The organism is Ochrobactrum sp. SFR4 (assembly GCF_019730395.1).
In the GTDB taxonomy this organism is placed as follows: domain Bacteria; phylum Pseudomonadota; class Alphaproteobacteria; order Rhizobiales; family Rhizobiaceae; genus Pseudochrobactrum.
Genome location: NZ_JAAPBB010000017.1, coordinates 1 through 49,439 on the forward strand (window position 1 = coordinate 1; position 49,439 = coordinate 49,439).

A 49,439-nucleotide genomic window follows, 5' to 3' on the forward strand; every position below is an offset into this window, starting at 1 on the left:
GGGGGGGGGGGGGGGGGGGGGGGGGGGGGGGGGGGGGGGGGGGGGGCGGGGGGGGTTTTCTACACAACCACTTCAAAATAACAAAATGGCCGCGATATCTCCCGATATCGCGGCCATGATCCTGCATTAAATGTCTGAATCAAAAAGCGGCAGACGCCAGCGAAAATGGTGATTTGCGAGCACCGGAACGGATCGTACCTCTGCATAATCCTTTCACATATTGATGAAAGATAAGATTATGCAGCAACTAAAGTTCATGGCGGCCTTTGCACGTCCTACGGACGTGCGGCGCCATGTGTACGTGAGTACCGGAGCACAGAAAATTGCCATTTGCAGCCAAGTCGGGCGACTTTTAGATCAGACATTCAATCGCACTCCCCAACTGCATCTCATGTTCGCCCTGTTCAGCAGTGCGCCCGACAACATTGAGCACGGTTGACGCGGCATTGCGGGCAGCTTCTGTCAAAGTACTTCCATGCGCCAGATTGGCGGTTAGCAGGCCGGTGAACAGATCGCCGGTCCCCACCGGTACAATCGGCACACGCGGCGAAGTCAGCCTTGTCTCTTCCCCGCCTTCAAACACCACATTCTCCAGTGAGCCATAGGGCGTATCGGGAAACACACAGCCCGTTGCTACTAGTCGCGCATTGTTAAATGCCTGTATCTGACGCACCTTTTCCTTCAAAATATCGAAGGATAAAGCGTCGCTTCCGGTGATCAGCCCGACTTCGAACTGATTGGGTGTCAGAAGATCAGCCAGCGGCACCAGCTCATTGATGATACATTCCATCACCTGATCGGCCACAAATACCCCGAGCCCCGTATCGCCCATCACCGGATCACAAATATAGATGATATCAGGATTGATCTTGCGCGCCCGTTTGACAAAATCCGCCACAACCTCGCCATTGGCACGCGATCCCAGATAGCCGGAAACAATATAACGGCTGGTGCTGATCAGTCCGCGCTCTTCAACCCCGCGCAACAAATCGCTTACCAGTTCCGGTTCCAGAACACGCCCGCGCATAGTTTCATAACCCGGATGGTTGGAGAGTAATGTCGTCGGCACTGCCGCAACATTAAGCCCCCGCGCCTGCATTGGCAGCACCGCAGCACTATTGCCGACATGACCATAAACAACCTGACTCTAGATCGAAATGACCGAGGTCTGCATTGATAACGGGGATGACATCACTTTACTCCTTCTTTGGCAGCGACCAGCGCTTCACGATTCCGCTTCGGCAACTGTCCGTTCAGCAGAATATAGGCAACCAGACCAATCACCAGTCCCCAAAATGCCCCGCCAATACCCAGCAAATTAATATTGGCAGCAGAGGCCAGAAAGGTGATCAATGCCGCTTCACGGGTTTTCGAATCAGCCAGCGCACCTGCCAGACTGCCGCCAATAGTACCGAGCAAAGCAAGACCAGCCAGCGTAGTGATGAATGTTGCCGGAAAAGCCATAAAGACCGCAGCAAGTGTGACACCGAACACACCGACAAGCACATAGAAGCAACCTGCCGCAATACCGGCAATCCAGCGTTTGCGCGGATCTTCATGTGCTTCACGGCCTGTAGCAATCGCAGCCGTAATCGCAGCAATATTAAAAGCATGGGAGCCAAATGGTGCCATGATGAGTGAACCAAGACCGGTGACTGTGACAATCGGATTGGCACTGGTTTTAAAGCCGTCATTCCGCAGCACCAGCATGCCCGGCATATATTGGCCGGTCAGCGTGATGAGGAACAGCGGCAGGGCAACACTCAGCAATGCATTCAGCGAGAAGACCGGCATTGTAAACACCGGAGCCGCAAGCGTGAGGCTCAAATTAGAGAAATCCACCCGCCCCTGTACCAGCAAAAAACCAATGCCAAGCACCAAAATCCCAACTACCGCATAGCGGGCAGTGAAACGCTTGAGCAACACATAAGCCACAATCAGCCCGCCAACGAGCAGCGGATCAATGGTTGCGCCACCAAATGCACCAATACCGAATTGCAGCAAAATACCGGCCAGCAGACCGGAAGCGATACTGGCAGGAATAAGTCGGATCACTTTCTCGAATGTACCGGAAAGCCCCAGCACGACAAAAGCAAGCGCCGAGATAATATAAGCACCGACTGCCTCCGCATAAGGCGTTGTGGCGAGTGCTGTGACCAGAAAGGCCGCCGCCGGTGTTGACCATGCAGTGATAATCGGCTCGCGAAAATGCCAGCTCAGCATCAGCCCCGTTACACCGACACCGATAGACACAGACCAGACCCATGACGCAGTCAGTTCAGGGCTGAGACCGGCAATCTTTGCCGCCTGAAATACGAGAATAAAAGTTCCCCCGTAATTGACAATCACAGAAATCAGCCCTGCAACAATCGGATGGGGCAGATCGCTGAAACGCAACGGAGACGGTGGCGGAATAGTCTGGGTCATAAAGCAGGCTTTCTAATATGGCTGCGGCTCTGCCGGTTCTGTGTAAAAGCAGCAGATTACAGGTTCGTCATGATGCGCTTGACTTTTAACCTGCGAATGGTCTGTTATCTCCATCCACTTATTGCATCGGATCCAGACCAATTGTTCAGGCACTCCCAACTTGAATCTGTCAAAGCATGGATCGGCCATCCGGCGAATGCAGCAATGCCGCTTCATGCACGGATACAGCGCGCTATCCGCCAGCTGATCGTCAACGGGGCTTTGGTTCCGGGAAAACCGCTTCCCGCCTCCCGTGCTTTGGCCGCATCACTGGGCGTATCACGTGATACGATTGAGGCTGCCTACAGCCAGCTTCATGCAGAAGGCTTTATTGAGCGTCGCGTCGGCAGTGGCAGTTTCGTGGCCGAGATGACCGACTTCTCGGCGGGGCGCAGGCTCTCGCAACGCGATGCGCTTGCACGCAATCAGGCACCGAACCTGAGCAAACGCGGCAATGCCATGTTTCGCAGCGGCGGCGTCCGTGAACAGCTGATTCCCCGCCCCTTTGCACCGGGTCTGCCGGAAACCCGCAGCTTTCCGATTCAACTCTGGGAGCGACTGGAACGACAGGTTCTCAAAGAAACCGGCACGCAAGCGCTGCTGCACGGCAATCCGCAAGGCACTGAGCCGCTGCGCCGTGCAATAGCCGATTATGTCAATCTGGAGCGTGGTGCCCGCGCAACGGCCGACCGTGTGCTGGTGCTGACCAGTTCACAACAAGCACTCACGCTTTGTGCCAATATGTTGCTGGATGCAGGCGACAGTATTTTTATAGAAGATCCGGTCTATTACGGCGCGCGCAGAGCTTTTGATGCCGCCGGTCTGATCCCTGTCCCCGTTGCCGTCGACCGACAGGGCATAGTTGCCGAGCATATTCTCGAAGATCCGCTCAGAGCCAAAGCTGTCTTTCTCACCCCATCCCATCAGTTTCCGACCGGTGTAACACTGGCTCTGGACAGGCGTCTGGCCTTGATCGAATGGGCATCCCGTCAGCAAGCATGGATTATCGAAGACGATTATGACAGCGAGTTTCGCTATACCGGCAAGCCCACAGCCTGTGTGCAGGGGCTCGATCCCCATGACCGCACCATCTATATCGGCACTTTTACCAAGTCTCTGTTTCCGGGTTTGCGTATCGGTTACATCGTACTGCCGCCACAACTAGTTAAACCTATGACGACTGCGCGCACTCTGCTCGACGGCCACACAGCATCGCTCACGCAGCTCACCCTTGCCCGTTTTATGGAAGGCGGACATTTCGGTGCCCATATCCGCACCATGCGCAATATCTATGCCGAGCGCCTCGAAGTTCTGACAAAGCTCGTCGGGATACATCTGAGCGAATTTATTGAACCACGTGTGCCGATCGGCGGGTTGCAAATGCCGTGCCTGCTCACTTGCGACCTATCGGAGCGTGCAGCTATTGATGCTGCAAGACGTGTTGGTGTTGAACTGCTGGGGCTCTCCCCGCTTCATGCTTCCGGCACCGGCAGAGCCGGATTTCTGATGGGGTTTGCGGCCTATACGCCAACGGAACTGGAAACCGCCGTTAAAAAACTTAAAACAGCTTTTCAGAACATCAAAATCTGAAATTTCAAATGGCCTGCCCATGAATTCAAAAGTGGCCGGTCCAAGCCAGCCATTTCTATACTATGCTCTGTGTCGTATTTTGCCTGCACTCAAGGCAGCACGACTGAAAGACACATGACATGGATCAGCTGCTCACCACCCTTTCTGCCGAAGATATTGCCCGCTTTGGTGAAACACCCGCAATTCGCTTTGCAGAGAATTTACAGCTGGTTCAGGAGCGTATTGCAGCAGCGGCTTTACGCAGTGGCCGCAAACCGGAAGATGTGCGTCTTCTGCCTGTTACCAAAACAGTACCGGCGCATATTCTGCGCTACGCTTTTGCTGCGGGGATCACTGATTTTGGCGAGAACAAACTTCAGGAAGCCCGCGATAAATGTGAGAAACTCGATGATCTGGCGATTAACTGGAGCATTATCGGCCATCTCCAGACCAATAAGGTCAAATATCTCACACGCTTCGCCACAGAGTTTCATGCGCTCGACAGTATCCGCCTTGCGGAAGAACTGAACCGCCGGCTGGAAAGTGAAAACAAAGATCTGGATGTTTTTGTGCAGGTCAATACATCCGGGGAGATCAGCAAATATGGCCTTCATCCCGATGATCTGCTGCCATTCATTGAGCGTCTGCCGGATTATCCGCGTCTGAAACCGCGCGGCCTCATGACCCTTGCTTTGTTCAGCTCTGATCTTGATAAAGTGCGCCCTTGCTTCCGGCTGCTGCGCAACCTGCGCGATCAAGTGGCACAGCGCCTTTCCGGCATCACCAAACTCTCTATGGGTATGTCCGGCGATTTCGAAGCGGCGATTGAAGAAGGCGCAGATATTGTCCGCGTCGGTCAGGCAATCTTTGGCCCAAGGCCGACTGCGGACGCTTTTTACTGGCCGGGTCTGACAGACACAACACAGGAACCGGCGCAGCCATAGAACAAATTTAAGAAATATAATCAAATACTTAAATTGTTAAACTGTTTCTTTAAACCCATTTTCCGATAGACCATTCTGAAATTTTCCGTTTAATCTGTAAGCGGAAACCGCTCATCCCGACGGTAGCCATCTGTGCATTCGGGGGCACATTGCAGTATGGCCAAACAGCTTCCGCCAGCGGATGATATAAATAATGCTCTGACTGCAGATGAAAGAGAGCATTTACAATATTTTGATGAGGTTGGTGCAGTCCAACAAACCTCGGATCGCTTGTCCATGCTGCATGAACTGGCAGAGAACCAATCTTCACGACCTCCGCAAGACTTTTATATACAGCCACAACAAGTCAAACCTCCGGTCGCAGCAAAGAAGGCCAAACCGCATTATAGCGGTCACCGTCAGCGCCTGCGTGAGCGTTTCAACAATCACGGCGACGAAGTTCTGGCCGATTACGAATTACTGGAGCTTTTGTTGTTTCGCACCATTGCGCGGGCAGATACCAAACCGCTTGCCAAAGCTTTACTCAACCGTTTCGGCAGTTTTGCCGGTGTGCTGGGCGCAGAGCCGCAATTATTGCAGGAAGTCTCCGGCTGCGGTGAAGCCGTCGCGCAGGATATCAAATTGCTCAATGCCTGTGCCCGCCGGTCAGGTAAAAGCGAAATCATGAAAAAGGATATTCTCGATTCATGGAGCAAGGTTATCACCTATTGCATGACCTCTATGGCCTATGAAAACCGCGAGCAATTCCGCATCCTGTTTCTTGATAAGAAAAACCGTCTGATCGCCGATGAAGTGCAGCAAATCGGCACCGTCGATCATACACCGGTCTATCCGCGTGAAGTCATCAAACGGGCATTGGAACTATCTTCTACGGCGCTGATCTTATTCCACAATCATCCATCCGGTGACGCAACACCATCCCGCGCAGATATTGATATGACCAAGGTGATTATCGCAATTGCATCGCCGCTGAATATCGCAGTTCATGATCATATTATCATCGGCAAAGCCGGCCATATCAGCATGCGCGGCCTCGGGCTGATATGAAGAAATAAAACAAAAAATCAGGTTAACCTATTATTAATTATAAATAAAACAATAAGACCGCCTTAACAGAAACATGACATAAACAAACCAAATTGGTCACAATTAACCTGCATAACCGGCTCAAAGGCGCGAGGCTAAAAATGACTCGTGCGCCAGACAAATTTCAAAGATTGCCTCTCATGGCAAATACGGAGCCGGACTATGCGTCACTTTACACTGATCAGCACAGCAGCACTCGCGCTGGCACTTACCCAGGCTTCTGCTTTCGCAGCAGATGCTTTCAATAATGACTATAATTACAACGACAGTTCATCGAGCTATGATGCGCCTGCGACATGGGAAGGTAACTATGTCGGCGCGCATCTCGGCACCACCTCGTCCAAAACACCAAGCCCGTTCTCCAGCCGTACTTCGGCAATGGGCGGCATCGTAGCCGGTAAGAACTTCCAGTCCGGCAACTTCGTTTATGGTGGTGAACTCGAAGGCAACTTCGGTGAAGCGGAACATAAAATTCAGGATGGCGGCCGTCTGCAGCAGTCATGGAGTGGTATAGCCAAGGTTAAAGCCGGTTATGCCATGGACAAGACTCTGGTTTACGGTACAGTCGGTTATGGTCTGACCCGCTTCAAACCAAAAGACAATGTTACATCTGACAGCAAATGGGCTGGTGGCGTACAGATGGGCGTTGGTGTTGAGCAACAGCTCTCCGGCCCGTTCTCTGTCAAAGGAGAGTATAACTACATGCGTCATAATGGTGTAAAAACCAGCGTGAATGACACACGTTATGAAAACAATCTCAAGACCCATACTCTGAAAGCCGGCGTTAATTACCGCTTCTGATTCTTGATTATTTGAACAAAACAAACCGAAGCGCCGTATTTTGCTAAATACGGCGCTTTTTTCATTTTTCCTGATTTTTTGCTAAAATACATTGATTTTATTATAAAAAACAAAAGCTTGAATAAGCGTATCCATTCTGAATATGGATTGTTTTTTCAGCATAGACTTATGCAAATTTTGCATTTATTCGCCTGATTAATGTCAGGATAATAACTTTTTCGATACATTTTCCGCTTTGTCTTCGTCATTTTCGCTGCTTTTTTGTACGCTGCTTTGCGTCGTCGTGACCGGTCAACAGCTAGAGCTTGCCCCGCAGCTTGACTTGAACAGGCTCCCTGATTTTAAAGTTAGGCTGAGGAAATTGGGAATTTAATCATGCAAGCAGTTTTTGACGGCCATAATGATGTGCTGCTTCGTCTTTGGGAAAACCGCAATAAAGGCGAAGATCCGATAAAGGAATTTATCGAGGGAACCACGCAGGGTCATATTGATCTGCCACGCTCCCGCAAAGGCGGTCTTGCCGGTGGTCTGTGCGCAATTTATATTCCCAACCCTGCTACCGGCGAAACTATTTTCGACGAGCCGGACAGCAACGGCCATTATGATACACCTCTGGCCGAACCGATTGACCGCACTTACTCTTTCGATATTGCCAGTGAGTTTATTGACATTGCCTATAAACTTGAACGTGCAGGCGGATGGAAAATCTGCCGTACCGGTCTGGATATCGACAATGCCATAGCAGACGGCGATTTTGCAGCCGTTCTGCATATGGAAGGCTGTGAAGCACTCGACAAGGACCTTAAAGCACTGGAACTGTTCTATCAGGCCGGTTTGCGTTCCCTCGGTCCTGTCTGGAGCCGCCATAATATTTTCGGTCACGGCGTACCGTTTTCCTATCCGATGAGCCCGGATACAGCACCGGGTCTGACCGATGCCGGAAAGGAACTGATTAAGGCCTGTAACAGCCTCGGCATACTGATCGACCTGTCGCATATCACTGAAAAAGGCTTCTGGGATGTGGCCAAACTCAGCAATCAGCCGCTGATTGCCAGCCATTCCAATGCCCATGCCCTGACACCGGTTGCACGCAATCTCACCGACAAACAACTGGATGCAATTGCTGAGAGCAATGGTCTGGTCGGCCTCAACTATGTCACCACCATGCTGCGCGCAGATGGTCAGGTGAATACGGCAACACCGATGAGCGATATGGTGCGCCATATTGATTATCTGGTGAAGAAAGTCGGCATCGATGGTGTGGCTCTCGGCTCGGATTATGACGGCGGCCCGATACCGGAGGGTATTGCGGATGCTGCGGGTACACAAAACCTCGTTCAGGCGCTGCGTGAAGCGGGCTATGGCGAGGATGATCTTGCGAAAATCTGTCGTGAAAACTGGTTGCGTGTGCTGCGCTCCGCCTGGCATGAACACCACTGAGCAATCATAAAAAAGCACAAAAACAATCAGTTGACGACAAGTGTCAGCCTCCTTGCGGAGTCCTGCCATTCAATCATATGATAGATAAAAATCTTTCTGCCGGATTAGGTCGGCAGACAGAAAACAACACGGTGCGATACACGTGTTTTCAGTATCGCAGGCACGTTGAACGGCCAATCATTTGGGATGAAATATGGGGTATATAATGATTAAAAAATCCAACGGGATTAAAACATTAAATCGTTTTGGTTATCTCGCAGCCACCGCCGCTCTGGGCGTATTTGTCAGCGCAGCAGCAGTGCAGGCCGCAACACCGGCCGATACGCTGGTTCTCGGCTGGACATTCGATGACATGATTACGCTGGATCCGGCGGAATCCTTCGAGCTCTCCACCGGTGAAATCCTCGGCAACACCTATGACCGCCTGCTGCGTCTCGACCCGAATGATGCATCCAAGGTCATCGGCGACGTTGCGGAAAGCTGGGAAGTTTCCGAAGACGGTCTGACCTATACTTTCAAAATCCGTGAAGGCCAGAAATTCGCCTCCGGCAACCCGCTGACAGCTGAAGATGTGGCCTACTCACTCATCCGTGCTGTTAAAATCGACAAGAGCCCGTCTTTCATCCTCACCCAGTTCGGTTTCAAGCCGGATAATGTGGAAGAGAAGATCAAGGCAACTGATGCCAATACACTGGTTATCACTGTTGACCAGTCCTATGCGCCAAGCTTCGTGCTGAACTGCCTGACCGCTGACGTGGCATCGGTTGTTGACAAGAAACTGGTTGAAGAAAACGCCAAAGACGGCGATTACGGCTATGGCTGGCTGAAGACCAACTATGCCGGTTCAGGCCCGATGATTGTTCGCGACTGGCGCGCCAATGAAATCGTTGTTCTGGAACGCAATGATAATTACCGTGGCGACAAATCCCCGCTGAAGCGTGCGATTTACCGCTATGTCAAGGAAAGCGCGACCCAGCGTCTTATGCTTGAAAAAGGTGATATCGACGTAGCACGTAACCTTGAGCCGGGCGACATTGATGCGATTGCCAAGACTGAAGGTGTTTCGCTGGCATCCGCACCAAAGGGCACCGTTTATTATTTCAGCCTCAACCAGAAAAATGAAACTCTGGCCAAGCCTGAAGTGCGCGAAGCTCTGAAATATCTCGTTGATTACAGCGCGATTGAATCAACACTGATTAAACATATCGGTGTTCAGCACCAGACATTCCTGCCAAAGGGTCTGCTCGGCGCGTCGGATGAAAAACCGTACAAGCTCGACGTAACCAAGGCTAAGGAATTGCTGGAAAAAGCCGGTCTGAAAGACGGTTTCAACATCACTATGGATGTGCGCTCCAGCCAGCCTGTAACCGGTATTGCTGAATCCATTCAGCAGACTTTTGCTCAGGCCGGCATCAAGATGGAAATCATTCCGGGCGATGGCAAACAGACCCTGACCAAATACCGTGCCCGCAAGCATGATCTCTATATCGGTCAGTGGGGCACAGACTACTGGGATCCGAACACCAATGCGGATACCTTTGCCAGCAATCCTGACAATAAAGACGATGCATCGGCCAAAACACTGGCATGGCGCAACGCGTGGGATATTCCTGAGCTGACCAAGGAAACCAAAGCGGCTGTTCTGGAACGCGACACAGAAAAGCGTACACAGATGTATATCGACCTGCAGAAGAAACTGCTTGATGACGGTCCGTTTGTCATCCTGTTTCAGCAGACTGAAGTTGCCGCTTACCGCAATAATGTCGAAAACTACAAGCTGGGCGTGACCTTCACCACCAACTCTGTCTACGACGTATCGAAGAAATAATACGGTATGAGTGTAACCACTATTACAGCATCCGGGCGCAAAAACGCCCGGATCAGCAAATGGGCTCTCGGGATCGGGAGCTTCTTGCTGGTCGTCATCACAACCTATCTCGGACTGCTGGCTGTGACCTTCTTCATTGGTCGCGTCATTCCGATTGATCCGGTTCTTGCAATTCTCGGTGACCGTGCACCGGCTCATGTTATTGAGCGCACCCGCGAAGAGTTAGGATTAAATCTGCCGATCTGGCAGCAATTCATTATTTATGTTCAAAAAGCCCTGTCCGGCGATTTCGGCATGTCGGTTCTGACCTCCAATCCGGTTATGACTGACATCAAGCGCGTTTTCCCTGCGACAATGGAACTGGCGACAATCGGCACGCTGATCGGCGCGGTCTTCGGCATTCCGCTCGGTGTGCTCGCGGCTGTAAAGCGCGGCAGCTTCATCGATCAGCTGGTGCGTGTTATCGGTCTGTTCGGCTATTCCGTTCCGATTTTCTGGCTCGGCATGATCTGTCTGCTGATTTTCTACGCCAAACTTGGCTGGGTTGCAGGTCCGGGTCGTATTGATGTGGCCTATGAATATACCTTCACGCCGATCACCGGTCTTTATATGCTGGATGCGATTATTCAGCGCCAGTGGGATGCGCTGGGGAATATTCTCTCGCATATCATTCTGCCTGCATCATTGCTCGGTTATTTCTCTTTGGCCTATATCAGCCGCATGACCCGTTCTTTCATGCTCAATGAACTGGATCAGGAATATATCGTTGCAGCGCGTGCAAAGGGCCTGAGCGAAACCAAGATCATCTGGGGTCATGCCCTGCGCAATGCGGCTGTGCCGCTTGTGACTGTGATTGCCCTGTCCTATGCCGGTATGCTGGAAGGCTCGGTTCTGACTGAAACCGTGTTCTCATGGCCGGGTCTTGGTCTGTACATCACCAATTCTCTGCAAAGCGCTGATATGAATGCTGTTCTCGGCGGCACCATTATCATCGGCTCTGTGTTTATTGCCCTTAATCTGCTTTCCGATCTGCTCTATCGGACACTCGACCCACGGACGCGCGCACGATGAGTGAGACAACACTTCCAAAAGAAACATGGCGGGAATGGCTGCTCACTGAGCGTCCGCAATCCCGTGCACAAGCCAAACTCGGCCGTTCCTACATGATCTGGCGCCGTTTTACCGCGAATAAACTTGCGGTACTCGGCCTGATTATCATCGGTCTGCTGGTATTCGTGGCTGCCTTTGCACCATGGCTGGCACCGCATTCACCGGTTTCCGGTGATCTGGCCAATTCACGCCTGCTGCCAATGGGCTCACCGGGCTATCTGCTGGGTACAGACGATCAGGGGCGCGATATTCTCTCCCGCCTGATCTACGGCTCACGCTGGACACTCTATGTTGTGCTGCTGGTTGCTATCCTGTCGGCTCCTGTCGGTCTTCTGGTCGGCACTGTAGCTGGTTATGCCGGTGGCTGGGTTGATGCGCTGCTGATGCGTATTACCGATATTTTCCTTGCCTTCCCGAAGCTCATTCTGGCGCTCGCTTTTGTTGCGGCTCTGGGACCCGGCATTGAAAATGCGGTTATCGCGATTGCGATTACCTCATGGCCGCCTTATGCCCGTATTGCCCGTGCAGAAACACTGACACTGCGCAATTCGGACTATATTTCAGCTGTGAAGCTGATGGGCGCATCCCCTGCCCGTATTGTCATCCGTCATATTATGCCGCTCTGCCTGTCCTCGCTGATCGTTCGTGTGACGCTGGATATGGCCGGTATTATTCTGACCGCTGCCGGTCTTGGCTTCCTGGGTCTCGGTGCTCAGCCGCCGCTTCCTGAATGGGGTGCAATGATTGCTTCCGGCCGTCGCTTCATTCTCGACCAGTGGTGGGTAGCCGCTGTGCCGGGCATGGCCATTCTCATTGTCAGCCTTGGCTTCAACCTGCTTGGTGACGGCCTGCGTGACGCTCTTGATCCGCGAGGCAACAACCAATGAGTGATAAGCTGCTTTATGTTGACGATCTGCGGGTATCATTCCCTACCCGCACCGGCTCGATTGAAGCTGTCCGCGGCGTGTCTTTCACGCTGGGACGTGAGCGTCTGGGTATTGTGGGCGAATCCGGCTCGGGTAAATCCCAGACCGGCCGCGCCATTATGGGGCTGACACCACCCCATGCAAAAATCACTGCCAAGCGTCTGGAATTTGACGGCATTGATCTGCTCGGCATCTCTGCAAAAGAACGCCGTGCTTTGCGCGGCAGCCGCGTGGCCATGGTACTGCAGGATCCGAAATATTCGCTCAATCCGGTTATGACCATTGGTCGCCAGATTATTGAGACGCTTTCGGCTCATGCACCGGTCAAAAAATCCGAAGCCCGTCAAAAGGCTCTGGAGATGCTGGAAGCGGTACAGATCCGTGATCCGGAGCGCGTTTTTGATCTCTATCCGCACGAAGTATCCGGCGGTATGGGACAGCGCGTAATGATCGCGATGATGCTGATTGCTCAGCCTGAACTGCTGATCGCCGATGAGCCGACTTCGGCTCTCGACGTCACCGTTCAGCTTGAAGTGCTTGGTATTCTCGACAAGCTGGTGGCAGACCGCGGAATGGGGCTGATCTTTATCAGCCACGATCTGCGTCTGGTTTCCTCATTCTGCGACCGCGTTATCGTGATGTATGCCGGTCGTATTGTGGAAGAAATTGCTGCCAGTGATCTGGCCAATGCCAAACATCCATATACTCAGGGGCTTCTGAACTGCATGCCTAAGATCGGCGCTGACCGTCATCCGCTGCCAACTCTGCAACGTCAGGCGGAGTGGAGCGTATGACCGGTACCAGTACAAAAACATCTGCCCATCCGGCATTGTTCATTGAAAACCTCAATGTATTGTTCAATGAATTCCACGCGTTGAAAGATGCGTCGATCACGGTTGCTAATGGCTCCTCCTTTGGTCTGGTCGGTGAATCCGGTTCGGGCAAGTCTACACTGCTTCGCGCAGTTGCAGGACTGGCACCAACCTCTTCCGGCAAGATTGAGGTCAACGGTAAGCCAATACCAAACCCGCGTGACAAGGCCTTCTATAACACGGTACAGATGGTGTTTCAGGATCCTTACGGTTCCCTGCACCCGCGCCAGACCGTAGATCGCCTGTTGCTTGAGCCATTGGCTATCCACGGCATCAAAGACACGGAGAAGCGTATTGTCCGTGCATTGGATGAAGTGGGCTTGGGCTCCGGCTTCCGCTTCCGTTATCCGCACCAGCTTTCCGGTGGTCAGCGTCAGCGTATTGCGATTGCACGCGCGCTCATCGTGGAGCCGAGCATTCTGCTGCTGGATGAGCCGACTTCCGCACTTGATGCTTCCGTTCAGGCGGAAGTGCTCAACCTGCTGGAGCAAATCCGTCGTGACCGTAAGCTGACCTTCGTTATGGTCAGCCACGATCTCGCAGTTATCACCCATATGTGTGATGAGCTGGCAGTTATGCAGAATGGTACGATTGTTGAGAAACTCAAAGCTGATGATCTCGCCAAGGGTAATCTGAAAGAAGACTATACCCGCAATCTGATGGTTGCCAGTGAAGGCTTCAAACGCTGATTTTCTTACATCATTAAAAAATCAGGCCGCGTGTCTCACGACCACGGCCTTTTCTTTATTTACACAATGATTTCAGATGGTTAGCACCATTACCGGAATAATTTTCTCAAACAAAAAAGCCGCTCTGTTACAGAGCGGCTTTTTTTGTTTTTTCTCAGCCTACATCATAATTTCACCTTAAACTTGAATCAGTTTAAGGTGAAATTATGATGTAAATATAAAGTGTTAGAGCGACCTTTGTGCGCCCGAAAGGGCGCACGGCGCTCTAAAAAATCAGCTGGCTTTTTTCTGCTTTGCAGCAGCTTTTTTAGCGGGAGCAGCCTTGGCAGGAGTTGCTACAGGTGCTTTTGCAGCAGCTTCATTGGCTGCGCGCTGATCGGCACTCATCGGGCTGGTATCAACAACAGAACGCACGGTACCGTTAGCGCTGATGGTGCAGCGTGCATCACGGGAATCCACTTTCAGGATCACATCCGTATTGCCACCGCCACCCGGGCGGCTGTCTACAGCAGTAACCACGCGCTCCGGAATATAATAGCGGTTAGCCGCTGCTGTAATGCACGGATTAGCCAGTTCAGGCGCTACATTGCTGCGTACGAATTGCGGGAAGCTCGGCATTTGCGAAGCAACCGGAACCGGTGCCTGTGCAGCAGCCGTTGTCGGAGCCGGAGTTGTGTTGGATGTTGTGGTACAGGCGGCAACCAGCGGAGCAAACATTGCCAGAAGTACAAAACGTTTTGCGGAACCTGTGCTGGTGCGCATACCATGCCTCATTCATAAAACAGATGTTATTACTGTGAAATCTTCACTTTTTCTGAGCCGAACCTATTCGCTTTTTCCCAAATGTCGAGTGGCAGCACAGTCACACTGACCAACAATCCTTCATGCTCCACAGTCAAAATGCCCTGTACTGACATTATCCGCAGCAGATTTTACGGCGCCTTGCTGACCAGCCAGTTCAATGCCACCCGCCAGTCTGTCATGCGGATCGGCGTGCCATGATTGCCGCTTTCATAACGATGCATCACTACCGGATATCCGCCCTTTGTTTTGCGCAAGGACCGGTAAAAAGCTTCCTGACTGTCAATCGCAAAAACCGGATCACGACTACCATGGCTTAGGAAAACCGGAACCTTACGTTTAAACGCAACGCTCTTGCGGAACTGGTCATCCCAGAGCGAGCCGAGCAGTGCCAACCCGTCAATCTGCTGCGCCGCCGTTGCATCGGCAGTCAATTGCCAGCACAGCACACCACCTGCAGAGCCACAGGCGACAATCACTCTGGCGCGCGGTGCCTGCTGCTTCATGGCCGCAATCAATCCGGAAATTTCTGAAGTTCCCTTGGCAGCAAAATCCGAAAAATCCGGAGCAAGATAGACACCGCCACCCTGTACCACCAGATTTTTAAGCCGGTTAAAATTACCGCCGAATGTAAAGTCATTCACACCCTGATGGCGGTTGCCGCCTTTACCATGGAGATAGAGCACAATCATGGATGTCTGCGGTGTCAATTTACCAACCTGATAGGTCTTCACCACGCCCGCTGCAGTCGGCACAGCGACATCCTTCTGCTGCGCCCGTATTTTCAGCGAGACATACTTATCCTGTACGCGTTTCTCGACAATGGTATCGCGCCCGTTGATGTCGCGCATTTCATTGTAATCGAGGATGAGATAATTACCGCCATCGGCGCTTTTCAGCACGGTCTGCGCAGAAAACAAGTCATCTTTGAAAGGTTGTAACAGCGGTTGCGCATAAACCGTACCAGAGCAGAATAATCCCGCAGCCAGAACCAGCGCCCCCGCAGGCCGCAATGAAATTTCCAAAACTCCCACTGCAATCTCCCTTTGCAGCCTCCGGTATTCTCATAATAAAAATACCCGCGCGCAGAGTGCTGCGCACGGGCTTTTTTGTCAAACCAAGTCTCGTTTAATTAACAGGCTTCAGATTTTGAGCTGATGATAAGAGCGGTTGAGATAAACCAGCGCTTCATTGCCTTCGGCCTGCGACTGTTCCGCAGAAATCTGCCGTAAGGCCAGCACTTCCCCGAACAGAACATGGTGCGTGGCATGATCCTGACGCGAGATGATCTTGCAATCGAGACTTGCCAGTGCGCCTTTGAGAACCGGCGAACCTGTCGCCATGACATCCCATTCACCTAAGGCAAAACGATCTTCCATAGTCAGATGATTACGGCCGGCAAAAGCCTCCGCGATATCTTTTTGCCCCGCATGAAGCACATTAAAAGCAAAAACACCATTTTCAATAAACATCAGATTATCAGTATGGACGCGCTGCAGGCAGATCAGAATGGTCGCCGGATTATCCGATACGGAACAACCGGCAGAAAGCGTCAGAGCCCGGCGTCCGGCCGGACCGTCAGTCGTCACAATATTCACAGCACCGGCAAACTGGCTCATCGCATTGCGATAGTTCAGCGGATCCACAGCCTGATTTGTCGTCACAATAGACTTTACCATATTCATTTATATCGCTCTGCCAGTGCACCACTATAAAATGCGTATAAGATTTCAACACCCTCTTACACGTCCGGTGCCCACTTTACAGTACCATCTCTTCAATTTGAGTAATCAAATGACAGTGAGGACTGTCGTTTAGCTCTATAAAAGCAGAATTCTAAAGGCGACAACAGAAAATCAGCACAGTTACGTAGGTGTGGCCAGTACAAGTTTAAGTATCTGAATCAAAAAGCGACTGACACAAGCGAAAATGGTGATTTTTGAGCATCCGCACGGGGCGTACTTAATATACGAGAGTACGGAAGCGGAGAAAATTGCCATTTGCAGCCAAGTCAGGCGGTTTTGGATCAGATACTAAGCCATTGCAAGCAGATGCAGAACACACTACCTCTGAGATCAGAATTTTCTTATTAAGGTTGAACCCGTATCTCATGAGACTTGCCGCCAAGCTTTACTGTCTTTGTACCGGACTATCAGCGCTGATCATGAGCACCGCTCACGGCCAGACACAGGCTGATAATTCTCCCCTGCAAATCGGTATTGTTGCACCGTTTGAGGGGCCCTATGCCACTCTGGCAAAACAGATCATGCTTGGTGCAGAAGCGGCTAAAATACAAAACCAATATCCCGTCAGTCTTGTCTATATGCAGGAATATTGTAAAGCGGATCAGGATGCCGCCACAGCCGAGAAACTCAGACAGGCAAAAGTCAAAGTCGTTATCGGCTATTTGTGCAGTGAATCGCTTGAAGGTGCGGCACCGGTACTGGCACGAGACGGCATAGCCATTCTCAGTCTCGGCAGTCGCCAGCCAACAATTCTTGAGCAGGAAACCAGACAGAATTTCGGCATTTTCCGGTTGCAGCCGGATCGTAAACTTGCGGCGGCAGTTCTCGCGGATAAGCTCGCCCCTCTCTGGCGCACCGCTCCTTTTGCTCTTATTGAAGACGGAACCGTGCAGGGTCGTGATTTTGCGCGCAATACCCAGCAGGCTTTCAAATCCCGTGGTCTTGAACCGGCATTGACCGACACTTACCGTCCGTCGCAAACCTCGCAAAATGCTTTAATCTCACAGTTAAAACGTGCCGGTATCAACCATATTCTGCTTGGCGGTGAAGGGAATGATGCTTCGGTTATTGCCCGCAGTGCAGCAGCAGCAAACTGGCCTCTGACAATTGCAGGCAGTGAAACATTTCTGCGCATTGATCCGCAAACCCCTTTGCCATCAGGGCTGCTGATGAGCGCTATTCCTGAAGGAGCAACACAGGCTCCGGCAGAAAGTGCAGTTAAAGCCATTACCGCTATGGCTGAAAAGCAACCGGATACGCAGGACATACTGGCTGACGGCTATGCATTACCGGCCTATAGCGCCCTGCAAATTGCCGCGCAGATACTGACTGATCCGTCAGAAACGCAAAAAAACGCTGCCGATCTTTTATATGCAACCCGCTTTGAAACAGCCGGCGGCACCGTCAGCTTTACACCTGCAGGATTGCGACGGGAAAATCCCTACCGGCTGATGCGCTTTAACGGCAAGGGTTTTGAAGCGGTACAATAAAATCAAAATGGGAAAACCCAAATGGGGGGACAGAAAATGACAAAGCCGCTGAGCCACAGCCACAACACCACTGTTTCCGGCCCGCGAAATCTGATTACGGATGTGGCAGGGCTACGGGTTGGCAATGCGCAGGACGAGCATATCAAAACCGGAGTCACGACTATTCTCTGCGACCGTCAAACCACTGCTGCGGTGCAAGTGCTGGGCGGTGCGCCCGGAGCACGAGAAACTGATCTGCTGGAGCCCCATAATACCGTGCAAAGCGTGAATGCGATTGTACTTTCCGGCGGGTCGGCATTCGGTCTGGATTCGGCCTCCGGTGTGCAGGCTTACTTGCGCGAGAGAAAAATCGGTTTTGAAGCGGCAGGCCATCATATTCCGATTGTCCCCTCGGCCATTCTCTTTGACATGCATAATGGCGGCAATAAAGACTGGGGGCGTTACCCGCCCTATCGCGAGCTTGGCTATCTGGCCGCGGAAAATGCGGCAGAAGAATTTGAACTTGGCAGTTATGGTGCCGGTGCCGGTGCTCTGGTCGCCGGTTTCAAAGGCGGACTTGGCTCCGCCTCCCACAGACTGCCGAATGGCATGACCATGGGCGCACTGGTTGCCGTCAATGCTGTCGGCTCTGTCACTGTGGGTGATACAAAGCATTTCTGGGCTGCACCGTTTGAACAGGATAATGAGTTCGGCGGTATTGGTTACCCCTCACCTATGCCTGCGAATGCAACAGACCTGCGCATCAAATTCCGCGACAATGACACTGCACTGCCGCCTGCGGCCAACACCACCATCGGCACCATTGCCACCGATGCGGTTTTAACTAAAGCGCAGGCCAAGCGTCTGGCGATTGCCGCCCATGACGGCTACTCGCGCGCGATCTGGCCGGCGCATACACCATTTGACGGCGATCTGATCTTTGCACTCGCTACCGGTGCCAGCGGCATTGAACCCTCGGTTGAAGATTTTATCGATCTTTGTGCCGCCGCGGCTTCAACCATGGCACGCGCTGTAGCACGCGGAGTTTATCATGCTGCACCGAGAGAAAATGACCTGTTCTCGTGCTGGAGTTCGAGCGGAGAATAAATAAAAAGCGCGCCGGTCGGGGCGCGCTCTGTTTCTCGGTTTAGCATCCCGTTATGGGATTGTGCTTAATCTTCAACCTGTCCGCTGTTCTGGCGGCGCTCAAACAGCTCTTCCGGTGTAACATTCAGCTGCTCAACCACACGGGCAATCAATGCACTTTCCGCCGGATGAATTTCATTATCCGCTTTTGCAATGGTCAGCAGATGTCCGACAAGTGACTGACGGCGTTCCGGCACCATTTCACTGAACAAAGCAGCGGCCTGTGTACTGGTCGTCTCATAGGAGAATGTTTTCAGATAATCTGCCACTTCAGGCAGTTCTTCCGGCTTGATATCAAAATCATGCTGCATGATGTGCAATAATGCATTCATTTCAGCCTGATTTTTCTGTCCGTCCGCAAAAACCAGCCGCACCAGCAGAAGCAATTCGGAAACAAGAGCCGGATCCTCCGACAGGCGCTGCACAGCAGTCTTTTTGCTCAGATAAGCGCTGATACGCTCAAAAATCGTTTCACTCATCATCGTCCCCGAAAAACGCAAGTCTTTTAAGAAATGCAGTGTTGGCAAGACTGCGGCCAAATGACAAGCCCTGCCTCGCAACTCTTTAGAAATAAGACAAACATAGAGCATAATTTCTTAAATCTGGATCAGTTTAAGGTAGAATTATGCTCTGCTTTAAAGGTGTTAGAACGAGTTTTGTGGCCCGAACGGGCGCACGGCACTCTCAATAAACAATCCCGTTATTGTTATGCCCCATCTTGCACCTCTATCCGGCAGTCTTTATGAATTGCTCCCAACATAAAAGCCCGCCGCCTGCTTTGCCCCTCTCCGCAAGACCCGCTGCACAGTTCTGAACGGTTCCCCCATGTTCGCGTCTATGACCGCCTCCATTGATTCCCTGCTTTTGCTGCTCGCTCTCGCCGGTTTTATTGCCGGTTTTATTGACGCTATTGCAGGCGGCGGCGGCATGATTACTGTTCCGGCATTGATGCTGGCCGGTATTCCCCCTGTTGAGGCACTGGGCACCAACAAGTTGCAATCGCTGTTCGGCTCGTCTTCCGCAACCCTGTCCTATGCGCGCAAAGGCCACGTCAATATCAAGGAGCAATTGCCGCAAGCTTTAATGTCCGGTCTCGGTGCTGTGCTTGGTGCACTGCTGGCTACCTATATTCCGGGTGATTTTCTCTATGGTTTGCTCCCTGTTCTGCTGATTGCCATCGCCATTTACTTCGCCCTGAAACCCAATGCAGGCGATGTCAGTCGCGTTCAGCGCATGAAACCGTTTCTCTTCGGCGTAACCATCGTACCGCTGATCGGGTTTTATGACGGCTTGTTTGGCCCTGGCACCGGCTCATTCTTCATGCTGTGCTTTGTGTCGCTGGCGGGCTATGGCCTGCTCAAAGCAACAGCCCATACAAAATTGCTGAACTTTGCCTCGAATTTCGGCAGTTTCCTGACTTTTCTGGCTTTTGGTGCGATCAACTGGAAAATCGGTCTGGTTATGGGTGTCGCCCAAATGTTCGGCGCCACAGCCGGTGCCCATCTGGCAATGCGCGTCGGCGCAGGTCTCATCAAGCCATTGCTGATTATTACCTGTGTTCTGTTGACAATCCGCCTGCTGATGGAGCCAAGCAATCCGCTGCGTCTGTGGTTCGGATTTTAAACTTTTAAGGTCAGCAAAATAACGCCGCCTGCGATCATCACCACACCGGCCCAGTTTATCGCGGAGAGCTTTTCGCCGAGGAAAATCACGCCAAAAATTGCCACCATAATGATTGAAAGCTTGTCTACCGGCGCAACACGCGCAGCATCCCCGATTTTAAGTGCACGAAAATAAGCGATCCATGACGCGCCAGTTGCCAGTCCTGACAGAACCAGAGACAACCAGCTCTTTGCCGAAATATCAGATGTTTTCTGCCATTGCCCGCTGATTGTGAGAAACAGACACAAGGCTGCGATAATCACCAATGTACGGATAAAGGTCGCAAAATCCGAATTAATTCCGGCAATACCCAGCTTGGCAAAAATTGCTGTCAGTGCCGCAAATGCAGCTGATACCAGCGCCCAGAATTGCCAGCTTTCCGTCATTGTCTGTTCCTTAACTTTATCTTCTGCGTTTCTTGTAAATAATCTTCTGAGTTTTCAGATGCTGCAAACAATAATATCCGTACAGCTCATCATTTAATGTATTGCACAATAGAAATAATCTGCATCCTGAGAGAAAAACAATCAAAAAAACTGCATATTTACCACCCGTTAAACTCTTGATAACCGAACGGTAACGATGTGTGTTTAAAAGAGTGGATAAGAGACGTTTATGTCTCCCGCTCCGGATCAGGTACTGCGTACCGGAGTTGTATTTTATCTGCCGCGTTGAGTGAGGCAGATAAGCCAAGCGTATTTTGGCAATCACCGCGCAAGCTTAAAAGCGATAGCGCGGTTTTTGCCGTATCTGCACTATATGCGCCACAGCAGCAGGTCTGCACCTGTATTTCCCCGTTCCAAATTTTGATAAATCCGCCTCGCCTGTTATGCCAGAGCGAACTATTTCGCGCCTGAGGTACCGACGGCTTACAACATCTAAAAACTTCTTTATTATCAAAATGATAATTAAAATTTTACAAAGTATAATATCACTATTTTTATCTGATTTTACGCAAAACTAAATATTGCCTCCATAATATTCATGACAAAGTAAGTCACATTTTAAAAACTGAAGCACTCAGCTTCTCATCTGTCACAAAACAACTGCCGGCAGTAAAGTTTTTCACTCTTTAAATAGGAATGTCGCTAATTCGTTACAGATCGTCGTTGTGAAGCCGCACAGTTTTCTCCTTAGAATATTGCATATCATTATAAAAATTTAACTGTCTCCGGCATCGGTACCACCGGAAGACAGATAACAACCGGTACCACGGGGAATAGGAGAACACATATGAAGAGGCTCTTTGCTTCAACTGTTCTGGCCGCCGGTCTTTTGACGGCTTCCGGTATGATGTCTGTGTCTGCACAAGCTGCCGAATGCGGTGAAGTCACCATTTCCAATATGAACTGGCAGTCTGCAGAACTGCTTTCCAATCTTGATAAAATCATTCTCACCGCAGGCTATGGCTGCAATGCGGAAATCGTTGTCGGCGATACAGTACCGACCATCACATCCATGGTAGAAAAAGGTCAGCCGGATATTGCTCCGGAAGGCTGGGTCGATTTGCTGCCTGATATTGTTAAAAAAGGTTTTGATGACGGCAAAATTATTGCCGTGTCTGAGTCCCTGCCCGATGGCGGTGAACAGGGCTGGTGGATTCCAAAATATATTGCCGATAAAAACCCTGACATTAAAACCTTCGACGACTTGCTGAAACATCCTGATCTGTTTCCTGATCCGGAAAATCCGTCCAAGGGCGCTATTTATAATGGCGCACCGGGTTGGGGCGGCACGGTTGTTACCAGCCAGTTCTACAAGGCTTTTGAATTTGAAAAAGCCGGTTTCAACCTGATTGATACCGGATCCGCAGCGGGTCTGGACGGCGCTATCGCCAAAGCCAATGAGCGCAAAGAGCCGATTGCTGCCTTCTATTGGGCACCAACCGCCCTGCTCGGCAAATATGAGATGGTCATGCTGAAAACCGGCTATGACATTGATGAAGCCGAATGGAAACGCTGCAACACAGTGCTCGACTGTCCAGACCCGAAGAAAAACGGTTGGCCGAAAGATCGTGTGCAAACTCTGGTCACCAAGAAGTTCTCTGATCGTGCAGGCCCTGCCCTCGACTATCTGAAAAACCGGTCATGGTCCAATGAAACGCTGAATAAGCTGCTCGCATGGATGACCGACAATCAGGCAACCGGTGAACAGGCTGCTGTCCATTTCCTGAAAACACAGGAAGATATGTGGACGAAGTGGGTTCCGGCTGATGTTGCTGAGAAAGTGAAAGCTGCGATCTGATGCTTAGAGCATGTCGCGCTCAAATAAATTCATTTGAGCGCGACATGCGACAATTAACAAAATCTGGAGCGAATGCAGCGGGTACGATTAAACGCGACATGCTCTAGTCACTGGTTTTATTCGTGACAAAGCCTCTTCAAAAATCCCTGTCCGGCCTCATTATGCCGGACAGGAAGTGTTTAATAAATTGAATGAGTTGCAAATCGGAGAACAGACGCTTCATGGACTGGCTGTACCGCTTTCCTAATCTCGACAATGCGACACTTACCAATCTCAAAAAAGCCATTGACGAGACATTCCGCAGCTTCACCCGTACCTACGGGGATGCCATTGAGGGCTTTTTCAACCCGCTGCAATATTTTCTGATTCAGGCAGAGCGCTTTATGACAGGCACACCTTGGCCGGTAATTCTGCTGCTGGTTGCCGCGATTGCATGGTTTTCCAGTCGCAGTCTCAAAATCACCATCGGCTCCGTCATTACTTTGTTTATCATCGGCTATCTCGGCATGTGGGATGATACGATGAAAACAATCTCGATGATTTTTGTCTGTACGGTTATCGCCATTCTCGTCGGTATCCCGACCGGCATTCTGATGGCCAAATCCAACCGACTGCAAAGTGTCATCAGCCCTGTGCTGGATATTATGCAGACTATGCCAAGCTTTGTTTATCTTATTCCGGTAGTGATGCTGCTTGGTATCGGCCGTGTACCGGGGCTGATTGCCGTGGTTATCTACGCCATTCCACCGATTATCCGCCTGACCAATCTCGGCATCCGGCAGGTCGACCGCGACGTGCTGGAGGCGGCAGATGCTTTCGGGTCCTCTCCATGGCAAAAACTCAAAAATGTACAGCTGCCGCTGGCTCTGCCAACTATTATGGCAGGTATCAACCAGACGATCATGATGGCGCTGGCCATGGTAGTGATTGCCTCAATGATCGGCGTACAGGGGCTGGGACAGCCGGTTCTTAAAGCTATTTCCAACCAGTATTTCACTTTGGGTATTTTCAACGGCATGGCCATTGTCGGTATTGCCATTATTTTTGACCGCATCAGTCAGGCCTATGGCGCACGGTTGCAGAAACATCTGGAGATCACGCATGGCCAATAATCCGTCCGTATCTGCAACTGAAACACCTGCAGCCGGTATCTCCATCCGCAATCTCTACAAGATCTTCGGCCATGACCCGAAAGCCTATGTACAGCTTGTCAGAGAAGGCATGACCAAAGCAGAACTCAATGACAAGCATGGTCATATTCTGGGGCTGCGCGACATTAATATTGATATGCCCGCAGGCGGCATTCAGGTGGTGATGGGCTTGTCCGGTTCCGGCAAATCCACCCTTATCCGCCATATTAACCGGCTGATTGACCCGACCAGCGGTGAACTTCTGGTTGGTGATGAAGATGTGGTCACCATGTCGCCTGCGCAATTGCGCGCATTCCGGCGGCACAAAACTGCGATGGTGTTTCAGAAATTTGCCCTGTTGCCGCATCGCACAGTTTTGGAAAACACCGTTTACGGACTGGAAATTCAGGGCGTGCCGCGTATCCGACAGCTGGAAGAAGCCCATCGCTGGATTGAGCGCGTCGGCCTGAAAGGCTTTGAGGAGAAATATCCGAACCAGCTTTCCGGCGGAATGCAGCAGCGTGTGGGACTTGCCCGTGCACTAACAAATGACGCACCGATCCTGCTGATGGATGAAGCCTTTTCCGCACTTGATCCGCTGATCCGCGTGGATATGCAATCCGTGCTGCTTGATCTGCAAAAAGAGATCAAAAAGACCATTGTTTTTATCACGCATGATCTGGATGAGGCTTTGCGACTGGGTGACCGGATTGCCATTTTGCGCGATGGTGAAATCATTCAGCAAGGCACAGGTCAGGATATCGTGCTTAATCCGGCAGATGCTTATATTGAAAGCTTTGTGCAGGAGGTCAATCGCGGGCGGGTTATCCGTGTGGATACGATTATGACGCCTCCCCAAGGCGCAGACACCAATCTGCCGGTGATCCGTTTTGACACGCTGCTGGAAGACGCAATGCGCAAGCTCGTAGATGAAAAAACAGAACAGCTCAATGTGTGTTGCGAAAAAGGCATTATCATCGGCCAGACATCTGTCAGCTCTGTTATGACTGCAATGATACGCCGTTAAATTTATAAAATCTCAAAATAAAAGCCTGCATTGAGCCATCAATGCAGGCTTTTAAAGTATTTTATACACTTATTTACTCAATGGTCTGCTGGACAGCACGGCCGGTGTCTTTGACATCCTTGCCGACACCGCGCACCGTATTGGCACAAGCGGCCAGCGACAACGCACAGAGAACAATAACAAGCGGGGCGAATACAGAAGTTTTCATCAAGATATCTCCCAAAACATGAGCAAAACCTGATCTGCTTGTCAGTTTCGGGTCGTTTTCCCGAGTAATGACTTTAGAAAATCCGCAGCCGTTCCTGACAAAAAACAGAACAGTTTCATGACAAGGAACGCAGAACGGCCCTTTCTGGTTGCATAACTAAAATATAATTCAGAAAATATTTTAAAACTTTACCGGCTATGCCTTGAAAAAAATATCAAGAGACGCAAACAATATAACGTTCGCGACATAACTTCATTTTACACCAATTCTAAGATTATAAAAATTTTGCGTTTGCGCGCCATTTTTCGATATGAAATTACCATTTCGCGACAGGCATTTGGCCGCACTTCCCTAAGACCAAAGAATATGTCTCAATACCGATATCCTGATTGCGCCGTCTGTGTGGGACAGAGAAACGGCCTTTCAGAGATCAAACTATACAAAGCAGTTCAGACAAAACAGAGAATGTTTTACGGGAAAATTCCCCTTAAAGAATAGAACCCTCTCTTCTCTGGCCCGATCTGATCTGCACAAATTAATAATTGAGCATCTTGTTTTTACGACAAGACAGCTCTGAAAATGCGGGAACATGGCCATGAATGATAAAGCACGGCTTAAGCGGTCTATTGTCTTTTTTCTGGTGCCGAATTTTTCTATGATTGCTTTTGCCACGGCGATTGAGCCGTTGCGCATTGCCAATCGTATGCTCGGTTTTGAAGCCTATCGCTGGCGACTGGCCTCCGCAGATGGCAAGCCTGTCATGGCATCCAGCGACATTGAAATTGCTGCAAACACATCACTGGATGATGAACGCCGCAATCTTATCGGCGAGAACCGCCCCAGCATGGTATTTGTCTGTTCAGGCGTCCATGTAGAGAATTATCAGAATAAATCTGCACTGGCATGGCTCCGTGAATCCTATAATCGCGGCATTTCCGTCGGCGGACTGTGTACTGGCGCTCATATTCTGGCATCGGCAGGGCTGCTCTCCGGTAAACGCTGCGCCATACACTGGGAAAATCTGCCGGGCTTTTCTGAAACGTTCCCGAAGGCTGAGGTCTATGCGGATTTGTTTGAGATCGACAGCAACCTCTACACCTGTGCAGGCGGCACAGCGGCGCTGGATATGATGCTGAAGCTTATCGGCGATGATTTTGATGAAAATCTGGTCAACAGCATTTGCGAACAGGCACTGACTGATCGCGTACGTAAACCGCATGACCGCCAGCGCCTGCCACTGCGTGCCCGTCTCGGCGTACAGAATTCCAAGGTACTCTCAATCATTGAAATGATGGAAGGCTGCCTCACAGAACCTCTGTCGCTGCTGGATGTTGCCGGTAATGTCGGCCTGTCCCGTCGCCAGATTGAGCGTTTGTTCCGTCAGGAAATGGGGCGTTCCCCTGCCCGCTATTATCTGGAAATCCGTCTCGACCGCGCCCGCCATCTGCTGATCCAGTCTTCTATGCCTGTGGTTGAGGTGGCTGTAGCCTGCGGCTTTGTCTCCGCTTCGCATTTCTCAAAATGCTATCGCGAACTTTATGGCCGTTCACCACAGCAGGAACGCGCCGACAGAAAACAGCTGATTGCTGCTTAAAAAATACAAGAGGCCGGTTTTACCGGCCTTTTATTTTTATACCCATGCATAAAAATCACCGGCATCTCAAAGGAAATGCCGGTGATTTTGTCTTTTCAATTGCTGAGCGTTTTAAGCTCTCAGGCGTTCATTCTCAGGATCAAACGGCGATTCCGGTACGATCGTCGCCTTGTAGTTTTTGCCGAGAATATTGATTTCCAGCTCCGTTCCGATTGCAGCATGTTCCGGCTTTACCATTGCCAGTGCAATGCTCTTATTGAGACGCCATGCAAAGCCGCCATTGGTGGCACGACCAACCAGCTTGCCGTCTTTGTAAATCGCCTCGGAACCGCGGGCATCAGCATCCTCAACACCGTGAATTTCAAGCGTCACAAAATTCCAGCGCAGACCTTTTTCACGGGCAGCTACAGCTGCATCACGGCCAATAAACTCGCCTTTATTCGGGTGAACAAAGCGATCCAGACCGGATTCAAAGGCATTATATTCCACCGACATTTCGCGTGGAATCAGACGATAGGATTTTTCAATCCCCATCGACAGCATGGCGCGGATACCAAACGGTTTGATACCGAATTCAGCACCGGCTTCCATCACCAGATCATAGATCGTGTTCTGCTGTTCAATAGGATGATGCAGTTCCCAGCCCAACTCGCCAACAAAGTTAACGCGCAATGCATGGGCAGTTGCAGTGCCGACGCTGATTTCTTTACCTGTCAGCCAAGGGAAATCTTCATTGGACAGGCTGGTGCGGGTCAGTTTCTGCAAGACTTTACGGCTATTCGGCCCTGCAAGAACCAGCACACCGTATTTCTGAGTGATCGGGCGCAGAATAACCGAACCGTCTTTTGGCGCCAGCTTATAGAGATAATCATGATCGATATTCTCATAGGCACCGGCAGACACCAGATAGAAACTTCCTGGTTTCCACTCATAGACGGTGAATTCGCTCTGCACACCACCCTGCGGTGTCAGCATATGGCTCAGTGCCACGCGACCTTGTTTCTTCGGCACACGATTGGCGAGAATGCTTTCCAGCCACTGGCGCGCACCGGAACCGGTCACTTCCATCTTGGCGAAAGGTGACATATCCAGCAGGCCGACATTATTGGTGACATTCTTCACCTCATTGCCGACATGTTCGAAATAATTCGAGCGGCGGAACGACCAGAGCTCCTGAACCTTACCATTGGCATCCGGCTCCGGATGGTTATGGTTCAGCAGCACATCCGGCTTATCCAGCGATGCAACATCAATGCCATAGCCTTCCGGCGCAAACCAGTTGGCACGTTCCCAGCCATAGACGGAACCGAACACACCGCCCAGAGCCTTCTGGCGATCATAGGACGGCGAGCACTTCAGCGGACGCGCAGCTGTGCGTTCCTCATCAGGATAATGCACGGTGAAAACATCGGCATAGGCTTCTTCCGCTTTTTCCTTGAGATAGCCTTCGGTCACATAAGGGCCGAAACGGCGCGGATCGACACCCATCATATCAATGGATGGTTCGCCCTCGACAATCCATTCGGCCAGCTGCCAGCCGGCACCGCCCGCAGCAGTCACACCAAAAGAATGGCCTTCATTGAGCCAGAAATTCTGCAATCCAGGTGCAGGGCCGATAATCGGATTACCATCCGGCGTATAGGCAATCGCACCATTATAAACTTTCTTGATCCCCACCTCGCCAAAGGCAGGAACCCGCGCAATTGCGGTTTCAATATATGGCATCAGGCGTTCAAGATCTTCCTGAAACAGCTCATATTCGCTCTCGTCAGACGGGCCATCCTGATAGCAGACCGGTGCACCGATTTCATAAGGCCCGAGCAGAAGACCGCCATTTTCCTCACGCATATACCATGAGCTGTCACTCTCGCGCAGCACGCCCATTTCCGGCAAGCCTTTCGATTTGCGCTCCATGATTGCCGGATGCGGCTCGGTGACAATATATTGATGCTCGACCGGCACAACCGGTACGGTGAGGCCGACCATCTTGCCGGTTTTCGCAGCGAAACTGCCGGAAGCGGACACAACGTGATCAGCGGTAATGTCGCCCTTGTCGGTCTTCACCAGCCATTTACCGTCCGGCAATTGTTCAATACCGGTCACAGTGGTGTAACGATAAATCGTAGCGCCCATATCACGGGCACCTTTTGCCAGCGCCTGTGTGAGATCGGCCGGCTGGATATAACCGTCATCCGGATGCTGAATCGCGCCGAGAATACCGTCCGTTTCCGCCAGCGGCCAGACTTCTTTGACCTGCTCCGGCGTCAGAATATTCACCGGCACACCAATGGTCTTCGCCACACCGGCATAATACATATATTCGTCCCAGCGGTCTTTGGTGCGCGCCAGGCGAATATTGGTACACTTGCTGAAACCGACATTCAGACCGGTCTCTTTTTCCAGTTCCTGATAGAATTTGACGGAATATTTGTGAATCTGCCCGACCGAATAGCTCAGATTAAACAGAGGCAGAAGCCCCGCCGCATGCCATGTCGAGCCGGAGGTCAGTTCTTTGCGCTCGATCAGCACAGAATTTGCCCAGCCTTTCTTCGCCAGATGATAGAGCGTAGACACGCCTACCACACCGCCACCAATAACCACCGCACGGGCATGGGTCTTCATGAAACTTCATCCTCTGAACCGGCAATGCCGCGTCTTTTTCTGAAGCGGTCCGGCACTGCAACATTCTGATACAGCCTGTTATTTCAGCCCCTTTATCCGGTGCGGTCATAACGTGGCAGGGCGCAAATCTTCTGCCTTGAAGCGCACCATTCCTCCGGTGTTTCAAAGCAGATTGCGCTTACTATGCTGTCAGTTCAGTGACTTGTAAGGTCTGTTTGCGACACAGCCGAAAAGCGCCGCGACGCGGCCTCTCCGCAGTGTAAAATCACTCCCGCAGGCAATGTCAAAACAAGGATTACCGCTTTAAGCATAAGAAAAAGCCGCAACGGTTGCGACCATTGCGGCTTTAAAAAAATCTGTCATTTTGAAGCGGTTATTTATGCGTACCGCCGCCGTTGAGAATTGTAATGGCCTCATTACCCGTCAGCGCCTCGCGGTCGCCGTTCGGAAAGGTCACAAAACAGCCGCTGGGGCAGATTGATACTGTTTCACCGGGCTGCACTGTCACCTGCTGCTTGGAAGAACCTTCCGTCACCACAAGCGTCTGTGCTGTGCTGTCGCTGTTCAGGACGGATGCTGCCAAAGCAGATGCTGATCCGGCCAGAATGCCTGCAATCATAACAAGGCTGCCAAATCCGGTTTTTTTCATATTCACCATAGCACTCCTCAATCTCTGAACTCACTGCGGTTTCAATGTCTGTGTCAGTCACACTTTAGTCTGCACCGCATCATTTCATGGCCTTATTTATAATCATTGCCGATGAACCGCAACTGAATGAGAAATTAATTAAAGCTTAATCCAGACAAGAATCGAACAACTTTCTGGCATTTCCTTCATTAACAGAGCATTTCCACTGATCATTGAAACTTCGGAAATGCTCTGTTCGTTCATTTATACGCGTATCTTGCTCCGAAAACCGTTTCACACGTTTCGGGATACGCTCTAACCCTCAGCGACCTCTTCTGAATTTACATGCGGCTCAGGCAAAGGAATCGGTGACGGCAAAGGCATTACACTGATCCCTTCCGCTGCAAACCGCTCAACAATCGTGAATTGCAATTCATTACGCACACCGAGAGCGCTGGTGATATCGGCCAGAAAAATACGGATCTCGAAGCGCATCATCATATTGCTGCTGACCAGTTCGGTCATATTAATCAGAAAGACCATCGGCTCCGGATTCTTCAGAACCAGCGGCGTTTCCTTGGCAATTTCAAACAGCATTGCCTGAATCCGGCGCACATCGGTACGATAACCGATCAGAAGCTGCATATCGGAACGGCCAAGTTTGTTACGATGCGTCCAGTTGCCGACATTGTCATTAATCAGCGTCGAGTTCGGCACGATAATCGTCTCGCGCTGGAAGGTTTCCACTTCCGTTGCACGCACGCTGATCTTCTTCACAAAACCACTGACAGTGCCTGTCTGGACCCAGTCGCCGACCTTCAGCGGGCGCTCAGCCAGCAGGATCAACCCCGAAACAAAGTTCGAGACAATATTCTGCAAACCGAAACCGATACCAAGCGAAAGACCACCGGCGACCAGCGCAAGGCTGGAGAGATTGATACCGGCAGCTGAAATACCAAGCAGCCCCGACAAAGCCAGACCGACATAACCAACCACGGTTTTGATGGAATTACGCACACCCGGATCAATGCGTCCGCGTGCCATGACACTGCCGTCCAGCCAGTTCTGGAACAACCTTGTCAGGAAGTAACCCATAATGAACAGCACAATACCGGTCAGAATACTCAGCAGCGAAATCGAGAAATTCCCGATCTGGAAACCGGTCATAATCCGCACAAAACTCGTGCTCATTTCCGACCACTGGAAACCAAACTGCATCAGAACCAGCGGCACACCAATCAGCAGGACGATAAGATTAATGACAATACCCGCCAGCAGCCCCAGCTGATCCAGCGTTGCTTCATTGGCATTAAACTTGTCCCGCAACTTCCGTCCGAGGCTGGTATTGGCAAAGGCCTTCTCATGGGTAATGGCGCGGGCTGTCAGAAAGCCGAGATACATGGTGACGATAAACGCACCTGTCACCACAATCTGCTGCGCCACAAAACGGGCAAGGCCGATATAACCAAAAATCGCAGCGCAAATCGGTACCAGTCCCAGCACGATCAGAATGATCTTGGTGAGTTTCGGCCATTCACGCAATTCACCGGTTCTCGGATTCTGAATCGGTTTCAGGAAGGCAATCGCCAGCAGCAGAGCACCAACCATTGCTGTGCCGATCACACTTTTCGCCACAGTCAACGACAAGGGCGAAGACATCACGCCATTCAGAATTTCCAGAAAATATTCAATACTCTGCGTAATCGCAGCAGCTGTCAGTAACCAGATCAGGATTTGCGCAGGTTTTGGTGCAACCGGCAGCAGACGCCAGTTCGGCATATCCGGACTAAGCACACCCCGTGCCAGCCGGTAAATAAACAGCACCACACAGAAAAGAGAGAACAAGGCAGCCAGCAACTGCGCCACATCAGGCCGCAGCAGATCGAAACGCTGGAACAGTACATAGACCAGCCCCAGAAATACGACAATCGCCACAGACGGAATGACCGTTGACCAGAAAGCAACGGACAAGCGACTGAGATAGCTCGGCCTTTCCTCCAGCGGATCGCGTTCATAAAGATCGGCCAGCCACCGCCTTGCACTTAAGTGAATAAGCAATGCCGGAATAACGGAAATCGCCAGCACACCAAGCAATGTCCACAGACGCGGATAGAGTGTGAAATCCCACCACGATTTCAGCAGATAATAAAATGTCTTGGTTTCATAACCGGCCGCATTGATAACCTCCGTCACCAGCGCCGTGTTAATATCAACGCGCTGAGACAGGGTCTGCGTAAACAAATCGCGACGCATGGAGCCGATTTTCTCAATCAGCTGATTGGCCTGTACTGATGCATCTTCGGTAAAGCCGAGAACCGTATTGATCTCGGCCTTTTCTGTGGTCAGCCGCTCCCGCTCTGTCGCAACAATTTCGGATTCAGCAGGCTTACCTTCCGCAGGCGGCGGCCCCATCTGGTCAAGACGTGAATTGATTTCACTCAGACGCGGGCGAAATGCGAGACCGGCATCAAGAAGCTTTTTGGAAATCCCCTCGAGCTTGACTTTAATATTGGCCAGCGTTTCATCATTGCTTTTGGATTTATCGAGAGTTTTGCCGATCTCATCAATCTGGCTGCGCAAGTCCTCGACAATCGTCTTTTGCTGCGCTGCCAGATTCTGTGAGACCGATTGCGCCTGAGCCATATCCCAGCCGCTTCCGGTCACGCTCCCTGCAGCAATGCCCGAGACCAGCAATACAAAGCACAATAAAAACCTTAGGGAGATTGCTGATAGGAGTTTCAAAATCTGTCTCTCAATAAACTGCTGCTTCCGATTCATATTATTGACTTTTCCGGGGCTTTTTCAGAACCGTCAATCCACAAATAACAGCTTAGAAATAAATGGGCGCAAACGCTGCTTTCTTATGCACAATATAGGCGCAAATAAGATTAAGGCCACAGCTTCATGTCTCAGAGAAGTTGTTTATCTTCTCGTGCAGCATCTCAGCGGACATAGCTGTTTTTTGTCAGCAAAATTCAACAAAGCCGTGTCATGTCAGCTATTTTCCTTGTGATTAAGGTGCTGAATGGTTAATGAGATGAAATAGTATTTTTGCATAAGCCGGAGGCCTTCTGCAAATTTACTCAAGTCAGACATGATTTTCGCAAATCAGGACAAAAGCGAGCCGGAACAATTTTCAGATCCAGACTTTGCAGAGCGATAACGGGGAAAGCACGACAGGAACAGCACAGGCTGTCTCTTCGCACGGTACTTTATTCTTTTGGCCTGCTGTGGTTTCTGTCCGGACTTCTGGCTCTGCAATCGGCATTAATTACAGCCGGTGACCAAAACACAATCAGCTATCAGACCGCAGCTCTGGTTCAGGATCGCCAAAGCGTTCAGACGACTGATCCGTCAGGGCGCGCACCGAACAGCACGCTGACAGCGCCGGTTCGGGCAATTCTTAGCCCTGCACTATATTTCAGCAGCAAAGCTCTGCCCTTCAGCGCTGACGGCACTTTCATTCTGCCGGCATTATTTGCCCTTCTGTCAGCTTTCACTTCCGCATCCGTTCTGCGCATTCAGCATAACCAGCAGACAGATGCCCGCCGGAGCGCTATTCGCGCCCGTGCACCGCCTTTACCCCAAATTTAAATTCTGCTTTCCGGCAGTTCTTTTAAAGTAAGTCCTATCTGACACTATGCGTCTGACAGGTCTTATGATTTCCATCTGCATTACGGCACGGTCTGTCTGAATACAGTCATTCCTGCCGCAAACAATCGGACCGGATTACTCTCATGCGTACACCCAAATGGGCTGTATATCTTTACAGTCTCATCATTCTGGCAGGCATATTCATTGCCCTGCCGAACGTCTTTACCAAGCAACAGCTGGAAAATATGCCCGGCTGGTTCCCGAAAAATCAGGTCACACTCGGGCTTGATCTTCGCGGCGGTTCTTACCTCGTCCTTGAAGTGGATGCTGCCGGTCTGAAAAAAGACCGTCTGCGTACATTGCTGGATGATGCACGCAGTAACCTGCGCTCAGAACGTATCCAGCCACAGTCCATTCGTGTGGCCGGCGATGCGGTTCTGGTCAATATTGCCGATACTGCTCAGCGTGACCGTGCGGTAACAGCACTGAAAACCCTGATTAATCCTGTATCGACCAGCGGTTTCGGCACACCGATCAATGATATCGATGTGACAACGCCGGGTGAACAGATCCGTCTGTCGCTGACAGAGGCCGGTTTCAACTATCGTCTCGACAGCGCCCTCACCCAAAGCCTTGAGATCATCCGTCAGCGTGTGGATCAGGTCGGTGTTTCCGAGCCGTCCATCCAGCGCGTCGGCAGTGACCGTATCGTGGTTCAGTTGCCAGGTCTGCAGGATCCGACACAGCTGCGCCAACTGCTGGGTTCAACTGCTAAAATGGCCTTCCATATGGTTGCGGATGCAGATCCGAACAGCCCGCCACCTCCGGGCGTCACAATTATGGAAGATTCCAAAAATCCGGCCATTAAATATCCGATCGAAGATCAGGTCGCTCTCAGCGGCGAACGTCTGACCGATGCCCGCGCCGGTTTTGACCAGCGTTCAAACGAGCCGATTGTTTCGTTCCGTTTTGACAGTCAGGGTGCCCGTCAGTTTGCTGAAATCACCACAAAGAACGTGAACCGTCCTTTTGCTATCGTTCTGGATGACAAGGTTCTGTCTGCGCCGACTATCCGCGAGCCGATCACCGGCGGCTCCGGCCAGATCAGCGGCCAGTTCACTGTTGAAGATACTGTGGTTCTGTCGGCTCTGCTGCGTGCCGGTGCATTGCCTGCGCCACTGACAGTTATTGAAGAACGTACTGTTGGTCCGGATCTCGGCGGCGATGCCATTAAAATGGGTGTCTATACCGGTATTCTCGGCTTTATTCTGGTCGCCGCATTCATCATCATGCTCTACGGTGTATGGGGTATGATCGCGAATTTCGCGCTGCTTCTGAATATTGTCCTGACGTTTGCGGCACTGACCCTGATCGGGGCAACGCTGACCCTGCCCGGTATTGCCGGTGTTATCCTCAGTATTGGTATTGCTGTGGATGCGAATATTCTTATCAATGAGCGTATTCGTGAAGAAACCAAAAAAGGCATGGGCGCCATGGCCGCGCTCGATAAGGGCTTCAACTTCGCTTATTCAACCATTGTTGACGCCAACGTCACCTCGGTGATTGCAACCGTTCTGCTGTTTATGTTCGGTACCGGCCCTGTTCGCGGTTTTGCTATCACCATGATGCTCGGTATTGCCATTTCCATGTTTACGGCTGTTTCGGTCGTTCGCATTATCATGGCTTGGTCTGTCCGCCGCCGTAAGCTGAAGGTTCTGCATATTGAACCTTGGGTGCGCGTGGCTCCGGAAAATACGAATTACCAGTTCATGAAAGCCCGTTATTTCGGGATTATGGTGTCGGTTATTCTTTCGGTTGCCTCGCTGTTCCTGTTCTTTAAACCAGGTCTGAACTACGGTCTGGACTTTACCGGCGGTATTCAGGTTGAAATCACCACATCCCAACCGGCTGATCTGGGACAATTGCGTTCCTCGCTCGGCGGTCTTGGTCTGGGTGAAGTCGCATTGCAAAATGCAGGCAGCCCTGAAAATGTTCTGATCCGCGTTCAGCGTCAGGATGGCGGTGAAGAAGCACAGACCGTTGCGGTTAACAAGGTTCGTGAAACTGTTCAGTCGATCGACAAGGATGTGAAGATCGAGCGTACAGAAGTCGTGGGACCAAAGGTCAGCGGCGAGCTTGCACGTTCCGGCTTTATCGCTCTGGTACTGGCTGCCGGTGCGATGCTGATCTATCTCTGGTGGCGGTTTGAATGGTATTTCGCGGTCGGCGCGATTGCCACGCTGGTATTGGATACCACCAAACTGGTCGGTTTCTTCGTCATCACCCAGCTCGACTTCAACCTCACCGCGATTGCGGCTGTGCTGACTCTGGTCGGTTACTCGGTCAATGATAAGGTGGTGGTCTATGACCGTATGCGTGAAAATATGCGTATGTATAAGGCCAAACCGCTGCGTGAAATCATTGATATGAGTATCAATCAGGTTTTCGCCCGTTGTATCTATACCTCGCTTTGTACCTTCCTTGCTGTTCTTCCGATGGCAATCTGGGGTGGCAGCGCGGTTGAGAACTTTGCGATCCCGATGTTGTTTGGTGTGTTCATTGCAACCACATCGTCGATCTTCATTGCAGCACCGATCCTGATGCTGCTCGGCACCTGGTGGGAACGCACCCATAAGCGCGGCCTCGGCGATACGGATACTACCGTTACCGCCAAGTAATCAGGCACAAATACGTATCACGCGGCTTAAATACCGCGTGATACTCCTCCTCTACCGCCCTTTTTCTGAACTGCATAATTCCGCCGATATTGCAGTTGAGACAAACGGCCCAAAGACGCTTATCGCAAGGCGATGAAATGCTACGCATCACGCCTTGGAAAGTTCAATCGCCACTCGGGCTTAACCAAAGTCCTTTGAGTTTTACTCCATGGACTTTGGTTATATAAGGACAAGCCGCCATGCCTCACGACACACCTCTCATCGCCACGATTGTTGTCGGTCTGTGTCTGGCCTTTCTCTTCGGAGCCATTGCCAATCGTCTTCGCATCTCCCCGCTGGTCGGCTATCTGCTGGCTGGTGTATTGTGCGGCCCCTATACGCCGGGTTTTGTCGCCGATCAGGAGCTGACACTCCAGCTGGCTGAAATCGGCGTTATCTTGCTGATGTTTGGTGTAGGCTTACATTTTTCCGTCAAAGAACTACTGTCGGTAAAAGCCATCGCAGTTCCGGGAGCGCTGGTGCAGATTTTTGCCGCAACCGCTCTTGGCACCGGTCTCGGCCTGATTATCGGCTGGGATCTCACCGGTTCCGTAACCTTTGGTCTGGCGCTCTCCACTGCATCCACCGTTGTGCTTCTCCGCGCCATGCAGGAACGCCGGCTGATGGAAACAGACCGCGGACGCATCGCAGTCGGCTGGCTGATTGTTGAAGATCTGGTGATGGTGCTGACACTCGTGTTGATGCCAGCGATTGCCGGTCTTTTGTATGGCAATTCCGGCACGGTTCCGTCAGATCCCATTGCTTCATATCTGGGGCTTGGCATTACCGGCATCATTGTACTGACCCTGATCAAAATTGCAGTCTTCATCGCGCTGATGCTGATAGTCGGCAAAAGAGTTGTTCCATGGGTGCTGGAGGTGATTTCCGCCAGCGGCTCGCGTGAACTCTTCCGCCTCGGCGTACTGGCCATTGCTCTGGGCGTGGCCTTTGGCGCTGCCAACCTGTTCGGCGTATCACTGGCGCTCGGCGCTTTCTTTGCCGGTATGGTGATGAGTGAATCGGAACTCAGCCATCAGGCTGCCGAAGAATCCCTGCCGCTGCGTGATGCATTTGCAGTGCTGTTTTTCGTCTCGGTCGGTATGTTGTTCGATCCGATGGTGCTGATTAATAATCCTCTGTCCCTGCTGGCGACATTGTTGATCATCATGATCGGAAAATCCGCCGCCGCTTTCTTTATTGTACGCGCATTCAAACATCCGACGGGAACCGCACTAACCATTTCTGCCAGCCTTGCGCAGATTGGTGAGTTCTCATTCATTCTCGCAAGTCTTGGTGTTTCTCTGAAACTGATGCCGAAAGAGGCTCAGGATCTGGTACTGGCGGGTGCAATTCTATCTATCCTGTTCAATCCGCTGGTGTTTATCGGTTTTGAAAAGCTGCGCCCGTTCATTGAACGCAAACTTGGTGCCAAACAATCACCGGATGTCACAGAGCTTACGCCAGATGATGATGAATATCACACCATCAAGTCTTTTAGCGCTTATGCAACATCCTTAACCGGTCATACGATTATTGCCGGTTACGGTGAAGTTGGTTCACGCGTTGCGGAAAAACTTCTCGCAGACAAATGCCCGATCGTTGTGATTGAAAATGCGGAAAAACCAGCGATTGAACTGCGTGAAACCGGAGTTGAAGTTATTCTCGGCAATGCCGCAGAAAAAGAAACGCTTAGCCGAGCCGGTCTTGCTGATGCACAATGCCTTATTCTCGCACTGCCATATGCTTTTGAGACCGCCCGCGTCATCGCACAGGCCAGCCAGAAGAATCCTGACTTGCATATTATTGCTCGTGCTGAATCGGTGGTTGAGGCCGATTATCTGCGTGATCTCGGAATTGGGACGATTATTCTGGCAGAAGAAGAAATTGCCCGCGGCATTCTCGGAAAAATTTCCGCATCAAAAACAGATTATGCAAAAAACTTGACAGAAACTTCACCTGAAGAACCCTTAAGTTCCATAAATTAATGATTAAGACATAAAAATCGTTAAAAGTGACGAAGTATAAAAACTGACAACATGTGAATACCTGTTACAAATAGGTGATGTGGAATCAATCAGCAGACATCCGCCCTTAAAAGACGGAATTCCGGTGATGACATATGTGACCACACCAACAACAAAAGGGTGTCATCTGATAGATGAAATGGAAAGATTACATCTGGCCGACAATCGGCATCGGCGCGGTTATTGTATCCGTATGGCTTCTGTATAATGAACTGCGCAGCATTTCTCTTGAGGATGTAATTGACAGTCTCGCGGCGATTACCCTGAAACAATGGCTGCTGAGTGCTTCCTGTGCATTGCTTTCCTATATGGCGCTGGCCGGTTACGACCGCATAGCGCTCAAGCATCTGCACAAAAAAATCTCATGGCTGTTTATCAGCCTGTGCTCTTTCACCGCTTATGCCCTGTCACATAATATCGGTGCGTCTGTTATTTCCGGTGCGGTTGTCCGCTACCGTGCTTATTCTTCCAAAGGCCTTTCCGGTGCGGAAGTTGCCGTTTTGGTAGGTTTCTGCTCTTTCACCTTTGCACTCGGCACGCTGATCCTCAGTGCTGTCGTTCTGCTCGTTGAGCCGGATCTGCTTCAGCGCTTTAACAATGATATTCCCGAGAGCGTCGCAATAGCTGCCGGTATTATTATTCTTGTATTGGTTGCGCTTTATGTATTCGGCAGCTTCATGCAATTGCGGCCTTTGCGTATCGGCTCCAAATTCCAGCTATCCTATCCGCGCCTCTCGGTTGTTTCATGGCAGCTGCTGATTGCGCCACTGGAACTGATCGGTGCCGCAGGTATCATCTATTTCGCCCTGCCTGAGGTGAACCATCCGGGCTTCCTGATTGTGCTCGGCATTTTCCTGATTTCATTCTCGGCAGCTCTGATTTCCAATGCACCGGGCGGCCTTGGTGTTCTGGAATTCCTGTTCATCACCGGTCTGCCAAATCTCAATCCGGCAGATGTTCTGGCAGCACTGATTGTCTTCCGCCTGCTCTATCTGCTGATACCATTCGGTATTTCGCTGATTGTTGTGCTGATTTTTGAGAAGAGCGAATTCTCCAAAAAGCGCAAAATACAGGATAACTGACGAAACAACCGTAAGCTTATAAGAAAGAGCGCTTTGTCTCAGCAAAGCGCTCTTTTTCATTTATTGCACAACAATCGCATCAATATCAATTTCAGGTGAGCGGCCATCATTCACATCAATCTCACCATGAATTTGCACTTTGACTTTATCATCAAAGCGAGACGACGGCAGCTTATCGTCATCAATCTCAACCCGGATTTCACCGGTTCCGTCAGAGAAAATATACTTCTCATGGCTAACTTTTCTGATGATATAACCGTCAAGAATAATACGCCGGTCATCAACCGGATTTTTCAGAATATCTGAAACGCTACGGGTCTGCTGAGACACATTAGGCCCCGTATATTGCGCATAGGCATAGCCTGTAACAGCTGTATTTATTACCAGCACTGAAATTACAACATTAAAAATTTTTCTCATAATAGAAACCTTTATAAATATTAAAAACTACTTCGGAAGCCAGACAGCTAATACACTAAAAATCATGAAAATCATATGTTGCTAAAATAAAAAAGCCGCGAAACTCAATTTCGCGGCTTTTTCGTTAAGGTATGGCACTCTTACGAATGCGCCCAGTCCCAATAGAGTTTGCGGGCTTTTTGCGCAACCGGACCATAACTCAGCTGCTTGTCATCGAAACCGATCACCGGCACAACTTTGGAATGATTGCCTGTTGAGAAAATTTCATCCGCTTCGCGGAAATCTTCAACCTTCAAAGTGGTTTCAGTGACTTTTACGCCATTATCACGCAGCAGACCAATCACGCGTTGACGGGTAATGCCATTGAGGAATGTACCATTGGGTGCAGGTGTAAACACTTCACCGTCACGCACCATGAACACATTTGAAGAGGCAAGTTCCGCCACATTGCCCAGCATATCGCAAACCAGCGCATTGCCGAAACCTTTGGTACGGGCTTCACGGATCATGCGGGCATTATTCGGATAGAGGCAGGCAGCCTTGGCATCCAGCGGCATGGTTTCAATCGTCGGACGACGGAAGCGTGTAGTAGTAATGGTAAAACCGGTTGGCTCACCCATCGGAATCTCTTCCAGACACAGCGCAAAATCCGTGCTTTCGGCAGCAGGCAGAACCACATTAGCTTCGCCCTCTTCCGCCCAATACATCGGACGGATATAGACTGCCGCATTCTCACCGAATTTTGTCATGCCCTGACGGCTCAGTTCCATGATTTCTTCAGGCGTATAAGTCGGCTTCAGACCAAGTGCCTCGGCGGAGCGGTTAACGCGCGCGCAATGGCGATCCAGATCAGGGATGACACCTTCAAAACCGCGTGCACCGTCAAAAACCAGTGAGCCAAGCCATGTTGCCTGTGATGACGCGCCGAGAATGCGCACATCGCCTTCATGCCATTTGCCTTTATAAAATGTCCAGCTACGACCAATCTGGCCCATGTCACTTCTCCATATGCGAATCAAAATTGAAATCCGGCACTCTGCTGCAAACAGATACCGGCCCGTGGCGACAAGCTGCATCTGTCCGTAACCGGCTGAGTTAATCAGCAATCTCCGGCAAGGTGGCAGCGTCAGCAACGCAGAACCACATTAAAATCCTCTCAGGGAAGTGCAACTACTCAAATATAAAAACTATTTTTTTAATTTATTCCGGTGCGCGGAAGCCTCAGTAAAATCAGCACCCCATACATTTTAAACACAAAATCATTCCTAAAACGCATCAACCCTGCCATTCCTGGACTGTAATATATCTGTTTGACGTAAACGGAAGTCAGTCTTTTCAAGCCAAGGAAAACACACATCATTCCTGTTGTGGTTTTATGATTTCAAGACCATTTTCCTGCAATGAAGCGGTAAAATCGCTTCATGATCCATGCGCAGAAGCTGCGGCAAAGGCTCTCTTCCAACATAAGAACAATGCTAAATTAGCGCCCACACTATGCGACATTAATTGTACGGCAACCCCACAATCAGCTATTGCCCCCCTGCATTTCCTATGGAAAACTTGTTGCAACAAATTTCATAACAATAAACTGTGGGGAATAATCAATGAAGCTTACGCATATTGCATTCACGGCCTGCACCATGCTCGGCGGACTGGCTTTGGCAGCCGGAACCGCTCAGGCACGCGACCTCACTGTTGTCTCCTGGGGCGGCAGCTATCAGGACGGTCAGCGCGAAATTTATTTCAAACCTTTTGCCAAAGAACTGGGCAAACCGGTGCTTGATGAAAGCTGGGATGGCGGCTACGGCGTTTTGCAAGCCAAAGTCAAAGCCGGCGAAACCAATTGGGACGTCGTGCAGGTTGAAGCTGAGGAGCTTGAGCTTGGCTGTGCTGACGGCATTTATGAAAATATCAATTGGGAACAGCTCGGCGGCAAAGATAAATTCATTCCGGCAGCGGTACATGATTGCGGCGTAGGCGCGATCGTCTGGTCTACCGGCATCGCCTATAATGGCGATACGATGAAAGATGCCCCGCAATCATGGGCTGATTTCTGGGATGTAAAAAAATTCCCGGGCAAACGCTCTTTGCGCAAAAGTGCCAAATATTCTCTTGAATTTGCGCTGATTGCAGACGGCGTTGCACCGAAAGATGTGTATGATGTGCTGGCATCGCCGGAAGGTGTGGACCGCGCATTCAAAAAACTGGATGAAATCAAACCGCATATCGTGTGGTGGGAAGCCGGTGCGCAGCCGGTACAGCTGCTCTCTTCCGGTGAAGTGGTAATGGCCTCGGTCTATAACGGCCGTATCAATGCGCTGAACCGCACCGAGAACAAGAATTTCGGTTTTGTCTGGCCGGGCAGCATCTATGCCGTCGATAGCTGGGCAATCATGAAAGGCACGCCTTTCCCGAAAGAGTCGATGGATTTCATCGCTTTCGCCAGCAAAGCTGACAATCAGGCCAAACTGCCTGAATATATCACCTATGGTCTGCCGAATATCGAAGCCGATAAATTCGTTGACGAAAAATACCGCAAAGACCTGCCGACAACACCGGCCAATATGACCGATGCAGCAGCTATCGGCGTGGAATTCTGGACAGATAATTCTGAAAGCCTGAACCAGCGTTTCAACGCATGGCTTGCCCAGTAAGCTGAAGCCAAAGACCGGCCTTTCACATGGCCGGTTATGCAGTTGTTCCGGAACTTGCCTGCCTTCCCCCGTAAGGATGCAATTTTCCGGAACGGCTGCACTTCGCAGCTTAAATTTCCCGGCTGCTTGCAGTCATTCCATTCCAAAGCGCATTTCCTGTTGCCGCCCCGCAGCAGACAACAGCAATCACTGTCCTGTTTTACTCCCGAAAACGGTTTTGCCCCAAGCATGTGAACAGTGACCGGCTCCATTTGAGGTTTTACGCGTGAATAATCCCTTCATTCATTTCGACAAGGTGAGCAAAGCATTCGGCTCTCTGACAGTTGTAGATAATCTGGATTTAACCATCGGCAAAGGCGAGTTTGTCAGCATGCTCGGGCCTTCCGGCTCAGGTAAAACAACCTTGCTGATGCTGCTTGCAGGCTTTGAACGTCCAACCGGCGGCACGGTCAGTGTTGACGGCAAACGTATCGATCAGCTGCCGCCGCATAAGCGTAATATGGGTGTGGTGTTTCAGAATTATGCTCTGTTTCCCCATATGACCATTGCCGAAAACGTGGCTTTCCCGCTGAAAATGCGCGGGCTTTCCAAGTCCGATATGCAGGATCGTGTGAAACGCGCATTGGATATGGTGCAGCTCGGCACCATGCTGGAGCGTAAACCTTCGCAGCTTTCCGGCGGCCAGCAACAGCGTGTTGCCTTGGCACGCGCATTAGTGTTTGAACCGGAAGTGGTGCTGATGGACGAACCTCTCGGCGCGCTCGACAAGCAGCTGCGTGAACGTATGCAGCTCGATATCCGCGAATTACATCACCGTCTCGGCCTGACGATCGTTTTCGTAACCCATGACCAGTCCGAAGCGCTGACTATGAGCGACCGCATTGCTGTATTCAACCGCGGAAAGATTGAACAGATCGGCACACCATCCGAGATTTACGACCATCCGGCGACGCAATTTGTTGCGGAATTTATCGGTGAAACCAATCTGATCGACGGCAAAGTCTCCGGTACACATAATGGCGAAACCCAGATCCGCCTGAGCAATGGTCAGGATATTCGTGTGGACGCTGAAGCGCCGTTCCATGCCGGTCAGGATATCCGCCTGTCGCTGCGCCCTGAACGCGTGCGCCTGAATACCGATGATGGTACTTCCAATAAATTATCTGCCACGGTCAGCGACATCGTCTATCACGGCGACCATCTGCGTGTAGCGCTGGACTTTGCAGGCCAGAGCCTTGTTACCAAAGCTGACCGCAGTTTTCATACGCTGAAAGCTGGTGATCCGGTTACCTTGTCTTTCCTGCCGGCGGATTGCTGGCCGATTGCAGTCCCTGCCCGTAATGCTCAGGTGGCGGCATGAATGAACTGCAACGACAACGGCTGAAATCTTTCGCACTGGTGGCACCGCTGGCTTTGTTCTTGCTGGTATTTTTCATCATCCCGCTGGTGACGATGATGAAAGAGGCCGTATCCGATCCGGTAGCCGCCAAAGCCCTGCCGCTCACAGCACAAGCTGCCAGCGACTGGAATCCGGAAACGCCACCGACACCGGAAATGAAAGCCGCGCTGGCGGAAGATATCCGCAACAATGATGATGCCCAGCTTTACGGCGATCTGGTGCGCCGTCTCAACAGTGCCCAACCCGGCTTCCGCACATTGATGAGCAAAACCCGCAATCAGCTGACCAAGCTTGAAGAGCCGGTTGATTATACGCAGATTGATCTCACCGCCATCGACAAGAAATGGGGTGAACAACCTTACTGGCAAGCCATTGCCAGCGCCGCCTCCACAACAATGACAGACCGCAATCTGCTGGCAGCCATTGATATGGAGCGCGATATATCCGGTGAAATCCGCTCTCTGCCGTCTGATGCCTCTGCCAATGTCACCATTATGGTGCGTACCTTCATCACCGCCCTCAGCGTTACTATTGCCTGTATTCTGATCGGCATTCCGTTCGCTATGGTTGCCGCCTCCGTTGAGGGCTGGAAACGCCAGTTGCTGCTTGGTGCAGTGCTGCTTCCGCTCTGGACATCGCTGCTGGTGCGTACTGCCGCATGGTTTATCCTGTTGCAGGATCAGGGGCTGATTAATAATGCGCTGATTGCGATCGGCATCACCAGTGAACCACTGGCGCTGATCTTCAACCGTACAGGCGTGATTATCGCTATGACCCATGTGCTGTTGCCATTCATGGTACTGCCTGTGTTCAGTGTGCTGATCGGCATTCCGAAGAATCTGATGCCCGCTGCTGCCTCGCTCGGCGCACATCCGCTGCGTTCTTTCTTTCATGTGCTGTTGCCATTGATTATGCGCGGCGTGGTTTCCGGCTCGCTGCTCGTCTTCATGACAGCGCTTGGCTATTACATCACCCCTGCACTCATCGGCGGTGCTAAAGATCAGCTTATCAGCTCGGTCATCGCCTTCTACGCCATGGGCGCTGCAAACTGGGGTATGGCCGGTGCGCTCGGCATGGTGCTGCTGATTGCAACCATCCTGCTCTACACAATCTATATGCGCCTCTCGACCGAGAAGGAGGTACGTTCATGAACGGTTTCAAACTCCTCAAACTTCTGTTTGGCGCAGCGGTGGTGTTTTTCCTGCTGGCACCGCTGGTGGCAATTCTGCCGCTGGCTTTCACCAGCGGCGCTTTGCTCGGATACCCGATGGAAGGCTATTCCACACGCTGGTTTCAGGAACTGGTGCAGGCGGACGCATGGCGCAGGTCGATTATCAACAGCCTGATTATCTCTGTCGGCACCACAGCACTGGCGACAGTGCTGGGAACTGTCGGGGCGCTGGGGCTGCGCGGCAATCAGTATTCCTTCGTATTCAACTCTATCAAAACAGTGTTCCTGCTACCGATGGTCGTGCCTGCAGTGGTGCTCGGCGTGGGCATGCAGCTGATGTTTGCACAATATGACCTGCTCAATTCCTATACCGGCGTGATCATCGCCCATACTGTTGTGGCAGTGCCATTTGTCGTCATCAACGTACTGGCCGTGCTGCAAAGCGTTGACCGGCGGGTGGAACAAGCCGCTGCCAGCCTTGGTGCGCCACCCTATGTCATCCTGCAAAAAGTGACATTGCCACTGGCAAAACCCGGTATTATTTCCGGTGCGGTCTTTGCTTTTGCAACCTCGCTGGATGAAGTGGTGCTAACCCTGTTCGTGGCAGGCCCGAACCAGCGTACACTGGCACGACAGATGTTCTCGACTATTCGTGAGAATATCAGTCCGGCAATTGCCGCTGCTGCATTTGTCTTCATTGTCGGTACAATATTGATTGCACTGGTGATGATCCTGACCCAGCGCAAGGCGGCAACACAGCCGCAATAAATCAAACAATTATAAAAAGATAAAAGCCGCCTTTGAATCAATTTCAGAGGCGGCTTCAGCTTTTTTAATCAACTTGTTTGCGTTCCAGCCAGACTTTCAGCACCAGTGTCAGCAAAGCCAGCACTGCCAAAGTTGAAGCCGCAGCAAATGCGCCAACTGTGTTCTGATCCTGAAACAACAGATCAACCTGCAAGGGCAGCGTATTGGTTTTACCACGAATGGCGCCGGAGACAATCGATGTCGCACCATATTCGCCCATCACTCGTGCATTACACAGCACGGCACCATAGAGCAGCGCCCATTTGATATTTGGCAGCGTCACATAGAAGAAGGTTTGCAGACCACTGGCACCGAGCGACAATGCCGCCTCTTCATCCTCGCCACCCTGCATTTCCATCAGCGGGATCAGCTCACGGGCAACAAAAGGACTGGTTACAAACAGGCTGACCAGAAAGATCGCCGGAATTGTGAACATGATCTTGATATCATAGCTCTCCAGCAAAGGCCCCAGCATCCCCTGCGCACCATAGAGAAACAGATAGGCTGTACCGGCAATAATCGGAGATACCGAAAACGGAATTTCGATAAAGCTGATCAGTAACCGTCTCCCGGGAAAGCGGAAGCGTGTGACCAGCCATGCCACGCAAACACCGAAAGCCATATTGACCGGCACAACCACAATCGCCGTCAGCACAGTCAGCCATACCGCATGCATCGTATCCGGCTTGGTAATTTCTGCCCAGAAGCGTCCCATACCGCTGCCAAAGGCTGCAGAGAAGATCACCGCCATCGGAATGCCGAGCACGATCAGTGATAGCACAACGGCCAGCCCGATCAGGAAACGTCGCCCCCAAAGTCTGCGTCGAAACTGCGGTGAAGTTTTTTCAGAAGCTAAAGCAGGAAAAGCCAAAATCGCCATATCAGTTTCGCTCCGCATAGCGCAGCTGCCGTGCCTGCATCAGATTGGTTATCAGCAGCATGGCAAAAGCCATCAGCAACATCACCATCGCCAGAGCCGCAGCTGCCGGATATTCATATTCATCCAACCGCACAAAAACGAGCAGCGAAGTCACTTCGGTTTTAAACGGCAGATTAGCAGAGATGAAAACAATCGCGCCAAACTCCCCCAAGCCACGTGCAAAGGACAAAGCACTGCCCGCCAGAAATGCAGGCAGGATCATCGGCCAGATCACATGAGCAAAAACCTGCAACGGATTGGCACCAAGTGTCTCCGCCGCCTCCTCCACATCATGATTCAGATCCTCAAGTACCGGCTGTACCGTGCGGATAACAAAAGGAATACTGGTAAAGGCCATCGCGATTATTATGCCCGCAGGCGTATAGGCCAGGTACAGGCCAAGCGGTTCAGTATATTGCCCGATCCAGCCGTTCTTCGACAAAACGGTTACCAGCGCCAGACCGGCAACGGCGGTCGGCAGTGCAAAAGGCAAATCCACAGCAGCATCCAGCAGGCGCTTGCCCGGAAACTCATAACGCACCAGAACCCATGCCATCAGCAGACCAAACAGAGCATTAAACACCGTAGCTGCAGCAGAGGTAAGTATGGTCAGCTTGAATGTTGCAACCGCACGCGGCGAACTAACAATCGACCAGAAATCAGCAAATCCGAGACTGGCCGTTTTCATAATTAGAGCAAAGAGCGGCAGAGCCACAATCACTGTCAGATAAAGCAGCGTACAGCCCATTGTAATGCCAAAGCCCGGCATCACTGTTTTTCTGACTTTAAAGATTGGTCTTTTCATAACCGGTCTGCTCTGTATGGGATACGGGAAAAACCGGCGCGTCTTTAAGGACGCACCGGCTGTCATTTTCAGGTCACGTTATTTGCCCGTGAACAGCTGATCGAGAATACCGCCTTCAGCGAAATGCTCTTTGGTCACATTTGCCCAGCCGCCGAATTCATCTTCCACGCGTACCAGTTTCACCTCAGGGAAATTGGCTTTGTGCTTTTCAATGGTTGCAGCGTCATGCACACGGTTGAAATTGCTGGCGAGAATTTCCTGCCCCTGTGGTGCATAGAGGAAATCGAGATAGGCCTGAGCGATTTTACGCGAGCCGCGTTTATCGACAACCTTATCAACGATTGTCACCGGAAACTCGGACAGCAGGCTGATTGGTGGCACGACGACTTCATATTTGTCTTTGCCAAGCAGCTTCTGAGTACCCAACACTTCAGCTTCAAATGTCACCAGAACATCACCGATACCACGCTCGGTAAAGGTTGTGGTCGCACCGCGTCCGCCGGTATCAAACACCGGAACATTCTTGAACAGCTTCGTAATAAACTCACGAACCTTGGCATCATCCTTGTTAAAGGCTTCCCGCGCATAGGCGGTTGCCGCCAGATAGGTATAGCGCGCGTTGCCGGAGGTTTTCGGGTTCGGGAAAATCACCTGTACGTCTTCGCGCACCAGGTCATCCCAGTTTTTGATCTGCTTCGGATTGCCTGCACGTACGAGGAAAGCAGGCAGAGAGTAATAAGGTGAGGAATTGTTCGGCAGACGGCTCTGCCAGTCCGCAGGGATCAGATTGCCTTTGTCGTGCAGTACCTGCACATCCGTCACCTGATTGAAGGTCACAACATCCGCTTCCAGCCCTTCAAGAATAGAACGGGCCTGTTTGGAGGAACCGGCATGAGACTGATTGACGGTGAGTGTTTCACCGGTCTGCTCTTTCCACACCGGAATAAAGGCTGTGTTGACCTGCTCATACAGTTCGCGGGCAATGTCATAGGAGACATTGAGGATCTCTTTCGGATCCTCGGCCTGAGCTGCAGTCAAAGAAGTTCCCAAACCGAGCACAAGCCCGGCCGCCAACAGAAGTTTTTTCATGAAATACCCGCCGCCTGTGTCTTTGCCTGAGGCAAATGATGGAGTTATCTATAACTCCAAAGATTAAGCAGCAGCGGCATGAAATCAATACTAAATTATTGATTTAAATAGATAATTTACTTTTAGAAACAAAATCAGAAATCTATAATACGCCAGAAAAAGAATGAGCAATATTTTGCCACCGAACATTTATATGGCGCAATATGATTTCCGGAACTCGTGTGAAAAATCATACTTTGCGGAAGGTTTTACCAAATACCAAGGTGACGCCAGCAGCCGAATTTTTCGGACTGATCGGGTGCAAGGCGGTTTTGGCGCTTCCGCTCAATGGTCTTCTCGTCCTGAGAAATTTCCTGCCAGAATTTTTGAAACGCCTGACCGCGCTGTTTCATCATTCCCTTCAGAGACTGAAATAGAGTCATGAATAACACTCCTGTATCGTCAGATTGCCAGCATATCCCGAAAAATGTGAAACGGTTTTCGGGTAAGATACGCGCAGAAACAAAGAGACAGAACATTTCCTATGATCAAGATAAACTGGAAATGCTCTATAATTAACATCTTGTTAATTATCAATGTAATCATTTCAACAACATAGGTCAAAGGTTTCCAAGAGATGTTTTTGTTACGTTCCGAAAAATATCGGAAACCTATTTCATGGAAGATTGAACCCTCCCTTTATCATGAAGCTGACAACCCCAAGGATCAGAGCGCTTATTATAAGCCAAACGACCTTAGCCAGAGTATCACT

General features: G+C 51.0%; 41 protein-coding genes and 1 pseudogene. 24 read left to right on the forward strand and 18 right to left on the reverse strand.

Translation table 11 applies throughout. The features are described 5' to 3' along the window. Positions 1–352: 352 nt before the first annotated feature. Both pdxY and HBA93_RS15625 read right to left on the reverse strand, forming a co-directional pair. Positions 353–1,192 (reverse strand): annotated as a pseudogene (gene pdxY, locus HBA93_RS15620) (pyridoxal kinase). Beyond that, a complete protein-coding gene (locus HBA93_RS15625) occupies positions 1,192–2,427 on the reverse strand; it encodes a benzoate/H(+) symporter BenE family transporter (protein ID WP_221723857.1) in 1,236 nt (411 codons plus the stop codon). Before HBA93_RS15625 ends, pdxY begins: the two are co-directional and overlap by 1 nt. A gap of 141 nt (positions 2,428–2,568) precedes the next feature. Between HBA93_RS15625 and pdxR the strand changes: the two genes are divergently transcribed. The 10 genes from pdxR (at position 2,569) to HBA93_RS15675 (ending at position 13,731) form a co-directional block, all read left to right on the forward strand. Further along, entirely contained in the window at positions 2,569–4,056 is a 1,488-nt protein-coding gene (gene pdxR / locus HBA93_RS15630; protein WP_221723858.1) for a MocR-like pyridoxine biosynthesis transcription factor PdxR, read from the forward strand. 119 nt (positions 4,057–4,175) lie between these two features. Beyond that, entirely contained in the window at positions 4,176–4,979 is an 804-nt protein-coding gene (locus HBA93_RS15635) for a YggS family pyridoxal phosphate-dependent enzyme (RefSeq protein ID WP_221723859.1), read from the forward strand. 276 nt (positions 4,980–5,255) lie between these two features. After that, complete coding sequence (gene radC / locus HBA93_RS15640; protein ID WP_221723877.1) at positions 5,256–6,026, forward strand: RadC family protein; 771 nt, start codon at positions 5,256–5,258, stop codon at positions 6,024–6,026. A 201-nt stretch (positions 6,027–6,227) separates the two neighbouring features. Continuing rightward, positions 6,228–6,866 carry an outer membrane protein gene (locus HBA93_RS15645; RefSeq protein WP_121991376.1) on the forward strand — a complete coding sequence of 213 codons (639 nt, stop codon included), beginning with the start codon at positions 6,228–6,230 and terminating at the stop codon, positions 6,864–6,866. A gap of 375 nt (positions 6,867–7,241) precedes the next feature. Next, positions 7,242–8,306 carry a dipeptidase gene (locus HBA93_RS15650; RefSeq protein ID WP_221723860.1) on the forward strand — a complete coding sequence of 355 codons (1,065 nt, stop codon included), beginning with the start codon at positions 7,242–7,244 and terminating at the stop codon, positions 8,304–8,306. A 205-nt stretch (positions 8,307–8,511) separates the two neighbouring features. Next, positions 8,512–10,134, forward strand: a complete 1,623-nt coding sequence (locus HBA93_RS15655) for an ABC transporter substrate-binding protein (RefSeq protein ID WP_221723861.1) — start codon at positions 8,512–8,514, stop codon at positions 10,132–10,134. Positions 10,135–10,140: 6 nt separating this feature from the next. Next, positions 10,141–11,205: an ABC transporter permease gene (locus HBA93_RS15660; RefSeq protein WP_022710893.1), complete on the forward strand. Its 1,065-nt coding sequence runs from the start codon at positions 10,141–10,143 to the stop codon at positions 11,203–11,205. Beyond that, on the forward strand, positions 11,202–12,131 hold the full coding sequence (locus HBA93_RS15665) for an ABC transporter permease (RefSeq protein ID WP_022710892.1): 930 nt from the start codon (positions 11,202–11,204) through the stop codon (positions 12,129–12,131). Before HBA93_RS15660 ends, HBA93_RS15665 begins: the two co-directional genes overlap by 4 nt. Then, entirely contained in the window at positions 12,128–12,964 is an 837-nt protein-coding gene (locus tag HBA93_RS15670; protein ID WP_022710891.1) for an ABC transporter ATP-binding protein, read from the forward strand. The genes HBA93_RS15665 and HBA93_RS15670 overlap by 4 nt, the downstream gene beginning before the upstream one ends. After that, positions 12,961–13,731, forward strand: a complete 771-nt coding sequence (locus HBA93_RS15675; protein ID WP_121991379.1) for an ABC transporter ATP-binding protein — start codon at positions 12,961–12,963, stop codon at positions 13,729–13,731. The genes HBA93_RS15670 and HBA93_RS15675 overlap by 4 nt, the downstream gene beginning before the upstream one ends. A gap of 273 nt (positions 13,732–14,004) precedes the next feature. On the opposite strand, the gene HBA93_RS15680 is transcribed toward HBA93_RS15675, so the two are convergent. The 3 genes from HBA93_RS15680 to HBA93_RS15690 form a co-directional block, all read right to left on the reverse strand. Continuing rightward, complete coding sequence (locus tag HBA93_RS15680) at positions 14,005–14,493, reverse strand: hypothetical protein (protein ID WP_286201979.1); 489 nt, start codon at positions 14,491–14,493, stop codon at positions 14,005–14,007. Positions 14,494–14,663: 170 nt separating this feature from the next. Then, positions 14,664–15,566 (reverse strand): alpha/beta hydrolase, encoded by a 903-nt coding sequence (locus HBA93_RS15685; RefSeq protein ID WP_221723862.1) that lies wholly within the window; start codon positions 15,564–15,566, stop codon positions 14,664–14,666. A 108-nt stretch (positions 15,567–15,674) separates the two neighbouring features. Next, positions 15,675–16,217: a flavin reductase family protein gene (locus HBA93_RS15690; RefSeq protein ID WP_121991380.1), complete on the reverse strand. Its 543-nt coding sequence runs from the start codon at positions 16,215–16,217 to the stop codon at positions 15,675–15,677. A 479-nt stretch (positions 16,218–16,696) separates the two neighbouring features. Here HBA93_RS15690 and HBA93_RS15695 point away from each other — a divergent pair, with 479 nt between their 5' ends. Next, a complete protein-coding gene (locus tag HBA93_RS15695) occupies positions 16,697–17,767 on the forward strand; it encodes an ABC transporter substrate-binding protein (RefSeq protein ID WP_221723863.1) in 1,071 nt (356 codons plus the stop codon). Between the two features lie 36 nt (positions 17,768–17,803). Then, complete coding sequence (locus HBA93_RS15700; RefSeq protein ID WP_221723864.1) at positions 17,804–18,853, forward strand: P1 family peptidase; 1,050 nt, start codon at positions 17,804–17,806, stop codon at positions 18,851–18,853. 65 nt (positions 18,854–18,918) lie between these two features. Here HBA93_RS15700 and HBA93_RS15705 read toward each other — a convergent pair whose 3' ends face one another. Further along, positions 18,919–19,371: a tellurite resistance TerB family protein gene (locus tag HBA93_RS15705; RefSeq protein ID WP_122094336.1), complete on the reverse strand. Its 453-nt coding sequence runs from the start codon at positions 19,369–19,371 to the stop codon at positions 18,919–18,921. Positions 19,372–19,729: 358 nt separating this feature from the next. On the opposite strand from HBA93_RS15705, the gene HBA93_RS15710 reads away from it, so the two are divergent. Continuing rightward, positions 19,730–20,515 (forward strand): TSUP family transporter, encoded by a 786-nt coding sequence (locus tag HBA93_RS15710; RefSeq protein WP_221723879.1) that lies wholly within the window; start codon positions 19,730–19,732, stop codon positions 20,513–20,515. On the opposite strand, the gene HBA93_RS15715 is transcribed toward HBA93_RS15710, so the two are convergent. Next, positions 20,512–20,940 carry an EamA family transporter gene (locus HBA93_RS15715; protein ID WP_221723865.1) on the reverse strand — a complete coding sequence of 143 codons (429 nt, stop codon included), beginning with the start codon at positions 20,938–20,940 and terminating at the stop codon, positions 20,512–20,514. The two genes, HBA93_RS15710 and HBA93_RS15715, sit on opposite strands and share 4 nt — an antisense overlap. An 847-nt stretch (positions 20,941–21,787) precedes the next feature. Between HBA93_RS15715 and HBA93_RS15720 the strand changes: the two genes are divergently transcribed. From HBA93_RS15720 to HBA93_RS15730, 3 genes are all read left to right on the forward strand, one after another. Further along, positions 21,788–22,798: an ABC transporter substrate-binding protein gene (locus HBA93_RS15720; RefSeq protein ID WP_121991384.1), complete on the forward strand. Its 1,011-nt coding sequence runs from the start codon at positions 21,788–21,790 to the stop codon at positions 22,796–22,798. Between the two features lie 221 nt (positions 22,799–23,019). After that, on the forward strand, positions 23,020–23,910 hold the full coding sequence (locus tag HBA93_RS15725) for an ABC transporter permease (protein WP_221723866.1): 891 nt from the start codon (positions 23,020–23,022) through the stop codon (positions 23,908–23,910). After that, a complete protein-coding gene (locus HBA93_RS15730) occupies positions 23,900–24,955 on the forward strand; it encodes a quaternary amine ABC transporter ATP-binding protein (RefSeq protein ID WP_286201980.1) in 1,056 nt (351 codons plus the stop codon). The genes HBA93_RS15725 and HBA93_RS15730 overlap by 11 nt, the downstream gene beginning before the upstream one ends. Before the next feature lie 73 nt (positions 24,956–25,028). Here HBA93_RS15730 and HBA93_RS15735 read toward each other — a convergent pair whose 3' ends face one another. After that, positions 25,029–25,163 carry an entericidin A/B family lipoprotein gene (locus HBA93_RS15735; protein ID WP_121991387.1) on the reverse strand — a complete coding sequence of 45 codons (135 nt, stop codon included), beginning with the start codon at positions 25,161–25,163 and terminating at the stop codon, positions 25,029–25,031. Between the two features lie 595 nt (positions 25,164–25,758). Here HBA93_RS15735 and HBA93_RS15740 point away from each other — a divergent pair. Beyond that, complete coding sequence (locus HBA93_RS15740; protein ID WP_022709850.1) at positions 25,759–26,757, forward strand: GlxA family transcriptional regulator; 999 nt, start codon at positions 25,759–25,761, stop codon at positions 26,755–26,757. 111 nt (positions 26,758–26,868) lie between these two features. Here the strand turns inward: HBA93_RS15740 and HBA93_RS15745 are convergent, their stop codons facing one another. The 4 genes from HBA93_RS15745 to HBA93_RS15760 all read right to left on the reverse strand — a co-directional run bounded on the left by HBA93_RS15745 (position 26,869) and on the right by HBA93_RS15760 (position 33,528). Beyond that, positions 26,869–29,379 carry a GcvT family protein gene (locus tag HBA93_RS15745; RefSeq protein ID WP_221723868.1) on the reverse strand — a complete coding sequence of 837 codons (2,511 nt, stop codon included), beginning with the start codon at positions 29,377–29,379 and terminating at the stop codon, positions 26,869–26,871. Between the two features lie 373 nt (positions 29,380–29,752). Next, on the reverse strand, positions 29,753–30,037 hold the full coding sequence (locus HBA93_RS15750) for a hypothetical protein (RefSeq protein ID WP_022709852.1): 285 nt from the start codon (positions 30,035–30,037) through the stop codon (positions 29,753–29,755). A gap of 285 nt (positions 30,038–30,322) precedes the next feature. Beyond that, entirely contained in the window at positions 30,323–32,671 is a 2,349-nt protein-coding gene (locus tag HBA93_RS15755; RefSeq protein ID WP_353619372.1) for a mechanosensitive ion channel domain-containing protein, read from the reverse strand. Between the two features lie 674 nt (positions 32,672–33,345). Beyond that, positions 33,346–33,528 (reverse strand): hypothetical protein, encoded by a 183-nt coding sequence (locus HBA93_RS15760; protein WP_221723869.1) that lies wholly within the window; start codon positions 33,526–33,528, stop codon positions 33,346–33,348. Positions 33,529–33,744: 216 nt separating this feature from the next. Between HBA93_RS15760 and secD the strand changes: the two genes are divergently transcribed. The 3 genes from secD (at position 33,745) to HBA93_RS15775 (ending at position 39,424) form a co-directional block, all read left to right on the forward strand. Next, a complete protein-coding gene (secD, locus tag HBA93_RS15765) occupies positions 33,745–36,279 on the forward strand; it encodes a protein translocase subunit SecD (RefSeq protein ID WP_221723870.1) in 2,535 nt (844 codons plus the stop codon). Positions 36,280–36,518: 239 nt separating this feature from the next. Then, positions 36,519–38,303 carry a cation:proton antiporter domain-containing protein gene (locus HBA93_RS15770; protein WP_221723871.1) on the forward strand — a complete coding sequence of 595 codons (1,785 nt, stop codon included), beginning with the start codon at positions 36,519–36,521 and terminating at the stop codon, positions 38,301–38,303. Positions 38,304–38,476: 173 nt separating this feature from the next. After that, a complete protein-coding gene (locus tag HBA93_RS15775) occupies positions 38,477–39,424 on the forward strand; it encodes a lysylphosphatidylglycerol synthase transmembrane domain-containing protein (protein ID WP_221723872.1) in 948 nt (315 codons plus the stop codon). 60 nt (positions 39,425–39,484) lie between these two features. On the opposite strand, the gene HBA93_RS15780 is transcribed toward HBA93_RS15775, so the two are convergent. Together HBA93_RS15780 and HBA93_RS15785 are read right to left on the reverse strand one after the other, a co-directional pair. Beyond that, positions 39,485–39,844 carry a YgiW/YdeI family stress tolerance OB fold protein gene (locus tag HBA93_RS15780; RefSeq protein WP_221723873.1) on the reverse strand — a complete coding sequence of 120 codons (360 nt, stop codon included), beginning with the start codon at positions 39,842–39,844 and terminating at the stop codon, positions 39,485–39,487. 140 nt (positions 39,845–39,984) lie between these two features. After that, positions 39,985–40,839, reverse strand: a complete 855-nt coding sequence (locus HBA93_RS15785; protein WP_221723874.1) for a branched-chain amino acid aminotransferase — start codon at positions 40,837–40,839, stop codon at positions 39,985–39,987. A 645-nt stretch (positions 40,840–41,484) separates the two neighbouring features. On the opposite strand from HBA93_RS15785, the gene HBA93_RS15790 reads away from it, so the two are divergent. From HBA93_RS15790 to HBA93_RS15805, 4 genes are all read left to right on the forward strand, one after another. Continuing rightward, positions 41,485–42,498 carry an ABC transporter substrate-binding protein gene (locus HBA93_RS15790; protein ID WP_286201983.1) on the forward strand — a complete coding sequence of 338 codons (1,014 nt, stop codon included), beginning with the start codon at positions 41,485–41,487 and terminating at the stop codon, positions 42,496–42,498. 265 nt (positions 42,499–42,763) lie between these two features. Then, positions 42,764–43,858, forward strand: a complete 1,095-nt coding sequence (locus HBA93_RS15795; protein WP_122092201.1) for an ABC transporter ATP-binding protein — start codon at positions 42,764–42,766, stop codon at positions 43,856–43,858. Continuing rightward, a complete protein-coding gene (locus HBA93_RS15800; RefSeq protein WP_121991398.1) occupies positions 43,855–45,048 on the forward strand; it encodes an ABC transporter permease in 1,194 nt (397 codons plus the stop codon). Before HBA93_RS15795 ends, HBA93_RS15800 begins: the two co-directional genes overlap by 4 nt. After that, positions 45,045–45,836, forward strand: a complete 792-nt coding sequence (locus HBA93_RS15805; protein ID WP_221723875.1) for an ABC transporter permease — start codon at positions 45,045–45,047, stop codon at positions 45,834–45,836. Before HBA93_RS15800 ends, HBA93_RS15805 begins: the two co-directional genes overlap by 4 nt. Before the next feature lie 64 nt (positions 45,837–45,900). Here the strand turns inward: HBA93_RS15805 and cysW are convergent, their stop codons facing one another. From cysW to HBA93_RS15825, 4 genes are all read right to left on the reverse strand, one after another. Continuing rightward, entirely contained in the window at positions 45,901–46,773 is an 873-nt protein-coding gene (gene cysW / locus HBA93_RS15810) for a sulfate ABC transporter permease subunit CysW (protein WP_281011638.1), read from the reverse strand. Further along, positions 46,757–47,599 (reverse strand): sulfate ABC transporter permease subunit CysT, encoded by an 843-nt coding sequence (gene cysT, locus HBA93_RS15815; protein ID WP_121991401.1) that lies wholly within the window; start codon positions 47,597–47,599, stop codon positions 46,757–46,759. The genes cysW and cysT overlap by 17 nt, the downstream gene beginning before the upstream one ends. A gap of 78 nt (positions 47,600–47,677) precedes the next feature. Further along, a complete protein-coding gene (gene cysP, locus HBA93_RS15820) occupies positions 47,678–48,688 on the reverse strand; it encodes a thiosulfate ABC transporter substrate-binding protein CysP (RefSeq protein ID WP_121991402.1) in 1,011 nt (336 codons plus the stop codon). Between the two features lie 248 nt (positions 48,689–48,936). Continuing rightward, positions 48,937–49,110 carry a hypothetical protein gene (locus HBA93_RS15825; protein ID WP_221723876.1) on the reverse strand — a complete coding sequence of 58 codons (174 nt, stop codon included), beginning with the start codon at positions 49,108–49,110 and terminating at the stop codon, positions 48,937–48,939. Positions 49,111–49,439 lie beyond the last annotated feature (329 nt).

Bases quoted from the DNA above. Each gene is read 5' to 3' on its own strand.
- cysT (WP_121991401.1), bottom strand. From the start codon at position 47,599: ATGAAAAGACCAATCTTTAAAGTCAGAAAAACAGTGATGCCGGGCTTT.
- HBA93_RS15740 (WP_022709850.1), top strand. From the start codon at position 25,759: ATGAATGATAAAGCACGGCTTAAGCGGTCTATTGTCTTTTTTCTGGTG.
- HBA93_RS15655 (WP_221723861.1), top strand. From the start codon at position 8,512: ATGATTAAAAAATCCAACGGGATTAAAACATTAAATCGTTTTGGTTAT.
- HBA93_RS15775 (WP_221723872.1), top strand. From the start codon at position 38,477: ATGAAATGGAAAGATTACATCTGGCCGACAATCGGCATCGGCGCGGTT.
- HBA93_RS15675 (WP_121991379.1), top strand. From the start codon at position 12,961: ATGACCGGTACCAGTACAAAAACATCTGCCCATCCGGCATTGTTCATT.
- HBA93_RS15645 (WP_121991376.1), top strand. From the start codon at position 6,228: ATGCGTCACTTTACACTGATCAGCACAGCAGCACTCGCGCTGGCACTT.
- HBA93_RS15790 (WP_286201983.1), top strand. From the start codon at position 41,485: ATGCTCGGCGGACTGGCTTTGGCAGCCGGAACCGCTCAGGCACGCGAC.
- HBA93_RS15780 (WP_221723873.1), bottom strand. From the start codon at position 39,844: ATGAGAAAAATTTTTAATGTTGTAATTTCAGTGCTGGTAATAAATACA.
- HBA93_RS15725 (WP_221723866.1), top strand. From the start codon at position 23,020: ATGGACTGGCTGTACCGCTTTCCTAATCTCGACAATGCGACACTTACC.
- secD (WP_221723870.1), top strand. From the start codon at position 33,745: ATGCGTACACCCAAATGGGCTGTATATCTTTACAGTCTCATCATTCTG.
- HBA93_RS15720 (WP_121991384.1), top strand. From the start codon at position 21,788: ATGAAGAGGCTCTTTGCTTCAACTGTTCTGGCCGCCGGTCTTTTGACG.
- cysW (WP_281011638.1), bottom strand. From the start codon at position 46,773: ATGCGGAGCGAAACTGATATGGCGATTTTGGCTTTTCCTGCTTTAGCT.
- HBA93_RS15690 (WP_121991380.1), bottom strand. From the start codon at position 16,217: ATGAATATGGTAAAGTCTATTGTGACGACAAATCAGGCTGTGGATCCG.
- HBA93_RS15770 (WP_221723871.1), top strand. From the start codon at position 36,519: ATGCCTCACGACACACCTCTCATCGCCACGATTGTTGTCGGTCTGTGT.
- HBA93_RS15760 (WP_221723869.1), bottom strand. From the start codon at position 33,528: ATGCGCAGAACGGATGCGGAAGTGAAAGCTGACAGAAGGGCAAATAAT.
- HBA93_RS15715 (WP_221723865.1), bottom strand. From the start codon at position 20,940: ATGACGGAAAGCTGGCAATTCTGGGCGCTGGTATCAGCTGCATTTGCG.
- HBA93_RS15750 (WP_022709852.1), bottom strand. From the start codon at position 30,037: ATGGTGAATATGAAAAAAACCGGATTTGGCAGCCTTGTTATGATTGCA.
- HBA93_RS15730 (WP_286201980.1), top strand. From the start codon at position 23,900: ATGGCCAATAATCCGTCCGTATCTGCAACTGAAACACCTGCAGCCGGT.
- HBA93_RS15785 (WP_221723874.1), bottom strand. From the start codon at position 40,839: ATGGGCCAGATTGGTCGTAGCTGGACATTTTATAAAGGCAAATGGCAT.
- HBA93_RS15745 (WP_221723868.1), bottom strand. From the start codon at position 29,379: ATGAAGACCCATGCCCGTGCGGTGGTTATTGGTGGCGGTGTGGTAGGC.
- HBA93_RS15825 (WP_221723876.1), bottom strand. From the start codon at position 49,110: ATGACTCTATTTCAGTCTCTGAAGGGAATGATGAAACAGCGCGGTCAG.
- HBA93_RS15650 (WP_221723860.1), top strand. From the start codon at position 7,242: ATGCAAGCAGTTTTTGACGGCCATAATGATGTGCTGCTTCGTCTTTGG.
- HBA93_RS15660 (WP_022710893.1), top strand. From the start codon at position 10,141: ATGAGTGTAACCACTATTACAGCATCCGGGCGCAAAAACGCCCGGATC.
- HBA93_RS15710 (WP_221723879.1), top strand. From the start codon at position 19,730: ATGACCGCCTCCATTGATTCCCTGCTTTTGCTGCTCGCTCTCGCCGGT.
- HBA93_RS15665 (WP_022710892.1), top strand. From the start codon at position 11,202: ATGAGTGAGACAACACTTCCAAAAGAAACATGGCGGGAATGGCTGCTC.
- cysP (WP_121991402.1), bottom strand. From the start codon at position 48,688: ATGAAAAAACTTCTGTTGGCGGCCGGGCTTGTGCTCGGTTTGGGAACT.
- HBA93_RS15625 (WP_221723857.1), bottom strand. From the start codon at position 2,427: ATGACCCAGACTATTCCGCCACCGTCTCCGTTGCGTTTCAGCGATCTG.
- HBA93_RS15805 (WP_221723875.1), top strand. From the start codon at position 45,045: ATGAACGGTTTCAAACTCCTCAAACTTCTGTTTGGCGCAGCGGTGGTG.
- HBA93_RS15695 (WP_221723863.1), top strand. From the start codon at position 16,697: ATGAGCACCGCTCACGGCCAGACACAGGCTGATAATTCTCCCCTGCAA.
- HBA93_RS15705 (WP_122094336.1), bottom strand. From the start codon at position 19,371: ATGAGTGAAACGATTTTTGAGCGTATCAGCGCTTATCTGAGCAAAAAG.
- HBA93_RS15680 (WP_286201979.1), bottom strand. From the start codon at position 14,493: ATGCGCACCAGCACAGGTTCCGCAAAACGTTTTGTACTTCTGGCAATG.
- HBA93_RS15735 (WP_121991387.1), bottom strand. From the start codon at position 25,163: ATGAAAACTTCTGTATTCGCCCCGCTTGTTATTGTTCTCTGTGCGTTG.
- radC (WP_221723877.1), top strand. From the start codon at position 5,256: ATGCTGCATGAACTGGCAGAGAACCAATCTTCACGACCTCCGCAAGAC.
- HBA93_RS15800 (WP_121991398.1), top strand. From the start codon at position 43,855: ATGAATGAACTGCAACGACAACGGCTGAAATCTTTCGCACTGGTGGCA.
- HBA93_RS15670 (WP_022710891.1), top strand. From the start codon at position 12,128: ATGAGTGATAAGCTGCTTTATGTTGACGATCTGCGGGTATCATTCCCT.
- HBA93_RS15700 (WP_221723864.1), top strand. From the start codon at position 17,804: ATGACAAAGCCGCTGAGCCACAGCCACAACACCACTGTTTCCGGCCCG.
- HBA93_RS15635 (WP_221723859.1), top strand. From the start codon at position 4,176: ATGGATCAGCTGCTCACCACCCTTTCTGCCGAAGATATTGCCCGCTTT.